A 50,270-nucleotide genomic window follows, 5' to 3' on the forward strand; every position below is an offset into this window, starting at 1 on the left:
GTCGAGACTCAGACGGCGCTCGCGACAAAGGCGAGCGATGAGGTCACCGAACTGAAGCAGGCGGCGAAGGGTGGCTCCACGGAAATGCAGAAATCCCTGCAACAGGAGCGGGACCGGACCGGCCAGCTGGAGCAGGCGCTTGCCGCCGCGCGACGCGATGTCGAGACTCAGACGGCGCTCGCGACAAAGGCGAGCGATGAGGTCACCGAACTGAAGCAGGCGGCGAAGGGTGGCTCCATGGAGTTGCAGAAATCCCTGCAACAGGAGCGGGACCGGACCGGCCAGCTGGAACAGGCGCTTGCCGTCGCGCGACGCGATGTCGAGACGCAGACGGCGCTCGCGACAAAGGCGAGCGATGAGGTCACCGAACTGAAGCAGGCGGCGCAGGGTGGCTCCACGGAGATGCAGAAATCCCTGCAACAGGAGCGGGACCGGACCGGCCAGCTGGAACAGGCGCTTGCTGCCGCGCGACGCGATGTCGAGACGCAGACGGCACGCGCGACAAAGGCGAGCGATGAGGTCACCGAACTGAAGCAGGCGGCGAAGGGTGGCTCCACGGAAATGCAGAAATCCCTGCAACAGGAGCGGGACCGGACCGGCCAGCTTGAACAGGCGCTTGCTGCCGCGCGACGCGATGTCGAGACTCAGACGGCACGCGCGACAAAGGCGAGCGATGAGACCGCCAAACTGAAGCAAGCCGCCGAAGGCAACGCCGCGGAGTTGCAGAAATCCCTGAAGCAAGAGCGGGATCGGGTCGGTCAACTCGAGCAGGCGCTGGCGGTGGCGACACGCGACGTTGACGCGCAGACAGCGCTTGCGGCAAAGGCGGGCGCCGAGGTCACCCAGCTGAAGCGGGCCGCGGAGGATCACTCCGTAGAGTTGCAGAAATCCCTGCAAAAGGAGCGGGATCGGGCCGGTCAGCTCGAGCAGGCGCTTGCGGTCGCGCGACGAGATATCGATGCGCAGACGGCGCTAGCGGCAAAGGCGGGCGACGAAGTCGGCAGGCTGACGCAGGCCGCAAAAGCTGGCGCCGAGGAGAAGAGACAATCGGTTCAGAAGGAGCACGAGAGAGCCGATGCGTTGGCGCAGGATCTCTCGATGGCACGCAGCAAGATCTACGCGTACGAAGCTCAAGCGGCCAAAGCCAGCGAGGAAGCGACGCAGCTCAAACAAGCGGAGGCGAGCAAGACCGCCGACTTGGGGCAATCGCAGCAACGAGAGCGCGAGCGAACTGAGCAGCTGGCCCGGGATCTCGCGAAGGCAAACCGCGATCTCGACGCGGAGACCAAGCGCGCATCCAAAGCGAGCGAGGAAGTCGCACGGATGAAGCAGGCCGGAGAGCGAGACTCGGCCGAGCTACGCAGCCTGTTGCAGCGTGAGCGCGAGCGCGCCACGGGACTGGAAAAGGAGCTCGCGTCGGCGCGTCAAGGCAACGACGCACTTGTGTCGAAAATCTCCTCGGCTGCGTCTCCGCCGCTGGCTGCCACCGCCAAGGCCGTGCGCGAGGAGCCGCCGTCAGAGCCGGCACGGCCAATCCAGAGCCGACCCGTCCAAGATAAGTCGGTCCAAGACAAACCGGTCAGAGACAAGCCAGTCCAAGATAAGGCCATAGCGGCGCGCAGCCAGGGCGATGCCCAGGTCAATCCTAACGCAACGGTGCAAGCGGCGAAACTGGTCGCGCGCGCGAGCGCATTGCTCGGACAGGGAAACATCGGCGCGGCACGGATCGTGCTGGAGCGCGCCGCTGAGATGGGCAGTGCGCAAGCAAGCTTCGCGCTCGCGGAAACCTACGATCCGCTGGTCCTTCCAAATTTCGGAACATATGGAACGAAAGGCGATCCCACTAAAGCGCAAAGTCTTTATGCGCAGGCCGAAGCTGGAGGCATCAAGGAAGCCAAGGCGCGACTCGAGGCGTTGCGTCGGTAGCATCGTCTTGTTCGGCGCTTCTCCAAGCCGACCATGCGCGATCAAGCATTGAAAGTGCCGATACTGATACAAGCATTTTTAGAGGAGCTGGTTGATGAAAAGGTTTTTAGGATTGCGTCGGCTGCTCTTGCTCGCGGCACTCACACCGTTCCTCCTGGCCATTCAGCCTGGGGCTGATGCGCAGCCGCAAAACAAGCCTCACAAGGTTCGCCTGTCACGGCCCGAGCCTCCGCAGGCAAAGCCTGAGGTGATCTCCATGAACGCCTGGACGGTAGGCCTGGCCGGAGGTCTGCTCGAGGGCGCGCCGATCCGTCTGGCGGCAGAGATCGCCCGTGTGGTCGATGATGGGGATAACCTGCACGTTCTTCCGGTCGTCACCCGCGGGGCCACGGAAAACGTGAATTCCCTGCTCTATTTGCGCGGCATCGATGCGGCGATCATCAATTCCGACGCGCTCGAGGAATACAAGAGCCAGGTTCCGGACATCCAGCGACGAATTGCCTATGTCCTGAATCTGTTTCCGTCCGAGCTGCAGATCCTCGTTCGACCGGAGATTCGGAGCTTGAACGATCTCGCCGGCAAGAAGGTCAATTTCAATACGCAGGGCACCGCAGCGGCCTATTCGGGGCCGCTGATCTTCAGCCGCCTCAACATCGACGTGGAAAAGACGTTCATTCCACACCAGATCGCGCTCGAGCAGATGCGCAAAGGCGAGATGTCAGCCGTCGTCTTCATTACATCGAAGCCGGTGGATGCTTTCGTGAAGGGCCGTTGGGAGCCAGGCTTCAAGTTCCTGCCCGTCCCATACGAGAGCAAGTTCGAGGATTACTATCTTCCCGCCACCCTCGATAGCACCGACTATCCTAATTTGATCAAGCAGGGCGAACGGGTTTCGACGATCGCCGTGCCGACCGCTCTGGTCGCCTTCAACTGGCCGGCCAACTCGAACCGTTCCGAGCGCGTCGCGCGCTTCATCGACCATTTATTCTCCCGGATCGACAGATTGCAGGGTCCGGGTTTTGATCCAAAGTGGAAATCCATCAACCTCGCTGCGACGGTTCCGGGTCTCACGCGCGTCCCTGCTGCGCAGGCGTGGCTGGATCGTCAACTCCGCACAACACGTGCATCACAATGAAACGCGCCGCGATTCTGCTTATCGCACTCGGGGCTACAGGCGGTGTTGCGTTAGCCCAGGATCAGACCGCGCAGCTCCGTTCCTGCCTTCAGAAGGAACACGCGGATCGTCTGGGATGTCTGGATAAATTGACGCGAACCGCCCAGCCACAGCAACGCCAGACACGCGAAGACGACTGGATCGTCAGCCAGACCACCTCACCCGTAGATTACTCACCGATCGCAACCGCTACCACATCGTCACGCAGCGCGACCGACGAATTGGCGATGCAGTTATCGATACGCTGTCGCGCCGGCCGGACGGAGCTGGCGCTCGCGGGCTCCGGCATCTCCCGCGAGGGCGGTGATGATACAATTTCCTATCGCGTGAACGATCGCCCGGCGGTGCAGGTGGCTGCCGCCGTGCCGGCATTCGGTCCTGGCGTTGCCTTCGCCGGGGACGTTGTTCGCCTGCTGCAGTCGCTTCCGGATGGCGGCGACCTCATTGTTCTCCTCTCCCCTCGGGGCGGGACCGCCCATGACGGAACGTTCTCCCTCGCCGGGATAGACGCGGTGCGCGCGAAGATGGCCGCGGCGTGCAAATGGCCGCTCGCCATCGCGACACCGAACCGTTGATGGTATGCAGATTGATTTTGTTCGATGGAGACGCAAAATGATCGAGTTTCATCACGTTGCAAAAGCGGTCGCGATGGGAGCGATCGCCATTCTGGTGTCCGCGTCGTTTGCGGCCGCCGAGCAGGGCGGAAACTACTGGACGCCGACAGACGGGCAACCCGTCGTGCATAAGGCGAGCCACGCGAGGCACCACATAGCCAAGCGAACGACGTCGACGCGGACGCGATCCGCGCTTGCGCGTATGGACGACCCCTCCGCAACGAAGAAAGAACATCACCTGATCCTGCAGGTGAATACCAACGACGCCGCCGCGATGAATCTCGCGCTCAACAACGCAACGAACGTGGCTCAGTATTACAAGGGCTCTGGCGAGAAAGTGAAGATCGAGGTGGTCACGTTTGGGCCCGGCCTGAACATGTTGCGTGAAGACACCTCGCCGGTAAAGGCGCGCATCGAGGAGATGGCCCTGAGCACCCCCGAGGTTTCGTTCAAGGCCTGCGGCAACACCCAGGAGAAAATGCAGAAGGCCGAAAACAAGAACATACCGATCGTTCGGCAGGCCGAGGTCGTGAAGTCAGGCGTGGTGCGCGTGATGGAGTTGCAGGAGAAGGGCTGGACCTACGTCAAGCCGTAAGCCGGACAGATCGGCCATCCATCGCAATTCGGCCTCGGCCATTTGGCACGGCCATAGAGCCGTGCCGTGTTGATGGCGCAAGTATCACCGAGCGCGCCGAACGAGGAAAATTGATGATGAAGCCTCAAAGCGCGCGGACAACCGCACCTACCTGAGGTCCTCAAACCGGGCCAAAACCAGACGCTGTATGACAGCAAACACCATTGCGGCCGAAACCCCGAACATGAGCACTCCGTTCGTTGCCTCGAGCGGACCCAGCAATCGCCATGTCGGAGTAAGCAGCAGATCCCCATAACCCAATGTCGTGTAGTTGACCGCCGAGTGGTAATACGCGGCTCCAACCTCCTGAAATTCTCCACAGAAGAGAAGCAGGGCAGCCCATAAAGCTATCGCGATCAGATGTGCTACAAACGCAAATGAGATCACTAGCGCAACGATCGAGAGGTCGACCAAAGCGCCTGAGCCCGTGCGTCCGAGCTTCCTCTCGTGACGAAAGAGGTTTATCGACGCGACCAAAGTCAGCGCATGGATGAAAATCGTACATCCGACCGCGCCTGCACCGGCGATCAATGGATATAGTATTGCGAATTGATGGGCTTGCGTCACTTCGAGTCTCTCCGACGGAGAGGGATGCATCAACCCTAAGTCAAGCGTGTGCCGACATCAGCCAGTATCGTCGGATCACACTGATGATCGCGACGACGAAGAATGCCAACACGACGCCCTGGACGACGGTGAACGGCAACTCGGCTGGGGGCACGCTTGGCGCCAGCGCATGCAGCGCCGGCACTTTCAGGAAGGACTGGATCACCAGCACGAATACGTTGAGATAAAGCGAGACCAGCGCGGTCAGCGCGTAAATCCAGCGCCAGGAGCCGGCGAGCTTCATGCCGTAAAGCGCAAAGCAGGCGATCGCCAGCAGAACCAGCGAGAGAATGCCGATCATATGGGACGGCAACAGCTTTTCGAACAGCAGCGGTGGAATCAGAAACCCCGAAGCGCTCGTCAGGATGGTGAATGCAAGGAAGATCGCGGTGAGACCCGGCATCCGCTTCGAGCCGAGCATCCCGAACATCACGATCAGGCCCGCCACGATGGCAATCAGGCTGATGATCACATGGACCATCGTGAACATCGCCAAGCTCATACCCAATATCATGACAAGTCTCCGAAGCAGAGCACATGGTTCTGGCAGTCGCCGGAGCTCGGCGGCCTGCCGTGATGAAGGTCAATGAGCTGGGCGGGCTCCCGACCGCCGCGCGCTCATGCATCGCAGCAAACATCTATCAATTTGCCGCTGGCTTCATGTGCTTTGGTTGTAACAACTACTGTGCGGGCACGAGCGCCGGCGCGCCCTTGTTCTTGATCAAGACCACCAGGAATTTCGCTGGCTTTGTATCGCTTGCGTTCCGGTCGACGACATGAACGTCGTTTGGACCTTCGTAGAAGCTCTGTCCTGGTGTCAATGTCACCGGTTGTCCACCCTTCACTTGCATCACGACGGAGCCCTCCAGCACGTAGACAAACGCATGGGCATTGTGCCGGTGAATGGCGCTCGATCCGCCGGGCGCATGCTCGACCGTGATCATCAGTGCTTCCCTGCCGGGGCTTTCCGGAAGATCCTTGGACATGAGTGGCGTGACCTTAGGCTCCTCAGCCACCGCCGTGCCGGTCATGAAGCACAGCAGAGCCAACGCAGCGAGTTTGTTTGTCATAGTCGCCTCTTTCTTTCGTTGTTCGAGGCCCGCTCGTAACAGAGCGGGCCTACTTGCGATGCGGGATCAGGCCGCTGCCTGTGAGCGGCGGATCCATTCGTCCAAACCGATGCGGCCGAGGCGTGCCTCGCCCAATGGCACCAGCGAGTGCTCGTCGACCCGGCCGCCCCAGTATCGGGCCTCGGGATCGCTCACGACCTCGCGCGGGTCGCCAACCGCCTTCAGGTAGCGGGCAATGATTTTGTTGAACGGTGCGCGCTCCGGGCCGGCGATCTCCACGATGCCGCTTCGCGGCGGCGCGAGTGCCACGTCGGCAACATTGGCAGCAACGTCATCCGCCGCGATCGGCTGGAACAAGATCGGCGGGAGCCTGACTTTGTTTCCATCCGAACTTGAATCGGCGATGCCGCGGAGAAATTCCAGGAACTGGGTCGCGCGGACGATCGTGTATGGGACGCCGGATGACTTGATCAGTTTCTCCTGGGCGACCTTGGCGCGGAAATAGCCATTGTCTGTCCGGTCGGTGGCGACGATCGATAGTGCAACATGGTGCCGGACATTCGCTGCGACCTCCGCCGCGAGCAGGTTGCGGCCCGAGGTCTCGAAGAAGTCCAGCACCGCCTTGTCTTCGAATGAAGGCGAATTGGCGAGGTCGATCACCACCTGTGTGCCCGCCATGGCCTGCTTGAGCCCCTCGCCGGTGATGGTGTTGACACCGCTTTGAGGCGAGGCGGCCACAACCTCGTGGCCGCCCCGGCGCAGAATGGCGACGGTCTTCGAGCCGATCAGGCCAGTGCCGCCGATCACGACGATCTTCATGTTTGATTCTCCGTTGTCACGAGACGCTTGATTTCTGTGTTGCTGCCCTGACCCAGCGAGCGGTCAGTAGTCCCAGATGGCCGGGACCCAACGAAAGGCGTCACCGGCGACCGCCACATGGCCGACGGACGGGAACGGCATATGAGTGGCCACCAGCAGTTCGCGGTTCGCAGCCAGCTCCCGCAAAAGACGGACTCGGGCGCGGGCCGCCTCCTCGGGGTCGTGTTCGAAGCCGTTGTGCCAGTCGGGGTGTTCGAACCCGACCGTGAACACGAGGTCGCCGGCGAATGTCAGCCGGTCGCCGCCGGACGCCACGCGGACCACGCTGTGCCCGGGGGTGTGGCCGCCGGTGCGACAGACTTTGACCCCCGGCGCCACCTCGCACTCGTCCTCGAACGTCCGAAACTTACTGCGGTACTCCTTCAAGAACCGCTTGGCCGATTGCCGAAGCGCATCCGGGAAACCTTCCGGCATGGAGACGCGGGAGAAATCGGGCGCCTCCCAGAACTTGACCTCGGCGGCCGCCACGTGGATCCGCAGGTCCGGACGCAGCCTCTCCTTCACGCCTTCGACGAGCAACCCGCCGACATGGTCCATATGCATGTGGGTCAGCACCACGTCGGTCACGGACGAAAGATCGATGCCGGCGGCCTCCAATCGGTGGACCAACTGTCCGGCCTTCGGCAATGGGAACTCCACCCCCATCCCGGCGTCGACGAGGATGGTCCGGCCGCCGCTGCGCACCACGACCACGTTCAGCGCCCAATCGAACGCGTCCGGCGGGAGGAAATTGTCCTTTAGCCAAGCCGCCCGGGTGGCCGGGTCGGCGTTGTGCGCCAACATCGCGCCTGGCAACGTTAATACGCCATCGCTGACCACCAGCACGTCGATGTCGCCGATCTGCAGCGCATAGCGCGACGGAACCAACTCGTCGGGCCTCGGTTTAACGGAGTTCGAGGTGTAGTCCAGGCTCATGTTTGTCTCCTCCTGAGTGTTGCGGATCATCTCATTCATCTTGAAAACTCCTGCGTTCGACCTTCGCGCTTGATCGCGGGCCGCGCTTCCCGCGTGGGAAGCGTGGTCAATGCTGGTGAGGTGTTCAGAGACCGGTGACACGCTCATTGCTGGTCTGTCACTGTGATGGTCTATCGAACTTGACCTGCGACTGCGCCAGAGCGATTGCCGTCACTATAGAGCGATTGCTGCTATCGCATGCACCTCCGCCAAGCGGGCAAGCGGATATGCCGTCCGATTGTGACCGAAACGACTGTCTGTGAGGCGCGCCGCACCCACCGAGGGCAAGCATATGTCGCACGCTTGGATGACTACGGCCGCTTGACGGACGTGCGTTCGCCACCACAGACTGGCCTCTACAGGTGGCATTGGGGCCCCGTATGTCAGACCTTTCGGACGTCACCAGGAGGCTTGTGGCTGTCTTCGCGGCAGACGTGGAGGGCTACAGCCGGCTCATGGGTGTCGATGAGGTCGGGACGCTCAAGGGTCTCACTGAGCGCCGCGCGATCCTCGATAGGCTCATTGGGGAGCACAGGGGCCGCATAGCCAACACGGCGGGTGACAGTGTGCTCGCCGAGTTTCGCAGTGCGGTGGACGCCGTCCAGTGTGCCGTGGATGCGCAGGTCGCCTTAGCCGAGGCTAACGCCAGCCTCTCGCCTGGTAGCCGCATCGCCTTCCGCATGGGGGTTCATATTGGCGACGTGATGGTCCGGGCTGGCGACTTATTTGGGGACGGCGTGAACATCGCCGCTCGCATGCAGTCCATTGCCAAGCCCGGAGGCGCGTGCATCTCCGGTGCGACATATGAACAGGTGCGCAAGGTCCTGCCGATGACCTTTGTGGACCTTGGTGTTCAGCAGGTGAAGAACATCCAAGAGCCGATCAGGGCCTATGAGGTGGGTGCGCCGAATGTCGAGGCTGAGACCCCGCCTCCGATACCAGACAAGCCCTCCATCGCCGTGCTGCCGTTCGAGAACATGAGCGGCGATCCCGAGCAGGAGTATTTTGCCGATGGGATGGTCGAGGAAATCATCACCGCGCTGTCGCGTTTCAAATGGTTGTTCGTAATCGCCCGCAATTCGAGCTTCACCTTCAAGGGCCAAGCCGTCGATATAAAGGAGGTCGGACGCAGGCTCGGCGTGCGCTACACCCTTGAGGGGTCGGTACGCAAGGCGGCAGAAAGGGTTCGTATCACAGGCCAGTTGATTGATGCTGTGACGGGCGCGCACCTATGGGCGGACAGGTTCGAGCGTGACCTGACCGATATTTTCGCTCTGCAGGACGAAGTCACCGTCGCGGTTGTCTCGGCCATTCAACCAAGATTGCTGCAGACAGAAATTGCTATGGCCACCCGGCGGCGACCGGAGAACCTCACCGCCTACGATTTTTTTCTGCGCGCGATGTCGCAGTTTTACCTGACGACCCGCGAAGGGTTGGCAGAGGCGATAAGGCTGGCTCATCGCGCTTTGGCGTTGGACCCAGGGTTCGGCCTGGCCGCTGCCCTCGCAGGTGCCGGTCACATGCAAAACGTCCTTTTGGGCTATGCGGTCGATCCTCAATTCGACAGGGAGGAGGCAATTCGGCTTCTTCGCTTGGCATTGAGCATCAACGATGATGATCCGGATGCGATAGCAGTGGCTGCGGTGACATCGGCTTACATGGTCGGCGATCGTGAAAGTGAAATTGAAATGGCTGACCGGGCGGTCGAGCTCAACCCAAATTCATTTGTGGCATGGAGCTGCAGAGGCCAGGTCTATAGAATTGCAGGGTTGCCCGAGGAAGCGATTCCCAGCTTTGAACGGGCCATTCGCATGAGCCCGGTAGACCCGCGGCTGCACCTGATGCTTGCCGGTATGGGGCAGGCCCTGATTGAGCTTCGTCGCTTTGACGAGGCTATCGCCGCGGGGAAAAAAGCCCTTCGTCAGTTGCCCTCCTTTTCGGGGGCTTACTGCTGCCTCGCGTCCGCTTTAGCCCATCTCGGACGTGACGCTGAAGCTCGCGAGGCGGCAGCGCATTTGCTTGAGGTCGATCCCGACTTCACGATATCGGCTTGGATCGCCCGGGGTGGCCAAACAAACGCGACGCTTATGTTGGAAGGGCTTCGGAACGCGGGGTTGCCCGCATGACCCCGGCCTTTGCAACCGGGTGCACCGCGCCAGATCTGCCACGTATCCGCTGAACTTCAGAAGACGTCTCCGTTTTTGTGACGGATGGCTGATTGGCTTCGGGGCGCAGCGCGGTCCGGCCGCCGTCGACTGAGATCGCGATGCCGGTGATCTGCGGCTCCTCGGCCCGAGGTGACTGCGCAGGGTGCATATACCGGTGCAGGCCGATCTTGATCGTAACCAGCACGGGTGCGGCGAATACAAAGAGCAGAGCGACCGCATTGAACGCCGTGTCAAAGGCGATCACGGTGGACTGATCGATCACCGTCCGGTCCAGGAGACTGATGGCGGCCCGGCCGGCCATCGCGTCCATTCCTCTTGTGGCGAGCATCGCCGCCGTCGCGGTCAGCCGCTCGCCGACGGCAGGAACGCCTGATATGACGTTGGCGCCGAGCACGGTCAAATTGGCGGCGACGTTGTGCTCGATCAACGTCTCTAGGCCAGCGACGCCAACGAGACCGCCAAGCAATCTCCCCGTATTGAAGAGACCGATGCCGGCCGCGCGGTTGCGTTCGTTGAGGTCACCGAATGCGATCAGGGTGATCGACAGGAATAGGCAGCCAAGGCCGAGGCCCCGCAACAGGATGGCGGCCATCATGTCGTGCGCGCCGCTTTCACTGGTCGAGCCGGACAACATCCACATCGCCACCATGATCATCAGGATGCCGAAGGGAACCGTGGCGATCGGAGGAACGCGACGAACCTGCATCAGAAGTGCGGCGGCCAGGAGGGTGACAACGAAGAACGCGCCGCTTGGCAGCAAGAGAAGCCCGGCGTCGGTCGGCCTGAAGGCGAGAACGGATACGGCAAAAGACGGGATCAGGAATGCGCTGCCGAACAATGCGGCGCCAGCGACAAAACTGACGACGAAGGCGAAGCAAAAATCTTCGCAACCGAACAGGGTGAAGTCGAGCAAGCCGCGCCCCCTGATCAGCACTTGCTGGCCAAGAAATGCCAACAGAGCGGCTGCGCCGATCACGGTCAGCCAGAGGATGCCGGGTTCGGCGAACCAGTCCCATCGGCTGCCCTGGTTGAGGACATAAGTGAAGCAGAAGAGTGCGACTGAGATCAGTGTCAGCCCGATCCAGTCAAACGGGCGGCGCACCTGCGCAACGGGCTTCGGGTTGTCAGCGATCAACAGCAGGCCGGCAGCCGCCAGCGCCACCGGGACAACGCTGAAGAAAATCCACGTCCAGGACCGGGCATCGATCAACCATCCTTGCAAGGCAGGAGCGATCGTCGCGGGAGCGACGACGGATCCCATCGCAAACAAGGCTTGCAGGAGTGGTTGGTGGGATCGCGGATAGGCGTGAAAGATCATCGCCTGGCCTGCGACCAGCAGGATGCCGCCGGAGAAGCCCTGCACGATGCGGAGCGCGATCAGCAGGTCGAGCCGGGGTGTGACGATGGTAATGCCGCAAGTGGCGCCCATGATCAGCGTTGAGCCGATGATCAGGCGGCGCGGATCGACACGGTTCATCAGCGAGGGAGCGGTCATGAAGGCGATAAGTTTCAGCGCGGTGTATCCGACGTCGAGCCAGGCAAACTCATCGGGCGTTACATGGGTGTCGCCGATGATGTAGCCGCGCCCGAGCGACAGGACGGTGCCTGCGATCGCCTCCGTCAGCGTGGCCAGCACGATGCCTGCGACGAACAGGGCTCCTGCCGCAGATCGCTCGGCGCGCGGCGCAAAGGCGATGACCGCGCTCATGAGCCACTCTCCCGATCGATGTCGACGCGCGCCGACAGGCCCGGTACAAGCCGGCCGGGCAAAGGATTGTTGGTGAAGCGGATCTTCACTGGCACGCGCTGAACGACGCGAACGAAGTTTCCCGTTGCATTGTCGGCAGGGAGCATGCTGAAGGCGGAGCCGCTGCCGGGCGCAAAGCTGTCCACCACGCCGTCAAGCGTCGTGTGGCTGTAGCCGTCGACGATGATGCGGACGCGCTGGCCGGGCCGGATATGCTCGACCTGGGTCTCCTTGAAATTCGCCACGACCCACACATCCCTGACCGGAACGATATCGAGCAACGAGGCGCCCGGAGCGACAAGGCGGCCGATGCGGACCTGCCGGTTGCCGATGACGCCGTCGACCGGTGCATGCACGATGGTGTTGTCGAGATCGATTTGCGCAAGATCGCGAGCGGCCTCTGCCTGCGCCACCGCAGCCACGGCGGCTTCGCGCTGGCTGGCGAGGACGGCGATGCGCTGCTTCTGGGCCTCAATTGTTGCCACCGCCGCGGCGACGGCCGCCTCTGCTTTCGACAGCGCCGCGTCGCTTTCATCGACCTGGGCCTGGCTGACGGCATTGGTGCGGATGAGTTCGCGGCGACGATCGGAGGCCTTGGTGGCCAGATTCATCTCGGCCGCGCTCGAACGCTTTTGCGCTTCAGCCTGCCGGATAAGGGCATGCTGAAGCTGGATCTCAGCATCCACATTGGTGAGACGGGCTTCCGCGGCGTCGACATTGGCTACCGCCTGCGCGAGCCGCGCGCGGTAGTCCCGATCGTCGATCCGGAACAGAACGTCACCCGCGTGGACGCTCTGGTTGTCCTGCACTTCCACGGCGGTGACGTAGCCCAAAACCTTTGGAGCGAGCGAGGTAACGTCGCCTCGGATATAGGCGTTGTCGGTCGAAGTCTCGCTTGAATTGGCATAGGCCCATCCGCCGGCCACGACCGCGACGGAGCCGAGGCAGAGCCACAGTCCGATCATTCTTTTCGTGCTGAGATGCGTCATGACGTCCTCCGATTATGACCGCCGATGCCTATCTGAACGGGCCGCGCTTCCGCGGCCCGTTTCGCGCGAAGGGCTCAGAAGAAGCCAGTCACATCAGTCACATGCTCCGGATCTGCCGAGGCCAGAGCGGCGGCACGCTGGGCGCGCGGCGGGTAGATCCAGACCGTGTTGATCTCCTGCTTGGTCTTCTTGGCGACGTCGCCGACCATCGCCACCTCGCGGCCCCAGCCACGCGTGAACAGCGCGCCGGCTTCGCCGAGGTCGAGGCAGGTGACGTAACCCCTCTGATGGTAGGGCCTGGTCGGAACACCCAACAGTTCCGCCGCAGCGTTATTGCCGGCAAAGGCGCCCATTCGCGTGGCGTGCTGGCATGACATCAGCGCGTAGTTTCCAACATCGTCACATGCGGCGCGGGCGGCGTCACCGGTTGCGAACACGCCAGTCACTCCTGGCACACGCAGGTCGCGGTCGACCAGCAACCGGCCAAATTTGTCGCGTTCGGCAGCAATCTGCTGCGTTAACGGCGCGGCGCGAATGCCCGCCGCCCAGATCACGGTCTCGGTTTCGATGTGCTCGCCGCTGACCAGCGTGACGCCGGATTCGTCGAGCGAGGCGACGCAGGCACCCAGCCTCGTCTCCACGCCGAGCTTGCGCAGCGCATCCTCGATGACGGGGCGCGGGGCTTCGCCCATATCGGGTGCGATCACGGTGTTCCGTTCGACAATGATGACGCGGGGCTTGGCATTCTTGCCGAAAATCTCGCGAAGCCGCTTCGGCATTTCGGTTGCCGTCTCGATGCCGGTGAAGCCACCGCCGGTGACGACGACCGTGTCACGCCCGTTCACGGCCGGCCGGCCGGGGAGGCTGTGCAGATGCTTGTCGAGGGCAACCGCATCATTCAGCGAGTCCACGGAAAAGCCGTGCTCGGCAAGGCCGGGGATATTCGGACGGAACAGCCGGCTGCCGGTGGCCACGACGAGGCGGTCGTAGGAGAGTGTCTTCCGGGTGCCCTTGGCGGTAGCGATCTGCACCATGCGGGACTTGGTGTCGACCGTTTCGGCGCTGCCTTGCACGTAGACGACGTCAATGGCCTTGAGGACGTCAAGCAGCGGCGCCGTCAGTGTCTCGGGCTTCGGCTCGTAGAGTCGCGGGCGAACCACCAACGTCGGCTCCGGAGCAACCAGGGCGATTTCGAGTTCCTCTGGCAAAACGCCGTGGATGTCGCGCAGACGAGCGGACGAAAGTGCAGCGTACATTCCGGCGAAGCCGGCGCCAATGATAACTAATCGCACGTGATCAACTCCTCTGTTTGAACCTCCCGGGCTCACGCGCGTCATCACGGCCGCTCTCCGTCCGGGAGAGCTTCTTGCATTCGACAACGACGCGAAGACGTGAAGCGAAATTGCTAGTTCTCAACGGGCCTGGCAGCCCGGCATCGACGACAACGGCAGCGACCAGCCGTGGCGAAAGGAGATCGGCTGGGCAGTGTTCGGGTCCCGGTCGGCGTAAGGAAGCCGAGCGCCACCTCCGGTCATGATGGACATCAGCGGATTGGTCATTTGCACGGATTGCGCAGGAATTTCGACCTGCTCGCCGGTTGCTGAGGTGAAGCGAACGGCCAGCGAAAGTCCGTACACGAGTGCGGTGGCTATGGCCCTCCGCCGCGGTGCGATAGCAAGGAGGGCGACATGAGTTTTCCAGGTCATCGTTGTCTCCGTCCGTCGTGCATGGGGCACCGTGAGGATCTAGCGGATCGGAGCTGGGGCTGCGCCAGAGCGATTGCCGTACCTGTAGAGCGATTGCTGTTAACGCCTGCGAGGAGCAACCCGGGTAGCCAATTCCCTGGTCATGCGATCGCAGGAGGGTAGCTCGCTTCGACGGTCCAGGAGTCCTTCGGCTGGCTGTACAGCCGCCAGAAGTGTTCGGCCACCGACGAGGCCTCCTGTGAGTCGGGGGAAACAAAGGTGCAAACAGTCACCGTCGCGACGTGAATTCCCTTTTCTCGGAACGGCTCGAAAAGTCCATGAGCCAAAGCGCGAATCCCGGCCTTGCCGATGCTGATCGAGAGATAGTCCGGGCTGGGAGCGAGTGCGAAGCCACCTCCCGTCAACAGGATCGCGCCGGATCTCTGCTTCTCCATCTTCGGGGCGACCGCCTGAGCGGCGACAAGCGCCCCTCCGATGTTCACGGCAAGATCGCTGTGGAAGCTTTCGCGCGGCTGTTCAGAGAGGGTCGCCTTGCGCGCGGATGCGGCGTTGTAGTGCAAGACGTCGATTGAACCGTGCTGCTTCTCAACCTCTGCGACCAGTTCCGCGACGCTCCTCGGATCACCCGCGTCCACTTTGCGCGCGTTGGCCCTGTAGCCCTTCTTTACGAGCCTTTCGGCCAACTCTTGCGCCTTGGCGACGTTCCGAGCGGCCAAAACCACTTGGAAACCCTCTTTGGCAAAGCGTTCGGCGGTCGCCAAGCCCATTCCCGGGCCCGCTCCGATGCTGAGAAATGTCTTCATCTCCTGATTCCTTTCGACGCTGCACTCGATATCGGTGATGCCATCGTTGCCGAACTTATCCATGCTACGGGCGGAACGCACAGTCCGTCACAGCCGCCTGGTGCCTTTCAACATTCACATGCTTGGTAAGCAACTCGCATTTGGCATTCGCCAGGCCAGCGTCGGCGCAGGAGGTGTTCACCGCATGCGTCTTCGCCAGTCACTCGGCGTTTCACCGGTCAGCTTTCTGAACGCTGCGGCGAAGGCGGTCTGGGAGGAATAACCGAGCGCCGCTGCGACCGAGACGACCGACACATCGGTGTCACGCAGCATGTTCATGGCCTGCTCGAGCCGGTGCTGGCGCAGCCAGGCATGCGGCGACAATCCGGTGCTTTCCTTGAAAGCGCGGCAGAAGTGGAAGCGCGACAGGCCCGCATCCGCAGCCAGCGCGGCAAGCGATAGGTCCGCGTCGCTGTCCGAACGCAGGCGTTCGATGGCACGCCCCAGCGCCTTGGGCGACAGTCCGCCCATGACCGGCTGGATCGTTGCGGGTGAGCCGCCGTACGCCGTGAGCAGGCGCGTCGCCAGAAGATCCGTCAGTTGGTGTCTGAACAGCGCATCCAGCGCTGCACAGCCTTCCAGGGTGTCGGCCGCGCTCAGGAGCAAGCGGGATGTAATGGGGTCAGGATGCGCAGTGCGCTCCACAAGGTCGCCTGGAGCGGTTGTGCCGGCTTCGTGGGCAACGCGATTGAGCGTTGCCTGCGGTAGATAGAGCTGAAGGACACTCAAAGGCTGGTAGATGTCCCATCGTGAGGATGAACCGGCCGGAATGACCGTCACAGTCCCGGGACGTGTCATTCCATGTACAAACGCTTTACCGTCACGGCGCTCGAACTTCACTGGCTCGGCAGGGAATGTCATGATGACGTGGTCGGCCATGGGCCGGACGACGTCGTGCAGGGGATCATGCCTCCAGAAGGTGATCACGCCGCTGGTTGGGTCTGAAGCCATGCGCAATGGCGCCATCTTGAGCACGCGCGTCATCTCCGCATCGGCGTGAGGACACTCGCCGATAGGCAAATCGTGCTGCTGCGCCTGCGAAGTGTCTCGCTGATTGTTCTGCGAATGATCGCGCAAGACTGGCTTGCTGCTCATGGATCTGTCCTCGCCGTTGAGGGGCATTTCGTTGAGCGTTCGGCATGCGTTCTAGGCGCTCAACGGGTTCGACGTCTTTCCCAAAGCGACGGTGCTTTGCCTGATCATGCTGCAAGCCGCCATCACACGCCCCTCTGCAACTGAATTGCAATCGAGTGCGGCGAACGGTCGCGGCCTGCTGCTGTCGAACTGAGTTGCGGATGCTACACCGAGCGACGCTTCGCGGATGGACAACAACACTGACACTCTTTTGGGAGAGCTATCGACTCCCTCACAAGAGATGCCGCGGTGCCTCAATGGTCTCGTTCCGAAGCGGCGGTGCTTTGTCTGATCATCACGCTCTAGAAGAGGCGCGCGTTCAATAGAAGGGTGCGTTGCCCTTCCATTCACTGAAGCAGAGGGCTGACGCTTTCGAACAAAGTCTTGAGCTTTGTGTCACTATTTGTGACGGCGCAGCCTAGTCCCTGCTCGCAGTCGGCCGCGTTCTGTTCGGCAAGATCGCGGGACTACTTTGCATACATTTTATCTCACTTCTCCCTGAGGAATAGCCGACATGGACGGCGTCGCGGGCCGCGAAAGCCCGCAGCGATTGGCGCGAGGCGCATGCGTTAGCAGCAATCGCTCTACAGGTACGGCAATCGCTCTGGCGCAGTCGCAGCTCCGATCCGCTAGATCATCACGGTGCCCGCATCCAATCGGACGGAGAAAGAAGATGATCTGGAAGAGCATCGTCAGTCACCGTGGGATCGCACCGGCTTCTGCGCGCTGGTCCGCAATGTCAGGTCTTGCCTGCAAGACGGTTGAGACAGTCTCCGACTTTGCCAGCGTCGTGCACAGCCTGGTTATGGACGTACGCGACTGCTACCGGCCCGAGCTGCACTACATGCGAGGCCCCGGCCCGAAATGGCGCGCGAAGCATCAGCACTGGCTAAGAGTCGATTCTGCAGCTGTACTGCCGGTCGAGCAGCATCAGTTGTCGCCTGTGTATGTCAGCCAGCGCGGCCGCCCGAAAGGCCATAGCCGATAATATTCCGCATAGCTCCAGCTGAGCCGAACTGGGATCGTCAGTCGCCGGTCCGCACGAGCTACGAGGTTAAGCGTACCTACCCGCTCGCCAAAACCGCCGACGCAAACAACGACTCGTCCAGGAAACATCGGAGACCCGCAATGTCGAAGCTAGAGATGCTTACGCCGCAGAACAGCGCCATCGCCCTGATAGATTATCAGCCTGCGATGTACCAGGGCGTGCAGTCGCACGATCGACTGGTCGTCTTCAACAACATCCAGGTTCTCGCCAAAGCGGCCAGGCTTTTCAAGATTCCGACTGTGCTGACGACGGTCGCCAAAGACTCGTTCTCCGGCCCCTTCATGCCTGAAGTGACCGAACTGTTTCCGAAGCATGACATCATCGATCGTACCTCGATGAATTCGTGGCTTGATCCGAATTTCCGCGAGGCCGTCGCGTCCACCGGACGGAAGAAGTTCGTCATCGCGGGTTTGTGGACCGAAGCTTGCGTGATGTTTCCGACGCTCGACATGATGCAGGAAGGCTTTGAAATCTATATTCCCGCCGATGCCTGCGGAGATCTTTCAGTCGAGGCGCATAACCGCGCCATGGACCGTGCGGTCCAGGCGGGCGCGGTTCCGATCACGTCTCTGCAATACGTCTTCGAGCTGCAACAGGACTGGGCGCGCTCCGAAACCTATGAGGGCGTGATGGACATCCTGCGCGCCCACTCGCCCTACGGGATCCAAGTCCGCTTCTCGAAATGGGCGCTCGGCGAGCATGCGTCCGAGGCGCGCACCAAAGCCGAGTGACGCCGGGGCATGAAGATCTTTTTCGATCACTCGGTGCGGGGGACCTTGCCGAGGGATCAGGTACCTCTGTTCAAGGACAGTGAAGGTGGCAAAGCAATCCGCAACTACGCTGATCCTACTTGTGGAGCGGCCCGCCCATTTCCCGCTCATGGCCCGCCGTCACGCGCGCGCGGTATTCGCCCGGCGACTCGCCGAACCAACGATGGGTGGCGCGGAAGAACGTGCTCTGGTCGGCATAGCCCACCAAATAAGCGATCTCGGAAGAGCTCAGCCGCGTATCGGTCAGATGATGCTGTACAAGCTCGCGCCGCGTTTCGTCGACAAGCTTGCTGAACGACGTGCCTTCGCTGGTGAGACGGCGCTGGAAGGTATGATCGCTCATATTGAGCGCCGCGGCGATGGTCGAGCGCGACGGCGCGCCGTCCGGCAAATGACGCACGACCGCCTCGCGCGCGCGACGGCTGATCTCGGCCTTTTCCAGCCTGCGCAACGCCTCCAAGGCGATGCGGTCGTGTACGTCTGCAAGTTCGGGGGCGGCAGTCGCAAGCTTGCAGGCCAGATCTTCGCGGGAGATGAGCAAGCCGTTGAATGCCGCGTTGAACCGCAGTGGCGCACCGAAGGCCTCGTCATAGGCCGCAAGCGAGGTCGGCGCCTTATGCATGAAGGCGACAGAGAGGGGCTTGATGGGGCGACCGAGCATCCAACGGCAGAAGGTCAGCATGATCAGCGCCATGTAGTCATAGCGTTGACGGGGAATCGGAGTTTCATTGCCAAAAAGCTCCACGCGCGTCCACTTGCCGCCCTTTGCCGGCTCGAAACTGATCGTGGAGGCACTGCTGACAACACCGTTGTAGCGGATCAGCCGTGCAAGGCCGGTCTCGAGGTCTGGACTCGACATCATGGCATAGCCGACGAGCCCGTAGTGGTCGGTCCGTGGCGTGTCCGGGGTGAACAGGCCGACGTCCGGATTGCCCGAGAGTTCGGCGGCGATCGTCCAAAGCCTGTTGATCCCCTCGGTCGGCCAGCGAAAATCGCCATGCTCCAGATTTTCGATGCGAAGTCCGGCTTGTGCAAACAACGCGACCACGTCGAGCCCCTGCGCGGAAAGCGTGTTGGCGACACCGCGCATCCAGGCCGACGAGGTCGTTCGCTTGTTCAACATTTCCTATGGCGTTCCCGAGCCAGTCGTTTGGCTCTCCCGGATCATTGTTCGCAGCAGCCCCGTCCTTCATATCAGAGCCACACAATTTCCGACTGCACGAACGGCAATCAAATCTGAAGAGCACAGGAGCACCAAATGACTCATATTCTTCCCAGCGGCGGTGGCAAGGCCCTGATCAATGTCGACGATACGGCCTTGTTGTTACTCGATCACCAAACCGGCCTCTTCCAGACGGTCAAGGACATTACCGTCGCCGAGCTGCGCGCCAATGTCATGGCGCTCACCCGGATCGCCACCCTGCTGAATATCCCGATCATTACCACGGCTTCCGTGCCAGACGGACCCAACGGTCCGATCATGCCGGAGATTGCCAAGCTGGCGCCGCAGGCCATCTACGTGCCGCGGCAGGGCGAGGTGAATGCCTGGGACAACGAGGCCTATGTGAAGGCGGTCCGAGAGACCGGCAAGAAGACCCTCATCATGGCCGGCGTCTGGACCAGCGTCTGTGTCATGTTCCCGGCGCTCGACGCCAAGGCCGCAGGGTTCAACGTTTATGCGGTGATGGACGCCTCCGGCGATCCCACGGAATTCGTCTCACGCACGACGCTCGCGCGTTTCATCCAGAGCGGCATTGTGCCGACCTCGACCAACGCGACCATCAGCGAGCTCCACCGCACCTGGCGACGTCCGGAAGGCGCAGAAATCGCCGATATCTACACCGTGGCCACTCCGAACTACCGCGCGGTCATGGAGAGCTACGACAACGCAAAGCGCGTCGGTTCGTCGGGCAAGCAGGCAGCCTGATGCAAGGTTGACGCGTCGCATCTGCCGCCGACGGAGAACCGTCGGCGGTAACCCTGAAGAGGAAGCGTCATGAAAATCTATGTCCTGTCCCTTGGTGCCGGCGTCCTCGTCGGCGTGATCTACAGCCTCCTCAACGTTCGCTCGCCGGCTCCGCCGCTGGTGGCGCTGGTAGGCCTGCTCGGCATCCTCATTGGCGAGCAGGCGATCCCCGTCGCCAAGCAAGTGATGGCGGGCTCGGGGCTATCTGCCGCCTGGCGGCAGGCGAAATGCGCGCCGCATATGTTCGGAATGCTGCCCGGGCGGCAGGCCGGCGGTGAAACGTCAAGCGTCAGCGCGGCGGAGAAGGCATCATGAGCGTTCCCGATATCATCTTCCACCGCGGGCTCTTCACCACGCTTGACCGCACCAATCCAGTCGCCAGCGCGGTCGCCATCAAGGACGGTGTGTTCACGGCCGTCGGCCATGACAAGGACGTGCTGAAGCTGGCTGGGCCTTCGACCAGAACCATTGACTTGAAGGGACGCTGCGTTCTACCGGGATTGATCGACAATCACCTCCACATCATCCGCGGCGGGCTCAACTTCAACATGGAGCTGCGCTGGGACGGCGTCTGGTCGCTCGCCGACGCGATGGCCATGCTGAAGAAGCAGGTGGCGATCACGCCACCGCCGCAATGGGTGCGCGTCGTTGGCGGATTCACCGAACACCAGTTCGCGGAGAAGCGGCTGCCGACCATCGACGAGCTCAATGCCGTCGCGCCCGATACGCCCGTCTTCATCCTGCACCTCTATGACCGCGCTATCCTGAATGCCGCTGCGCTGCGCGTCGTGGGCTACACCAGGGAGACCCCCGCGCCGCCGGGCGGCGAAATCGTGCGCGATGCAAAGGGCAATCCGACCGGGCTGCTGCTCGCAAGCCCCAACGCCAATATCCTCTACGCGACGCTTGCAAAGGGACCAAGACTGCCGTTCGACTACCAGGTCAATTCGACTCGCCACTTCATGCGCGAGCTCAATCGTCTCGGGGTCACGGGCGCGATCGATGCCGGCGGCGGCTTCCAGAACTATCCCGAGGACTATGCCGTCATCCAGAAACTCTCCGACGACGGACAGCTCACGATCCGTCTGGCCTACAACCTCTTCACCCAGAAGCCGAAGAGCGAGAAGGCCGACTTCCTGAACTGGACCAGGACTTCCAAGTACAAGCAAGGCACCGACTACTTCCGCCACAATGGCGCTGGTGAAATGCTGGTGTTCTCCGCCGCCGATTTCGAGGACTTTCGCGTTCCGCGCCCCGACATGCCGCCAGAGATGGAAGGCGAACTGGAAGACGTCGTACGCATCCTCGTCCAGAACCAGTGGCCTTGGCGACTGCACGCGACCTATGACGAAACGATCTCGCGGGCGCTCGATGTGTTCGAGAAGGTCAACCAGGACACGCCCTTGGAGGGTCTGCACTGGTTCTTCGATCACGCCGAAACCATCTCCGACCAGTCCATCGACCGCATTGCCGCGCTCGGCGGCGGTGTCGCCGTGCAGCACCGGATGGCTTATCAGGGTGAATATTTCGTCGAGCGCTATGGATTTGGCGCGGCCGAGGCAACGCCGCCGGTGAAGAAGATCCTGGACAAGGGCGTCAAGATATCTGCCGGCACCGATGCCACTCGCGTCGCCTCCTACAATCCCTGGGTCTCGCTCGCTTGGCTCGTCACCGGCATGACGGTGGGCGGACTGCGCCTTTATCCGCAGCGCAACTGCCTCGACCGTGAGACCGCGCTTCGGATGTGGACCGAGAACGTGACCTGGTTTTCGAACGAGGAAGGCAAGAAGGGCCGCATCCAGGTGGGTCAATTCGCGGATATGCTCGTCCCGGACAGAGACTTTTTCGCCTGTGCCGAAGCCGACATCGCGGACATCACGAGCGACCTCACCGTCGTCGGCGGCCGCATCGTCTACTGCGCTGGAGACTTCAAATTACTTGGTGACGTCGGCCCGCCGCCGGCGATGCCGGACTGGTCGCCGGTGCGCAGCTTCGGCGGGTACGGCAATTGGGTCGGCTCGGACGGCAAGGCTCGGGCGGTGAGAGCATTCGCCATGCAGGCTTGCGGCTGCGCCAATGCTTGCGCGATGCACGGCCATGATCATGCCCGTGCCTGGTCAAGCAGGCTCCCGGTTTCGGACCTCAAGGACTTTTGGGGTGCTCTCGGCTGCGCCTGTTGGGCGGTGTGAGATGAAGCCGAGGACCGACACTCCGTGCTGGACCGCGGCCATTCTTTCCTGGCCGTGGCTGCTGCCGATCTCGAGAACCGCGCTGGTCTCGGCCTTCCTGATAGGCGGGATCCAGAAGCTCGTTGATTTCAACGGCGCAGTCGCGGAGCAGGCACATTTTGGCCTCGAGCCGGCGTGGCTCTGGGCCATCGCGGCGATCGTTGTGGAACTCGGCAGCTCTGCGCTAGTGATTTTCGGATGCTTCGTCTGGCTTGGTGCCGGCGGCCTGGGCATCCTGACTGCAGTTGCCATGCTGGCTGCAAACAATTTCTGGGCCATGGACGGCCACGACCGCTTCATGGCCTTGAACTCTTTCTTCGAGCATCTCGGCCTGATCGCGGGCCTGGTGCTCATCTCCGTGCTTTCCCTGCGCGAACACAGCGCACTCCAGAAGCGAGGCTTCCCATGATTGGCGACCGTCATCTGATCAAGTTCCTGCTCCTCGCGTCGCTGCTCGGTGGCGCATCTGCAGCCGTTGCAGAGGACTTAGAGCACCAGTCGGCTTCCCAAGTCGGCGTCGGTGCGCAATACGACACGACCCACGTCTATGTGGCGTCCGAGGATGTCGAGAAATTCGTTTCCAGCTTCCTCGCCACCTTTGGCGGGCAGAGCACGAAGCAGGTCGTCGCCACGGTGACACCGACGCCCAGCAGCACGACATCGCAGCTCCTGCAGACACCGGTCGGCACCGTCTCCCTGTTCGGCTTCAAGACGCCGATACCCTATCCATTCGGCGCGGAGCGGACCGGATATCTGGTCAGCGACATCGATGAAGCGATTGAGGCTGCCAAGGCTGCGGGCGCCGACGTTCTGGTCGCCACGTTTCCAGATCCGATCGGCCGCGACGCGGTGATCCAGTGGCCGGGCGGCGTGAATATGCAACTGTACTGGCACACGACGAAACCGTCGTACGCGCCGTTCGAGACCATACCCGAAAACAGAGTCTATGTATCTCCGGAGCGGGCCGACGGGTTCACGCGCAGCTTCCTCAACTTCTCCCACGGGAAGGTCGTTTCCGACGACGCCAAGGCGGCCGGCATTGAGATCGGCCGTCCCAAGGACATCTATAGACGCATCCGCATCGAATCCGTGTTCGGCAAGATGACCGTGTTTGTCACGGAGGGACATCTACCATACCCTTACGGCCGCGAACTCACCGGATACGAGGTCGCCAACTTAAAGGATACGCTGGCCAAGGCGACAGGATCCGGCGCCGCGATCCTCGTCGCGCCGTTCGCGTCCGACCAGAGGGATTCCGCGATCGTACAATTCCCCGGCGGCTACGTGGCTGAAATTCACTCGCTGACAAAATAACATTCATCTATAAAGATCGCTGAATGCAGCCTCTGCCCGGTGTTGCTGCCCATGGGAAGATCTGGACTGAACAGCACTGGCATCCTGGCGCGCGCTCCAAGCGCGGCGTGGTTTCTTTGCCTGCTTGCGTCTTACTCGGCAGCGTTTGCCGAAGATGCGGCCACGCGCCCGGACATCAAAACAAATCGCTGGCAGGAAGACTGGTCGGTTCTTGCGAATCCCGCGCTTCGGACCGACTGGTATGATCCGATCAAGTACATTCCTATCCAGCCGGGCGATCAGCACAGCTACGTCTCTTTCGGGATGACGCTTCGCGAACGCTTCGAAAGCGTCAATGCGCAGAGCTTCGGCGTCGGCGGCACCAGGCCCGATAACTATCTTATCCAGCGGCTCCAATTTCACGCCGATTTCCATTTCGACGAGCACTGGCAACTGTTCGTTCAACTCGAGGACGACCGCGCCTTCGGCAAGAACATCATCACTCCGGTCGACCAGGATCCGCTGGACCTGCGGCTTGGGTTCCTCGCGTACGTAAATGCAACCGAGGCAGGGACCTTCAAGGCGCGGGTCGGACGGCAGGACTTCGACTTCGACCTGCAACGCTTTGTCTCTTCGCGGGACGGACCAAATGTACGCCAGTCGTTCGACGCCGTGTGGGGCGACTGGGAAAGCGGTCCCTGGCGCTTCATCGGCTTTCTGAGCCAGCCGGTCCAGTACGACCTCATATCTCCCTTCGATGATACGTCGAATAGTCACTTTCGCTTTCACACGCTACGTGTCGAGCGACAGGTGCTGGGGACCAACGAACTATCCGGGTACTACTCGTTCTATCAGAAGGATAACGTTCGATATCTCGACGCCAGCGGCGATGAAAAGCGAAACGTCTTCGACGTTCGGTTCGCTGGAAAACTCAACCAGGTCGATTGGGATCTCGAGGCGATGGGCCAGACCGGCGTCATCGGTGGCAAGGATATCAGTGCGTGGGGCGCCGGCGCCCGTACAGGCTATACCTTTGCCGGAGTTCCCTGGCAGCCGCGAATCGGGCTGCAACTTGATGGAGCGTCCGGCGATCATCATCACGGCGACAAGGTGCTGGGCACCTTCAATCCGCTATTTCCGAACGGCTACTACTTCACGCTCGCCGGCTTTACGGGCTACGTGAACTTGATCCACCTCAAGCCGTCCTTGACGGTCAAGCCGATCACCAACCTGTCTATCATGGGCGCGCTGGGCTTTCAGTGGCGCGAGACCACCGCCGATGCGATCTACGTGCAGCCCAACATCCCGGTCACGGGCACGGCCGGAAAGGGCAATGCCTGGTCGGGCGCGTATGCACAGCTTCGAGTGGATTATCGGTTTGACGCCCATCTGACCGGCGCCTTGGAGGCCGTCCACTACAAGATCGGAGATACGATCCGGCAGGCCGGCGGCCACGACAGCGATTATCTCGGGCTCGAGCTGAAGTATTCGATGTGATGGCGGCTGGCGCGCAAAACCGGCTTCTGCTGCCACTGCTCCTGAGCTGCACGGCTGGCTACGTCGACACGGCGGGCTTCCTTGCACTTCAGGGGCTCTTCACGGCCCATGTGACCGGGAACTTCGTCACCCTCGGCGCATCGCTTGTTCTTGGGACATCCGGTGCCATAGCTAAACTTCTGGCACTGCCGGTGTTTTGCACTGTGGTGATCGCAACAAGGCTATTAAGCTCGCTGCTATCGCATCAGCTGCGCGCCGTCTTCGAAACGATGCTCGGTCTCGAGATCGCCCTTCTGGTCGCGGGAGCCACCCTTGCGGTGCGATTCGGTCCATTTCGCGATGGCGATAGCTGGCAGGCCATCGTTACAGGTATGGTGCTGGTCGCTGCTATGGCAATCCAGAATGCCACTCATCGTATCTATCTGGCCAGTGTCCCGCCCTCGACGCTGATGACCGGCACGACGACGCAAATCATGATCGATCTGGCCGACCTGGCTCTCGGGAGAAATGAGAAAAACCAACCCAATGATCGGCTGAAAACTATGGGCATGAACGTCCTGGTGTTCGCCCTGGGCTGCGGCGCGGCCGCTCTTCTCTTCATGCAATTTGGCGTATGGTGCTTCGTAATTCCGCCGATCTTAGCTGCCCTCTGCCTTATCGCTCGCGTCGCCGCACCCGCGGATCAGTGAGCTCGCCGTGCCGCCACAGATCCCTCCAAACTTGGCGGCTTCCCGCACGAGGATGTCGATCAACATTTTGGCGGGCATCTCCCGGGCAAGCGCGGCTGCCTGGCCTGACCAAAGCGGCGTGAAATCGGTGCTCCCACCCTGCTCAGCCGCAGCACGCAGCGGCGGCAGCTCGCCCATGGGCAGCGGAAAGTCCGGCGCCGCGTCCGACCAGGGACCGATCTCGACGGCAAGGCGATTGACGAGAACCCTGGCCGGCCGCCCGGAGAACACGTTTGTCAGGACAGTCCGGTTCACCCGCGCATTTCGCAGGGCCTCGCGATAGAGCGGGGGCGTTGCCGATTCGGCACAAAGCAGAAAGGCAGTCCCCATCTGCACGCCGGCGGCTCCGAGCGCGGACGCCGCCGCGATCCCTCGCCCATCCCCGATCCCGCCGGCAGCGATCACGGGCACGCTGACGGCGTCGGCGACTTGTGGCACCAGGGCGAATGTACCGGCCTGCGAGGCGACCGCGCGCTTGTGGTCGGAATCGAGGAATATGCCTCGATGTCCTCCGGCATCGTACCCCTGAGCGATGATCGCATCGGCGCCATGCTTTTCGAGCCAGCATGCTTCGTCGACCGTCGTCGCCGATGAGATCACCTTGCAGCCTGCTGCCTTGACCCGATCGACCAGCCCGGACTCGGGCAAGCCGAAATGAAAGCTCACCACCTCCGGCCTGACCTCCTCGATCACGACGCACGCGGCGTCGCCGAACGGAGCGAGATCTAAGCGCGTCAGCGTTGCGGCATCGATACCCAGTTCGCGATAATAGGAGGAGAGCTTCTCATGCCAGGCACGCTCGCGAGCGGCGTCCGCCTTTGCCGGATCGTGGCAGAAGAAATTGAGGTTGATCGGTTTCGGTGTCGATCGTCGGAGCTCCGCGACGCTCCTCGCAACGAGCTCCGGCGTCATGATAGCGCAACCGATCGAGCCGAGACCGCCGGCATTTGAGACCGCAGCCGCAAGGTCGACCGTGCCCAATCCCGCCATCGGCGCCAGCACGATGGGATGCTCGATCCCAAACAGTTCAACAATCCGTCGGTCCGACCACATGACATACCTCCTACCAGCGACCAGCGGACGCGCCGCCGTCGACATGCATGATCTCGCCGGTGACAAAAGCCGCCCGCTCCAGGTACATCACGGCATCGACGACCTCCTGTGTCTCGCCCATGCGGCCCATCGGCTGCAGGCTTGCGAGGAAGCCATGCGCCTCCGCCGCGTGCATCGGCGTTGCGATCGCACCCGGCGAGACGGCGTTCACGCGGACGTTCCGGGTTGCGTATTCGATCGCGAGCGAGCGGGTGATCGCGTTGAGCCCGCCCTTGGTGAGGGCCGCGAGCGCCGCCGCCAGCGAGGCCATCGGCTGCACGGCGATCGTAGCCGTTATATTGACGATGTGCCCCGAGCCCGCGAGCAGCATTCTCGCCGCCGCCCGCTGCGTCAGATTGAAGAAACCCGCGAGATTGACCCCGACCATCGTGGCGAAGTCGGCCTCGGAATATTCCGTAAAGGGTTTTGCAATGAACACGCCAGCATTGTTGACGAGCGTATCGATCCGTCCGTAGCGCTCGATGGCAAGTCCCACGATGCGATCGGCGGTCCTTGCGCTCGCGATATCGCCATCGACCGCAGCTATCGACGGATCGTGGCTCTTGTCGATCGAACGAGAGCTCGCAACGACGTGATAGCCGATATCACGATAGGCCCGGACCAACGCCGCGCCAATGCCTCGCGACGCGCCGGTGATGACGGCGACCTTCCGTTCGGATTTCATATTCGCTCCCTTCGCGCGATCAGTGTACGACGAACGAATAATTATCACTGTCGACGCAATGCGGCTTCGCATCGCCTGCTCAGTTGCTGTCATTTCTTGCGGTGAACCGGACGCAGATTGTCGACGTCAGGGTATCAGGCTGCGCCGATATTGCGCAGGTGTCCGACCCGTGGCTTGCCGGAATGCACGGGTGAAATTGGCCTGACACGAAAACCGGAGCGCGAGGGAGATATCGGCCAAGGCCCGATCCGCATCGGAGAGCAGTTCCTTGGCGTGCTCGAGACGCCTTGCGCTGACATGCCGATGCGGCGATTGGCCGACGGCGGCCTTAAAGGCACGCGCGAAATGGAACTGGCTCAGGCAGGCAATCGACGCCAGCCGCGACACCGTCAGATCACCCTCCAAATTGGCTTCGATAAAGTCAAGCACTCGCGCCAATCTGCGCGGCTCAAGCCCTTCCCGTGCAGCTGGGGTGGCGACGCCGGACGACGGCGCGTCAACATGGTTCTGGACGAGTCTTGCCATCAAGCTCAGTGCAAGGGTTTCGGCGAGCAGCGCGCCCGCGGAAGTCTCGTGCTCCAGTTCGGACATGATGGCATAGCCGATCTCGGCCAGCAGCGGATCATGGAATCCGCCCTCGTGGCGGAGCGACCTGATCGCCGTCATGTCGAAATCTTGACCCAAATTATCATACGAGAATCGACGGGGCGAAAGGTAAAGATGCAGGATCGCCGGCTGCGGCTCGGACATGTCGATCAGGCCTTCCCGCACGCCCGCCGGCCGGAGCCAGATTGTTCCGCGTTCGGAGACGGTCGAGTCGGTGACCCCGTCCAGCCTTCGCGTGACGACGGACCGACTGCCGCGGACATCAACGCAGATCTCGGCATCAGGCTGCGGGTTGTTCCAGGTAACCGTACCGCTGTGGCTGCGAAGCTCTGCCGTGAGATTCGACCAACCCCGCGTAGCGGATGAGGCCAGCAGCCCGGCATCGCCGTATTTATTCAAGCTGCGGTCGCCTGAAACGCCTGGGCGAGATGCTGACTCTTCGTTTCCACTTGATGGATTCACGGGGACGTTCCCATTGTTGAATGGCACTCAGTAGCCGCCAGCTCGATGGATCAATGTGGCTGGCCTCGCGGCGGACCGCAATTTTCGCCGGCGCCCTATCACGCATTTGCGATCAAAGCAGCCTTGTCGCCAGTGCCGGCTGGTCCGCTCATAGCCGCAAGAACACTCCTCCTGTGACAACGAACGAGGTCCATCAGAAGCGGCCCAGCAGATTTCTGTGGGCCATTCAATCCGAGCCGGCGCGTGATGCTGGGTTGAAAAGATAAGCTTAGACGATCTTCGGCCCGACCGGCGAGTAAATGCAGATGACACCGCACTGACCACAAGAAGCGGTGCGCATCGACAAGCGACGGGTGCGTGAATGACTTTGAATGGAGCGATCCAGGCCCATTCAACAGGATTGCGCGTTGCAAGTCTCGCAGGCCACCGGGGCTACGTTTAAGATCGGGCTCCTCCTCAAAACCTTGCATTTCGCACATTGCTAAGCGATCCCTGCTCGATAGGGCACTCCCGACCGTGTCTCTCCAATGTCCCGCGTCAGGCCCGGACAGGAGGGCCATGACAGCGCTATCGAGGGCGGTGAACAAACCGAAACCGCCCCACAGAAGGCGCCGGTCGAGCAATCCAGAAAGAACAGTGGCATCATTCCGTGCAAGTTCAAGACACTCGCTGGCCGATCGCACCGCGTGATCCAGCTTGAATCCGAGATCCCAAAGGCTGCCGACGACTGTACTGATGCAGGCCTTCATCTCCGGCGCGCAGCCGTCAGCGCAAGCTCGGTTGGTTTCAGGAAGAAGAAACAGCAAGTCGAGATCAGAGCCTGGTGCCAGCTCCGTTCGTCCGTAACCGCCCACCGCAACTGCCGCAAGAGGAGCGACCATGCTGTGATTACGCAGCCCATTGGATATCGATGCAACGTGGAGCAGACCGATAACTGTGCTATCGGCAAGTTTCGCCCGGTCGCGTAGATAGTCTTCGACGGAGCCGCCTGCTTCAAAGCGCTCGCGCAAGATGCCATGCGCCTGCGCCACGAGCGGTCGAAGGAGCTTCACCGGATCAGGCTCTTTTCCCGCGCCTCTTTCGCTCGCAAGGGCGCGTGACTTGTGGCGTATTGGGGTAATGAAGGTCGCTTCGAAATTGGCTCTCGCCAAGAAGTCTGCAACGCGACATCGCCTTGCTTCGATAGCGGCCGCGCCATAATTCGAACCGAACCTCGTCTTGCCATCTTCGTAATTTTCAAGGGATGCCGCAGGAGCTTTTAATCTCGTCGTCATGCTTGCTTCTCACCATGTTAGTTTAGGTAATCTGATTGAAGCTGCGACTATGTGCTCGTGCAGCGACAAGCAGGCCCGTGCAACTGATCAGCCGAATAGCCCGCTATATGCGAATATTCGTGGACGATCGCCTTGCGCTGCTCAAAGGGCGCAGCGTCTTCGAGATTGGCATCGCATTCCGAAAGCCGCGACAGAACGAAGTCGATCACACGTTCTGGCCCACCCTGACGGTTGCTCATGACGACGGCATAGACCTTCTCGCGCCGCTCCCGCTCGTAGGCATTGAGTGCACCGGCCACGTCGCCATTGGCTTCCGCGAGCTGTAGGGCAAGCGATTTCGCATCGAGAATCGCTTGGGCCGCACCGTTGCCGCCGAAAGGATACATCGGATGCGCGGCGTCACCCATCAGCGTCATGCGTCCGACGCTCCATCGGGGCAACGGATTGCGGTCGCACATGGCATATTCCCAGATGTTCTCCGAGGCCGCGGCGAGGGCACGGATGTCGAGATCGGGAATGATAAACTTCTCGAGCATTTTCAGGCAGCGCGTGCGGTCAGCCCTGCCTTGCCATTCCTCACGCCCATCCAACGGGCTGCCGTCTTTCGCCGCTCGATGAACGAACACCCAGTTCGTCAACAACGTATCATCCGTCTCACCGGCGGCTATCGGATAGACGACTAGGCGCGCATCATTCGAGCCCGCTACCACAAAATGCTTGCCGCCGCCGAATTTTGGCCAGTTCGCTGTACCGCGCCACATCAGCCGTCCGCTCCAACGCGGCTCTCCATCATCGGGGAACAAGATTCGGCGGAGCCGGGAATGGATGCCGTCCGCACCTATCAAGACATCGCTACTTGCCGCGAACCGTTGACCCGCTCCCGAAACGAAGCTGGCTTCGATCTGTCTCCCTGTGTCGTGGCAGGATACAAAGGTGCGATCGACATGAACTCTACCGGGGGCTCGCGCTCGGAACGCGTCGTGCAGCAGGCGCTGAAGCCGGCCGCGATGGATCGAGATCTGCGGATAGGACAGGCCCGCACGACGTCCGCGCGGCTCGTCCCACACGGTAAGTCCTTGATCCGTGCAATAGAAGAGATGGTCTGGTGCAATGCCCGACCGTTCGAGAGCCGGAAGCATGCCGATCTCATCATAGGATGCGATGGCCTGGGGCATCAGGTTGATGCCGACGCCCAGTTCCTGGATCGCCGGCGCCTGCTCGAACACCTCGCAGTCGATGCCGTGCTTGTTCAGGAAAAGCGCGGTGGTCAATCCGCCGATGCCCGCACCCACGATGATCGCCTTCATGGTCGCGCCTTCCCTATCCCACTTGCGCTGGATGCGTGTGCACGCCTAACCCCGTTCCGACCGACCTTGCGATACAAGATCGGGCGAGTTGATTGTCGGCAAAGCCGATGGGTTCTGGCCGGCATCGTTCGAGCGGACCGGCTCGTCATCGATTCCAACACTTGCTCGCGGCCGGCGCACCCTGCTTTCAATTTCGCTTCGGGTAATCCCGATATCGCGTAGCATGTAATCGCTCATGCGGGCGATTTCTGCGATGTCGTGATGAGCCGCAAGTTCGGCTTCGATAGCCGCCCTGCCCCCTTTCATGAGCGCACGGAGCCGGGTGATGGCGCAGCGCGCGATCGTGCCCCATCGCGACCTGCGCCGCGACAGAGTTGTGATGCCGTGACTCTCGTAGAGCGATCGTCGTGAATGCATTTCCATTGCAATTTCTCCGTGGTTATTTTTCTCGCCGAAACGCAGTTTGCTTCTGATGCCCGCGCAAGCGACCGGCAGCACGGCACTCTCGGGCGCGCGTGAGTTGCGGCTGATCAGCCCGAGGCCGCAGATCATCCTTGCGCCTCCTGTTCGGGGGCGACTCCCAACTTCTTCAGTCTTCGGCGTCATGATCCGGCGCCTCCCTTTCTGTTGAATGAGCCGGTGGAAGGGCGACGGCCGCTGGTGAACCACCGTGTCCGGCGTGCGGCCGGTCTGGGGAGGGAAACACGTCCAGGTTCAAACGAATGTGTACCGGCGACAGTCGCAACGGCCACACGGGAGATGTGCATGGCATCAAAAGCCGCCGCCGAATTCGTGCACGTCGCGGCGATTGCCAGTCTGGCGAGTAAATGAATGGCCGTACGGCGTATGGCGATGCCCGCCGCGGCGATGACTCGCTTGCTTGTCGACGCCCGGTCGAACTGGATGGAGCGTCGATGCACCGTTAGCGACGGCCGGCGTGATAAGGAATGCGTTGGCATTTCAAAATTCTCCGCAGGCTGATGCGAAGAATTTGCAGGAGATCCGCTACGGCATTGTCTCTGGCGCGGGAAATAAGACTACAGCTGTAATCTTGGTCCTCATTTTGGTCATTGCCTGAAAGATCGAACGTTATCGCGCACGGTCGACGACTGCAGCCGCGCCCGCGCCGAGTCTGTCAGGCAGCGCGACAAGGCGCCGGCCAGGTCCACAGAGGTGAGCGGATCATGAATCACTTCGGAAACACCGGAAGCAGCCAGCAGCGGTGCTTCCAGATCCCGCGTTGAACTCGTCGCCAGGATGATCGGCAGGTTGGGAGCAAGCTGACGCAATTTCGTGGCGAAATCGATGGCGAAACTCGAGCCGGGCTGGTGACACACGAGGGCTGCGTCGAAGCGCCCGGGCACCGCACAAGCCTGCGCGGCCTCCTGCGGCCCGGTGAAGCCGACTCCTTCGTAACCGAGCGCCGCCAGAATTTCCTCGTGCCGCAGCAGGCGCTCGCGGTCGGTCTCAAGCACCAGCACGGCTTCACCGATGCCGCGACCAGCCGAGCCGGACGCACGCTGAAGAGATATCGGTGCAAGGGACGGGACGGATGGAAGCCAGATGTCGAATCGTGTTCCGGCCCCTGGGGTACTCTGCACTTCCAGCGTGCCATTGTGCTCCAGGACAATGTCGCGGGCAGTGGCAAGTCCAAAGCCATTGCCGTTCAGACGTGTCGTGAAGAATGGCTCGAAGATCCGCGGCAGTGTCGCCTCATCCATACCGCGCCCGGGGTCGGAAATCGAGACCACGACGAAGCGACCCGGATTGATCGCGATCTGGCCAATCATTGCGGCATCGGTCATCTCCCTTGTGGCGATTTGAATCTCGATGACGCCAGGCTTGTCCATCGCCTGGGCGGCATTGTTGCAGATGTTCAGGATGACCTGCTGCAATTGCGCGGGCTCCGCCAAAACGACCGCCGTCTCGGACGTTTCGCTCACCGCGATTTCGATGTGGGCAGGCAATGATGGCGCGAGTAGCGACTTCGCTTCCGCGACCAATGTCTTGACGCAGACGGGTTCCCGTCTCCCCTCGCGACGACGTCCGAATGTAAGGATCTGGTCGACCAAATCCCGCGCCCGCTCCGCGCCTCGCCGGATGGCATCCAAATTGCGGCGCGATCTGGCGTCTGGGTCGAGATGTTCGTCCGCCATCTCGGCATGGCCGAGAATGCCGCCCAGAATATTGTTGAAGTTGTGGGCGATACCACTGCTGAAGGTGCCCACTGTCTCCATGCGACGGGCCTCCTGCAGGCGCGTCTCCAGCCGCGAGCGTTCGTTTTCCATGCAATGCCGCTCCAGCGTATACACGATCGTATCAAGCGCCATCCGGAGCAAGCTGAGTTCGCCAGCAGAGGTGATACGACAGGCTCGATCAATTGCGCCGAACCCCAGGGCGACGGCGACACCGTCCTTGGTGACGCGCGTCGCGCACGCCCATCCACCCAGGCCCAGGGCCACACAGGATTCTTTGTTCTCGCCGATCGGCATGCGGTCGACGCGCGGAACATGGATGATTCCATCGGCGGACTGCTCAAACCTGGCCGTCAGCGCCATCGCGCGTCGCGGCCAGTCCGGAGGAGAACTTATGCCCGGCCTGCACCAGACGTGCTCCCGCGGCGCGGCACCGCTCGACACAAAATAGGCGCGGTCACAACCGATGCACTCCGCCATGTCGGCAAGAGCGCGTGTGATCCCCGCGTCGATGCTGTGCGGCTGCGCATTGATGAAGCGCATCGATATGCCCGCGATCACGTGCTCAAATGCGGCACGCCGGCGCAGGGCAATCGCGCGCGCCCGCAACTGCAGTCCGAGATAAATCAGGGCACCGAGTAACGCCAAGGACGTGCCGTAGAGGAGTACACGGTACCGACGCGCCGATGCACGGGCGGCGAGCTGGCGCTTCACGATCAGTGCGCGAACCGCATCCTGCTCGCGGGTAGTCGCCGCAGCAATTAACGCCTTCAGCGCAGCATCGGTCGCCGGCAGCAGGTCATGCAGCAGGCCGCCATGCGCAATCGCCGCCTGTATTGATGCGGCGTCGTCGCCCGGGTCTGGCAAGCGCGCCAGTTGTTCCAACCGATCCTTGACGTCGCGTGCCGCGGCCGGCGATGTGTCCAGCGTGAGGCGCAGCATGGCCGCCGACAGCGTGGTGGCGGCGGCAACGACCGGCGTGCGGTCCGAGGCGGCGAGACGGGCGCTGAACATACCAAAATAGAGGAAGGAGTTTCGCAGCAGTGCATTTCTGCTCTTGAACTGTTCGATCAGGTCCTGCTGCCGATGCGCGCTAGCGGCCAGAACGGCGATTGCTGCCTCCTCTTCTGCGTCGGAACTGGCTGCATCGCGCAACTGATGTACAGAGTCATCGTAAGCGTCGGTCAGGCGCGCCAGCTCATCGTAGTTTCGAGACAAGCCCGCGCGTGCCGTCAATACTTCCCGATTTAGGGCGCGCTCGAGTCTGGAAAAATGGTCGAGTGCCTCGAGCTGCTGGTCAAGGCGCGTCGAGTTGAAGTTCAGCCCGCCTAGCAACAGCCAAGTCAGCAACAGAAGCAGGAATGACACGAATACTACTAGAGGCGTCATTCTCATGGTGCAGCTCCGACCTGAGCGCCGCGATATTTTCCGGTCAAGGTTCCCAGATAGGCAACGACCGCCTTGACTTGCTCGTCGGTCAGCGTCGAGTTCAGCTGCGCGACGCCCATTTTGCGAACGGCGTCATCGAGTGTTGGGGCGCTGCCGTCATGAAAATATGGCGCTGTGGTCGCGACGTTGCGCAGGCTGGGCACGCGCAGAACTTCCGGCTTCGGCGATCCGAGCGGGTGGAAAATTCCGTGTCGCTGAAAGAGATTGCCGCCGATGTTCACGCCCTGGTGACAGGAAACGCAGCCCAGTGATTTGAACAAGTGATAGCCGTCCTGCTCCTGGGCCGACAGAGCCCCGGCGTCTCCCGTCAGCCAACGATCGAACCGGCTATTCGGCGTGATCAAGGTTCGCTGGAAGCTTGCGAGGGCATCGACGACATTCTCGGCATCGGGGCCACTACCGTAGGCGGTCGTGAACTCCCGGCGCAGGCCAGGATCCATGCCCAGCCTTTCTGCGATATCGGAGATATTGGCGCCCATGACCTGCGGATTTTCCAACGAGGCTTTGATGTCCGACTCGATGTTGCGGATCTTTCCTTCCCAACCGAAGCGGAAGCTGAGCGCGGCGTTGAACACGGTCGGTGTGTTGAGCGGAAGGCTCGAGCCGTCGAGGCCAGCATCGTAGCTCGACCTGCCCGCGCCGTTGGTACCAAGATCGTGGCACGACGAGCAACTGCGCGAATTATCGCGAGACAGCCGAGGATCGCCGAACAGACGCTCACCAAGCCTGACCTTCAAGGGATCGATCCGTGGAGGCTTGGGAACGGGAGTGATCGGCTCTTCGGAGAAAATGCTGTTCATTTCAGGCGGCGGCACGAGCGGTTGTTGCGCCGCCGACGAAACCAACAGGCCGCCCAGGATCACGACGCAGGTCATCGCGATCCAGCGCGATCGATGGGCGGCACTTCTCGTCTTGCCGCGCATGGTCAAGTGAGACGAAGCGCTTTGACGTGACAAGCCAGGCGATATCTGGTCAGCGCAACCATGCTCCACTCTCGTTTGGGCCCATTCGCGCCGGGCGCGCGGGGACGTTGAAGTAGTTCGCGCGGGCGCGGCCCTTGCAACACATAGGCCGCGTCCACCACCATCCACTGACCGGGTCAGTCGTCCCGGCCATATCGGATTATCTGTTCTGTCTGGGATCGATGGAGAATTCCCATATCCCGCAGCATCCGGTCGTCGTATTCCGCCAGGGTAGCCACCGCCTCTTTTATCTCCCGCTCGCGACGCCACTTTGCCCACCCGCCAGCGACGGCGCGCCATATCATGGCCGACCAATTAGGATGGACCAATCTGTATCGGTCGACCTCGCGCGCAGAAGATGCGAAGGCGTCTCGCGTAGCCGGCGTCCAGGTCTCAATTGCGGTTCGATCGGCTGCGCCATCACGCTCAACCATCGTTATTTCGGCACGGGCGTGGAGCGAGGCCAGCGAAACAAATTCTCGTCGTTTGCTCCGAGCATGCTTCTGGCGCTGTCGAGCATCAACCTCGTTGGCGATCGTCGTCACCGCCGTCGTTGCAACCCAATGTACCGACGCACCATAGAGCGCAAACCCTTCGACAAAAAACCAAAGCACCGACTGCCAGACCGCGTCGGCCCGGCCCATTGTGGGCCTCCTCGCCGGAAGCGATCTCGCTTCGGAAAGTTCCAGAATTTGCCTCGACCCTTCGGGCAGGAAGCCGCGCCCGTTGCGCGCGCCAATGCTCGGCGTTGGCAAATGGCCCGATGCCGCCGGCAAAGAGGGTCGCCGACGATCAAGCGTGGGCGCCAATGGAAGGACCTTGTGTTTCATCTTTGGATCTCCGTCAACCAATACGGAGATTGTGATGGCCGCCCGTTACGCGATCATCAGCTGCACGGAGTATTCGGCTACGACCGTAACCGCGCTGCCACATTTCGATTCTGCTCAGAAGGGTTCTACCGGCAATGCGAAGACATAACCTATCCCGCGCTCGGTCTGAATCACGCGCGGCGCACTCGGATCAACCTCGAGCTTGCGCCGTAGCCGCAACACCTGGACATCGATGCTTCGATCAAAGATATCCTCGTGCATCCGTGTGGACTGCAATAGCTGCTCGCGCGACAACGGGCGCTGCGGCGCCTCGAGAAACGCCAACAGCAACGCATACTCGCCCTTGCTCAGCGCAACTGGCGTTCCCTTGGAATCAAGAAGCCTGCGGCCGCGCCGCTCGAGCTGCCAACCGTCGAACCTGTATCCGCCCCGCTCCGGATTGTGAGCGCGTGCGAGGCGTCCCATCTCCTGCCGCCTCAGGACCGCACGGACGCGGGCCAGCAATTCCCTGAGGCTGAACGGCTTGATGATGTAGTCGTCTGCACCGAGTTCGAGGCCGACGATGCGGTCGATCTCGTCGGGGCGATGGCCGGTCGTGATGATGACCGGAACGTCCGAATGAGATCGGATCTCCCGCAACATGTCGAGCCCGTCCTCTTGGCCTAGCCGCAGGTCGAGAATAATCAGACTCGGTTCGGCCCCGTTCAGATGGCGAGTAAGCTCGGTTCGATTTGAGGCCGGCTTCGTCGGGATATTGTGATCTTCAAGGTATCTGATCACCAATTGCCGCAACGAAGGATCGTCATCAACAACAAGGATATGGCCAGCATCGGCAAGCATAAATCTGGTCTCTCAACTTTTCTTATTGGACTATGACCCCCGCAATTCGAACTTCCGGCAAATCCCTGCCCTCATGCCCGCCGCCCAATCGGACAGCGATCAAGCCGTCGTATCTAGGACGTCCCAAAACGGACGTCGCGTGCCCAGAACGCACTTTCTGCGGTACCAGCGCGCACGGCGCCCTCTCCCGGATGGGCGCCGGGCGAATAGCCAAACCGCTTGCGGAATCTCCGCGCAAAATGCGCATAATCGCGAAAGCCGCAGGCGTAGGCGACCTCGCTCAAAGGTTGATCGGCGCCCTTTAGCGCCCGGCGGTGGAGAAGATAAGCAGCATGGTCCAGGCGATGCGAATAGATGAATTCGCTGCATGTCGTCATGCGCTCGGTGAAAAGCTTCTGGAGGTAGCGCAGCGAAATTCCAACTTCGCTGGCCAACTCGGCGGGGCCGAAATCCGGATCCGCAAGACCATCCTTCACCGCGCCGGTGATGCGCGCGAACAGCTTGTCCGCTGAGCGTGAGAAGGGTCGCAGATCGGACGGCGCAAATAGCGCGCCGACCAGGTCGTAGACGGCGAACTGCATGTAGAGATCGGCGGACGATAACGCGGCTTCCATATCTGCATCACGAATGAGGTCGAAGAGCAGACGACTGGTGCGCGTTACCTGCCTGCTAACCACCCCTTGCGGCTCGAATCCCAAGTGAGAGCGCAGCGCTCTGCGCGGCAGCCTAAGCGTCAGCCACTCCGGGCTGCTGAAGCGGGAGAGATAAGTCACTGGCCGCGCCGCATCGACGAGCGCAACATCGCCTACCGCGAGTTGTGCCGCCTGATCGATCTGGCTCATTTCCGTCTGCCCGGCGACTTGGAACATCAAGAGGTAATGATCCGCGCCATCGCAGCGAACATCGCGGTAACTCCGCTCTACTTGGTGATCAGGGTAGCTTGGGTCTGCCGATCCCCACCTGATCTTAACCGAGGTTGCCTCAAGCCCGCATGCATTGAAGGGACGGATCAAGCCGGCAAAGGCATTCGGCGTCGTGACCTCGACGTCGCGCCCGCAATTTGATCGAAGCAATGCTCGCCACGCGTCGAAATCCAAAACAGGCGCGCCGTCGAGATCGTCACACTGAAGCATCATTGCCTCCGTCCGAGTTGAGGGCGGTATCTATGGGTTCCGGCAACATCTTGCTGCGATGAACCGCGTAAAGTCTCGGGGATGTGATGAAATGTGATCAGTTTGCCATGGGCTGCATACCTTGCGCGTCCCTAAAGGAACGCCTCGTGAGGCATCGGGCAAGTGGTCGGCTATTCATAGATCCAAAGGCCGCGGTCATCCGCGGGCGCGCCCGCGGATGACCCAGAACCGGCATAGTGCGCAGCGGCTACAACTGGCGGATGTTGCGTTACAACCGTAACGTCACCGCTGTCGGATATTGGAAGCCTAACGGATGCCGACACGGCGGCGCGTGACCACGGTCGCTGTGGCCCGCCGCGCGGCCGCCTGTTTCGGCGCATGCGCGAGCTCGCCAATGATCCGAAGAATCTCGGCGCGCGTATTGATCTCATCGAACTCGTCGGCCATCGACGACGCCTGCCTCCGATAGGTCGGGCTATCGAGCACGGTTCGAACGGCGTGGCGCAATGCGTCAGGCGTCGGCTCGTTGGTCGCCAGATCGATCCCTACACCGGACCATGCGACGCGCGCGTTCACGTCTGCCTTGTCTTCCGTTAGCCCAGCGGTGACCAGCGGAATGCCGAAGCTCATCGCCTGGTTGACGCTGCCGTAGCCGCCATTGGTAACGAATGCGTCGACCTTGGGTAGTATCCATTCGAACGGCAGATATTGGGCAAGGCGCGCGTTGGCCGGAATTGGACCCGGAATGGCGTCGACGGGGCGGCCGCCTGCAGTGGCGACGACGAGAAGGTCAGGCTCATCGGCGAGCGCGGCCAACGTCGGCGCAATCAGCAGGCCGAAATTGTGGTTGGCCAGTGTTCCCTGCGTTACCAGCACCACCTTGCGCGAGCCGTCGAGCTCGTGGGCCCAGGGTGGCAGCGGCGCCTGATCCGGAATGAGCGGAGGCCGCCCAACGAAACGTACCGAGGCCGGAAAAGTGCGCGGAAACTCGAAGCTCGGAACGGTGAGCTGTAGATAAGCATCGGCGAGTTCGACGACCGAATCGAACATGGGCATCGACAACGGCCCGACACCCATGGTCTGCAGAAATCTGTTCAGCCTATCGCCCACCGGGTGATAGAGGTGCTCGTCATGTTCACGATAAACCGCTGCATAGTCGTCACGCTGCGCCTGCGTGGTGGCAGGATGCAAACCGGCAAAATTCGGCGCGCCATCCTCGCGGCGCCAATGCAGGAACGATGTGCCGCACAGCGCAATCGGCGGCCGCTTCGCTCGTGGTCCGAGCAGCATGGGCAAGACCCCGAACAGCATGTCGTCGCCGATGATGATTTCGGCGGGGAAATCCTGCAGCACCTGCTGTATGCCCTTGTGCTGGCCGGGAATGGCGTCGACGAATACCCGCTCCATGGCGACGCGGAACCAATCCAACCCCGGCGGAATGGTTTTCAATTCGGGAGCCACCGTCGCGAAGTCGCGCAGGTCGAAATCCGCGCCGGCCGGAAACGCGTAAAATCTTGCGCCGATGCGTTCGATGGGACTGCGCAGAGCACTCCCCGACAGAAAGGCAACCTCATGGCCTTCGGCGATCAGGAAACGTCCGATCGCAAGCAGCGGATTGAGATGGCCGGTGGCGGGAGTCGAAGCAAGGAGGATTTTCATGTGACCTGTCACTCTCGTTGGTGAAACCAGCCGCTGTTCGGATGCCCGAAGGGGCGGCTCATGCAAGGCACAGGATGGCGTCTCGCAATTACGCCGCGACTTCAAGAGCGTCCGAAATGGTTACGGCCGCAATGCGGGATAGCTTTGGGAAGGCGCGCAACCGCTTGCTCGACAAGAGGGCCAGCGACAAAGCATGACTTTGAAATTCGAGAAGCCGGCGGCCGCCGATTATTGCCACGATGCTAGTCACAGGCAGCGAGAAGAGTCTCACGGATCGCTTCCAGAAGGCCTGAGATCGGCTCGTAACTCTGATGAACTGTACGGAGCCTGCCGGCAAACGTGCCGACGCCGATCGTTTGTCGGTCGGACGGAAGATTGGTCAACAGCGCCGGCCCCCAGACCGCCTTGAGCTTTAGAGAGCCGTATTCAACCGCAAGCGGCAGAACACCGAGATTCGAAATGACTGCGGAGCTCTGTAGCAGGGAAGCAAACAACGCGGCCACGCTCTCCTTGCCTGCGGTCGGCGGTATCTCGGCTGCGATCCATTGCATCATTCCGGCCACGGCCGCGGGTGAGCGCATCGTCCCGAGGTGCTCTACGAAAATGCACGGGAAAGGCAAGCGAGTAGAGATGGAAGAATCTCTCGCCGCAGCCGAGCGGGCGGATTGGAGCGGATTCTCGTCTCTCCGCCGCCACCAATCCAACCAGGTTGCTGCCCGCGACCGTTTCGTCGCCTGCCGTCATTACCTCAGCAACCGTGGCAGATGATAAGCTTGCGATCGATGGCTGCGTCCTCGTCAGTGAGGCGCTCGAGCTCACCGTGACTCTGCGACGGCACATCGCGCGCTTGCGGTTGGCGGTGCCCGACCGGCGCCCGGCCGATCAATCGGGTGTCTTGCGTCAGTGAGAACGGCGCGGTTGCAGCGGTAGAGTATTCGGCGGATGATCTCGCAACTCCCACCGTTTGCGCGATGGCCCCGCGACTGCCGAGTAGGGCCAGCACTGCTAGTGTCCTGATTAGGTTTCGCATGTTCACCTCTCCTGAAATCTGCGCGTCGCCAGTTGTGACGCCGCCGACGTGAGTCTTGAGGTGCTCACCTTGCGAAGGTGAGATTACGAACGGATGTTGTGAGCGCGCGAAACGACTACAGCCGTAATATGCCGCACGCACTTCGCCTGCCTTAAAACGCCTGCGTCACTAAAAGGAGCCGCTATACTTGCTGACTTCAGATTTTTCGTTGGCGACTTCGATCGAAGCGTCGTCGATAGTCTGCATCTGTACGGGGCAAGGCATGCCCACTTTCCAGCGGATCAGAAATCATCGCAAGACGGCGCTGACATGCCGGCGGATACAGGCAGTAGCTTCACGACATCGGTCACGCGCCGACGGCCTCCCGTTGATGGCGCCAGTTTGGCGTTAGGACGCTAAGACAGCGCTCGCCGCCTTACGAATGACATCGAGCACCACATCTGGCTTCGAGAGCATCGGGACGTGGGAGGTAGCAACTTCAGTGGTTGCGGCTTTCATGCGATGGGACACAAAACGTTGCAGATCAGGATGAACCGTCTGGTCCTGCGTGGCCAGTACATACCAGCTAGGCTTGGACTTCCACGACGTGCCCTCGACCTTCTGGTTGAAAAGATCTGCGATGGGTGCGGCCTGCGTTGCATACACCAGCTTCTGCTCTGCCTCGGACAGACCTCCCGCAAAATGCCTTACCCCGCTCTTCTTGAGCCAGACACGCGCTTCCGCCACTTCGATATCAGCCCAGAGGCCATGAGCGAAAACGATGCTTGGTTTAGTCACGATGGTCTCCGTCGATTGAGTGAAAACGAGTTGACCTGAGCGCCTGACGCAGACTGAACTTCGGCCCTGTCGCCTTGTCGATAATGTAAAAAAAAGTAAAAGAAGGGGGCAACAATCAAGCGAACGCGAAAAACGACGCTTTTCGGTTTAGCCGTCTGAACCGATCACTTGGAAAACGCTGGGGGCGATCCAACCATATCTTTTGGCGTGGCCGTCGCCCCTAAACTGACCGAACGGGAGCCGGGAATGTTGGATCGCAGATCACCCCGACAGCGATCCCAATCAAGGAAGGATGCTTTCCGGCGGGCGCGACACCTGTGAAGCAGCGGTGTGTCGCAGAGCTGTGCATCAGCTCCCCAGCCAGCCAGTTTCGTCAGTGTTTTCAGCCTGGGCGGGCGATGTGGCTGGGGCGGGAGGGATCGAACCTCCGAATGGCGGAATCAAAATCCGCTGAATACACGAGCAAAATCAATGACCCTTCTGAATTTCCTTCTCCGTTCACCCATTGACGGTACTAGGGAATTTCCCGCGTTCAGAATGATTTAGCGGTTCGGTATTGCAACGAGCAGGCGACGAACGCCTGGGATCAGGTGTGGGGAAGGCCTGATCATCTCCATTGGTTTGTATTGCGATCGAAGCTCGCACGGCTCATCGATCCGGTGGGGCGAGCTCGGACTACTAGGGTGGCTAGCCTCAACTACAGTAGGGCGGCATTTGAACGCTATATCCCACTGTGCGGTCATCTGTCGGGGGTTCGAGTCGCTGGAGCGCTACCGCCTTTCCCCACACCAACCAAACCTACGATACGTCATCCAATCCTCGCAATGAGGTGTCCATCGTCGCCTGAGCGACAGCATCTACTCTCAAAATAGACGTTGAACAACCTCACCACGACTATGGCGGAGAGTGTCAGTCAATCTCCATTGAAAGACAAAGCATTCTCGACTTTTCTGGGCCAAAACCTACAATTTCAGCTACGCCGAAAAATGGGATCTCGCGACTGGAGACGCAACCACCGATACCGACATTCGTTGAACGTGGCGATTTGACGGGTTCAAGCTTGGTTTTGCAGCCCCTTGCTCTCAGGCTCGACAGCGAAAAATCACTCAGGCAAACCGATCAGGCCGAAAGGCGTCAAGGTTCAGAGCCTCATTCCGCCTTTCGATGAGACTTGCAACGATGCGGCTCGTGGCGCCGGCCAAGGTCATGCCGAGATGTCCATGGCCAAAAGCGTGGATCAGGTTCGGATGGCGTCGGCTGGGTCCAATGACGGGCAGCGAGTCGGGAAGAGAGGGTCGAAAGCCGTGCCAATGGGATTGAACGGGGCCGAGATCCGGGAAGAGCTTACGGACGCCTCGCTCCAGAAGGGCAATCTGCTTTGGATTGGGCGGCGCGGAGAGGCCGCCGAGCTCGACCGTTCCCGCAACCCGCAAGCGGCCGGCCATGGGTGTGACATAGAAGCCCAGATCAACCGGGCTGACCGGCCTCTTGATCGGACAGACGTCCATCGCGAATTCGATGTGGTAGCCGCGCTCCGTGTCGAGAGGAATGTCCTCGCCGCCTTGTTCGGCCAGAGAGCGCGACCAAGCACCGGCTGCTAGGACAACCGTATGCGCATCGATCGTGCGATCGCGGCACATCAAACGGATTCGTCCGCCGTCCTGCGGTTCCAGCCGATCGACATAAGCGCGCTGGAACGAAGCGCCTCTTGCCGTGGCCGCGGCCGCCAGTCGGCTGGTCAGCGCGGCAGGATCGATGGTGTGAGCTGCATCGGGGAAAAAGATGCCCCCGGCCGTCGGAGGAAGCGCAGGCTCCAGCCTTGCGACCTCTTCTGACGTTAACCGCTCGTGTCGAACACCGAGCTCGTTGCGCAGCCGAGCACCCCACTCGTCGCCTTCTCGCGGCATTTTTCCCCGATAGAGATAGAGGCACCCCTCATATCGCAGAAGGTCTGAAAGTCGAGCCTGCTCTGCGAGCTCACGCCAGGTCGGCATCGCGTCTTTCAGCAATTCTGCCAGCGCGTATGCGTTGCGGCGCGCGCGGGCGGGCGTGGATTGCCAAAGGAAGCGCGACAGCCAGGGAATGAGAGCGGGCAAGCCGGCCAGCCTCACGGCGAGAGGGCTGTCCGGATTGACAAGTAGGTTGGGCAGATTCCACAAGACATCGGGGTTGCCGACCGGTGCACAGGCGTAGGGAGCAAATGTCCCGGCATTGCCGTAGGAGGCGCCCGAACCCGGCTCGTTCGGGTCGATGACGACAACCTCTCGGCCATCCGCGGCCAGCCGAAATGCGATCGCAAGCCCGATGATTCCGGCCCCGACGATCACGACGTCCGTTTTTATCAATTCCGCCACAACGCCTCAGACCGCGCCTGAGATTTCAAAATGACCTGCATTCAGCAGGTCGGTCATGATCGAAAGCGCCTGCCGCAATTCGCCGGATGACGGAGCGGCGCCCACATTGATGCGCACAGCATGCGCGAGAGTTTCGCGTCCTACGGCGAACGCATCCGCAGGAAGCACGCCTACGCCACGCTGACGGCAGGCGCGGGCGAAAGCAGCGCCACGCCAGGGTTCGGGCAAATGCAACCAAGCGTGGGGCGACGTCTCTTGCGTTTGGACATCGAATGCCGCAAGCGCATCGCGCAAGATCGCTTGGCGCCGCCGCAACTCCTCACGCTGGACCTCGATGATGCGCTTCGCGGTCCCTTCTTCCAGCAAAATGGTGGCGATCAGTGCCGTGAGCGGGCTGATGCTCCAGCAATCGATCCGGAGCGCCGCCGCGACATTGCCGAGCACCGCGCGCGGCGCCACCACGAATCCGTAGCGCAGGCCGGGCGCAATGCATTTCGACAGGCCGCTGATGTGGACGGTAAGCTCGGGCTCCAGGGCGGCGAAAGACGGAACGGCGCGATCGAGCAGCGGACGATAGACATCGTCCTCGATGATCAGCACGTTGTGGCGGCGCGCGATCGCCGCAAGTGCGCGGCAGCGCTCTTCGCTCAATGTGACCGTCGTCGGATTGTGCAGGCTGGGTACGAGGAAAACCGCACGTGGGCGCAACGTCGCGCAAGCGGCCTCGAAAGCGTCGGGCCGCATGCCTTCCCGATCAATCGACACTCCGCGCAGGTCGACGCCTTGTGACCGGCAAAGGGCGCTGATGCCTTGATAGGTGATGGAATCGGCGAGCACGATATCGTCGGGCTGCGTCAAGGCCCGCAACACGCAGGCGAGGCCGTGCTGGGCGCCGTCCGTCAGGACGACACGGCCGGCGTCACCATCTCCCGCGACGCCGTCGAGCCAATCCGCCACCGCAGCGCGCGCCCATTCCGGACCTTCGGGAGGATGATAGTCCTGCAAGGCGCCAAACCGGCGATCCTTTGCGATGTGCGGCAACAACTGCGCGAGCGCCTCGCGATAGGCCGACGTCGCCGGCCTGTTTACGGACAGATCGATCAGTCCAGCCTCGTCGCTGGGGGCCGATTTGAAGCCGCCCTCTTCAGTGTCCTTCCCGGCGACAAGGGTTCCACGACCGGGCCGCGCCTCCACGAGCCCACGCTGTTGCAATGCCGAGAAGGCACGCGTGACGGTCGTGACATTGATACCGAGCAGGCGCGCAATTTCGCGGTGCGGTGGCAACCGGTCGCCTTCAGCCAGTTCGCCGCGCGCAATTCGCTCACCGATGGCATCCGCCAAACGCTGATAAATTGGTCGGTCGTTGTTCGGCAGTTCCAGATTTTCGAGCATTGCGACTTTGGCGCCCCGAACGTTCCTGTCGTCAGCAAAGCCTTCTTAACATGGAGAAAAGCACCAGACAATCAAACTTGTATGCATACCAACAGGCTTCGATCGTCCATTATGTGGCACATTGTCTGCCATAAATTGCCTCATATGATCGACTTGACGCTACCGTCTTCGCATTGTATGGTCACTCAATCTCCTATTGTGTGATCACATAACTACCCCAAAGCGCCCTGGAGGTCGAGCGATGGTTTCAACCGGACAAAGTTCGTCGCTTCGTGAAGCCTTGGCCGAGAGCGCGCCCTCCGCAAAGGGCCAGCAGGGTACAGCCGCTGGCGGGAAGACGGGCGCCGCGGCAACAAGCAAGCCGGCCGCCGGTCGCGAGAACGGGAAACCAGCCGACGCCAAATTTGTCGAATTCATCGACGTCGAGAAAACTTACGGCAACTTTCACGCCGTCCGCCGGCTGAATCTGAGCATCGGCCGCGGCGAGTTTCTGACGTTCCTCGGACCGTCAGGCTCCGGCAAGACCACGACTTTGAACATGCTGGCGGGCTTCGAACGTCCCAGCCAAGGCGTCATTACGCTCGACGGTAAATCGGTCGACCGCCTGCCGCCCTACGATCGAAACATCGGCATGGTGTTCCAGAACTACGCGCTGTTTCCGCACATGAGCGTAGCGGACAACGTCGCCTTCCCGCTTTCGGTGCGGAAGGTATCCAAAGCCGAGATCGGGCCGCGCGTCACCCGTGCGCTCGAAATGGTGAGGCTGGAGCGCTTCAAGGATCGCAAACCGACACAACTCTCCGGCGGCCAGCAGCAGCGCGTCGCACTCGCCCGTGCGCTCGTCTTCCAGCCATCCCTCGTTCTGATGGACGAGCCCCTCGGCGCGCTCGACAAGAAGCTGCGCGAGCATATGCAGATCGAGTTGAAGCAGATCCATGAAATGCTCGGCGTCACCATCGTCTATGTGACGCACGACCAGAGCGAAGCGCTGACGATGTCGGATCGCGTCGCCATCTTCGAGAACGGCGCCATCGTTCAGATCGGAACACCGGACGGGCTCTACAACGAGCCCGCAACCGCATTCGTCGCCAGCTTCATCGGTGAAAACAATGCGCTGGATGGCATCGTCGAACGTGTCGATGGCGATCAATGCCTGGTCACGCTGCCCACGGGATTGAGGACGACCGCCATCGCGATCGGAGACATTCGTCCCGGCGTACCGGTCCAGTTGGCCGTCCGGCCCGAGCGGATCGCCGGTGGCGGCGACCATTCGGACAATCGTTTTCTGGCGACGGTCGACGGCCGGATCTATCACGGCGACCACCAACGCCTCCTCGCGCGTTTGCCGAGCGGGCAGGTCCTGACCGTCAAGATCAGCCCCGACGCAACGATGGCGACGGGCGAAGCGATCGACCTTGGGTGGCGCACGGCCGATTGCCGGGCTTTTCCGGCAGGCGTCGCCCCGGACGGTATTACCGCGAACACAGGGAGCGTTTCATGAAGCGAGTTGACAGGACGACCTTGCTTGCCTTGGCGAGCGCCGCAATCATTTCGCAAATACAGCCCGCCAGCGCCACAGAACTCACCGTAATGGCGACCGGCGGCGAATGGCAGTCGGCGCTGCGCAAGGCCTGGTTCGAGCCGTTCGCCAAGAAGGCGGGCATCCAGTTCAACGAGCAGGAATACACCGGCGAGCTCGGCAAGATCAAAGCGATGGTGGAGACCGGCGATGTCCCGATCGACCTCGTGACCGTGGAGACCTCGACCGTCCTGCAGGGCTGCGACGCCGGCGTGCTGATCCGCCTCGACTATTCGAAGATCGCCGATCGTAAGCGGTTCCTTCCCGGCACGGCTTTGGACTGCGGCGTCGGCATCGATGTCTATGGCGACGTACTCGCCTACGATACCACCGTGTTGAAGGAGGCGCCGACATCGGTGCTCGATATCTTCGACACCAAGAAATTCCCCGGCAAGCGCGCCATGCGGAAGGCCCCGGCGCAGAATCTCGAATGGGCGCTGATGGCCGACGGCGTGCCGATAGCCGACGTCTACAAAGTGCTGGATACGCCTGCCGGGGTCGACCGCGCCTTCAAGAAACTCGATTCGATCAAGAAGGATATCGTCTGGTGGGATGCCGGCGCACAGCCGCCGCAATTGCTGGCGTCCAAGGAAGTCGTGATGACGACTGCCTGGAACGGACGCATTCAGAATGCGATCGACAAGGACAAGCGGCCGTTCGCAATCGTCTGGAACGATCAGATCGTCGAATACGACATGATTGCGATTCCGAAAGGCGCGAAGAACCTCGACCTCGCCTACAAATATCTCGCCTACGCGGCCGAACCCGAGGTCAGCGCGCAGCTCGGCCGTCACATCCCCTATGGTCCTGTGATGGCCGATGCGACGCCGTTCGTGCCCAAGGATGTGCTGTCGAAACTGCCGACGGCGCCGGACCACATGAAGGCCTATCTGATCGGCGATGTCGAATTCTGGGGCGATCATGGCGAGGATCTGGTGAAGCGCTTCAACGCCTGGCTCGCCCAGTGAGATAGCGCGCCGACATCGCGATCGGGCGGCCCTGCCCGATCGTCAGCGACCACGCGAGGTGATGTTCATGTCGTCGATCGCAATCTCAGGCATCAAAACCCGGACCGGCACGACGGATCGCAGCGACAGCCTGCGGCCACTGGCACTGGCCGCGCCGCTGCTGCTCCTGCTCGCCTTCAGCTTCGGGGCGCCGATCGTGCTGTTGCTGTCGCGCGCCGTCTATGAGCCGACCATCGCCAATACGCTTCCACACACCATCGCGGCGTTGCGCACGGACAGCGCCGCTGGCGTGCCGGCCGAACCGGTCTTCCACGCCTTCGCGGAGGATATGAAAGCGGCCCAGGCGGCGGGCGCCATCTATGAATTCGCCAAGACCCTCAACACCCGCCTGCCCGGCGCGCGCAGCCAGGTGTTGCGCGTGGCGCGCCTTGCCGGCCAGGATGCGGCGGCCACCAGGGAGGCGATGATCAAGGCAGCACCGCTTCTCGGCGAAGACCAGGGATGGGCGGCGATCCGATCGGGGACCAACCGCTTCACCTCGTTCTTTCTGCTCAGCGCGTTCGACCTGCGCTGGACCGATCAGGGAACGATCGGCGCGGTGCCCGCCGGTCAGGCCGTGTTCACCCGGGTGTTCGGCCGGACCTTCCTGATCGCAACGCTGGTGACGCTGGCGACACTGGCTCTTGCCTTCCCGCTCGCCTATGTGATGACCAACGTGCGGCCGTTGATCGCCGGCATCGTGCTCGTGCTGGTGCTGCTGCCGTTCTGGACGTCGATCCTGGTACGCACGGCAGCATGGACCGTGATCCTTCAGAAATACGGTCTGCTCAACGACCTGCTGCTCTGGCTCGGTGTGACGTCGGACCGTCTCGAGCTGATGTACAGCCGGACAGGTCTCATCATCGCCATGACGCACATCCAGCTTCCCTTCACACTGCTGCCGATCTACAGCGTGATGCGCGCGGTAAACACGTCGCAGCTCAGGGCAGCCCAGTCGCTTGGCGCCCGACCCTTAACCGTGTTCCGCAGGGTGTATCTGCCCCAGGTCATGCCGGGTGTGCTGGCCGGCTGCCTGCTCACCTTCATCCTGTGCCTCGGCTATTACATCACGCCGGTCCTGATCGGCGGCGCCAGCGACCAGTTGATCAGCAATTTCATCGCCAATTACGTCAATGTCGAATTGAACTGGGAAATGGCGGCCGCGCTCAGCTTCGTGCTGCTTGCGTCCACGCTCGGCCTGTACGTGACGATGACACGCTATCTCGGTCTCGATCTCTTCAAGATGGGATGAAGCGCCATGCTGCTGTCGCCCTACCCGACCACGACTGAACGGATCCGCGTCGCCGCGCTGTGGTTCTGGTGCGTGCTGGTGCTAATCTTCCTCGTCGTGCCGATCTTCGTGCCGGTGCCGCTGTCCTTCAACAGCGGGTCATTCTTCACCTTTCCACTCGCGGGCGTTTCCACACGCTGGTACGAAGTCGTGCTCGGGACGCCGCGGTGGCGTGCTGCCATCGGCAACAGCCTGCTGATTGGGGCGGGCGCGACCGTCCTTGCGACCTTCCTCGGAACGCTGACCGCGATCGGGTTGTCCGACCCGAAATTCCCGGCGCGTCGGTTCGTCGTGCCGCTCTTGATTTCGCCCCTGATCGTCCCGGTCGTCGTGACGGCCGTCGGGACGTATCTCTTCTATGCCCGCATCGGAC

46 protein-coding genes and 1 pseudogene are annotated in these 50,270 nt (G+C 61.5%); 19 read left to right on the forward strand and 28 right to left on the reverse strand.

Translation table 11 applies throughout. From position 1 onward, the window contains the following. The 4 genes from Q3C01_RS03215 to Q3C01_RS03230 all read left to right on the forward strand — a co-directional run. A partial coding sequence (locus Q3C01_RS03215; RefSeq protein WP_458143734.1) for a coiled-coil domain-containing protein occupies positions 1–1,926 on the forward strand: 1,926 nt, incomplete at its 5' end. A gap of 94 nt (positions 1,927–2,020) precedes the next feature. Then, complete coding sequence (locus tag Q3C01_RS03220; RefSeq protein ID WP_458143736.1) at positions 2,021–3,061, forward strand: TAXI family TRAP transporter solute-binding subunit; 1,041 nt, start codon at positions 2,021–2,023, stop codon at positions 3,059–3,061. After that, a complete protein-coding gene (locus Q3C01_RS03225; protein WP_458143738.1) occupies positions 3,058–3,675 on the forward strand; it encodes a hypothetical protein in 618 nt (205 codons plus the stop codon). The genes Q3C01_RS03220 and Q3C01_RS03225 overlap by 4 nt, the downstream gene beginning before the upstream one ends. Before the next feature lie 37 nt (positions 3,676–3,712). After that, positions 3,713–4,309, forward strand: coding sequence for a DsrE family protein (locus tag Q3C01_RS03230; protein ID WP_458143739.1), 597 nt, complete (start codon positions 3,713–3,715; stop codon positions 4,307–4,309). Between the two features lie 147 nt (positions 4,310–4,456). Here the strand turns inward: Q3C01_RS03230 and Q3C01_RS03235 are convergent, their stop codons facing one another. The 5 genes from Q3C01_RS03235 to Q3C01_RS03255 form a co-directional block, all read right to left on the reverse strand. Further along, entirely contained in the window at positions 4,457–4,915 is a 459-nt protein-coding gene (locus tag Q3C01_RS03235; RefSeq protein WP_458143740.1) for an ion channel, read from the reverse strand. Between the two features lie 40 nt (positions 4,916–4,955). Beyond that, positions 4,956–5,468 (reverse strand): hypothetical protein, encoded by a 513-nt coding sequence (locus Q3C01_RS03240; protein WP_458143741.1) that lies wholly within the window; start codon positions 5,466–5,468, stop codon positions 4,956–4,958. A gap of 166 nt (positions 5,469–5,634) precedes the next feature. Next, the gene (locus tag Q3C01_RS03245) at positions 5,635–6,024 is read right to left on the reverse strand and encodes a cupin domain-containing protein (RefSeq protein ID WP_458143742.1); all 390 of its coding nucleotides are present in this window, start codon (positions 6,022–6,024) and stop codon (positions 5,635–5,637) included. Between the two features lie 66 nt (positions 6,025–6,090). After that, positions 6,091–6,843 carry an SDR family oxidoreductase gene (locus tag Q3C01_RS03250; protein WP_458143744.1) on the reverse strand — a complete coding sequence of 251 codons (753 nt, stop codon included), beginning with the start codon at positions 6,841–6,843 and terminating at the stop codon, positions 6,091–6,093. 63 nt (positions 6,844–6,906) lie between these two features. Beyond that, positions 6,907–7,857, reverse strand: coding sequence for an MBL fold metallo-hydrolase (locus tag Q3C01_RS03255; RefSeq protein ID WP_458143746.1), 951 nt, complete (start codon positions 7,855–7,857; stop codon positions 6,907–6,909). A 380-nt stretch (positions 7,858–8,237) separates the two neighbouring features. On the opposite strand from Q3C01_RS03255, the gene Q3C01_RS03260 reads away from it, so the two are divergent. Next, a complete protein-coding gene (locus Q3C01_RS03260) occupies positions 8,238–9,983 on the forward strand; it encodes an adenylate/guanylate cyclase domain-containing protein (protein WP_458143747.1) in 1,746 nt (581 codons plus the stop codon). Here Q3C01_RS03260 and Q3C01_RS03265 read toward each other — a convergent pair. From Q3C01_RS03265 to Q3C01_RS03290, 6 genes are all read right to left on the reverse strand, one after another. After that, complete coding sequence (locus tag Q3C01_RS03265; RefSeq protein WP_458143749.1) at positions 9,943–11,733, reverse strand: MFS transporter; 1,791 nt, start codon at positions 11,731–11,733, stop codon at positions 9,943–9,945. The two genes, Q3C01_RS03260 and Q3C01_RS03265, sit on opposite strands and share 41 nt — an antisense overlap. Beyond that, on the reverse strand, positions 11,730–12,761 hold the full coding sequence (locus Q3C01_RS03270; protein ID WP_458143750.1) for an HlyD family secretion protein: 1,032 nt from the start codon (positions 12,759–12,761) through the stop codon (positions 11,730–11,732). Before Q3C01_RS03270 ends, Q3C01_RS03265 begins: the two co-directional genes overlap by 4 nt. A 74-nt stretch (positions 12,762–12,835) precedes the next feature. After that, entirely contained in the window at positions 12,836–14,053 is a 1,218-nt protein-coding gene (locus Q3C01_RS03275) for an NAD(P)/FAD-dependent oxidoreductase (RefSeq protein WP_458143752.1), read from the reverse strand. 120 nt (positions 14,054–14,173) lie between these two features. Beyond that, complete coding sequence (locus Q3C01_RS03280; RefSeq protein ID WP_458143754.1) at positions 14,174–14,467, reverse strand: hypothetical protein; 294 nt, start codon at positions 14,465–14,467, stop codon at positions 14,174–14,176. 140 nt (positions 14,468–14,607) lie between these two features. Then, complete coding sequence (locus Q3C01_RS03285) at positions 14,608–15,333, reverse strand: SDR family oxidoreductase (protein WP_458143756.1); 726 nt, start codon at positions 15,331–15,333, stop codon at positions 14,608–14,610. A 114-nt stretch (positions 15,334–15,447) separates the two neighbouring features. Beyond that, positions 15,448–16,404, reverse strand: coding sequence for a helix-turn-helix transcriptional regulator (locus Q3C01_RS03290; RefSeq protein ID WP_458143832.1), 957 nt, complete (start codon positions 16,402–16,404; stop codon positions 15,448–15,450). Between the two features lie 712 nt (positions 16,405–17,116). Between Q3C01_RS03290 and Q3C01_RS03295 the strand changes: the two genes are divergently transcribed. Further along, positions 17,117–17,431: a hypothetical protein gene (locus Q3C01_RS03295; protein ID WP_458143758.1), complete on the forward strand. Its 315-nt coding sequence runs from the start codon at positions 17,117–17,119 to the stop codon at positions 17,429–17,431. Positions 17,432–17,571: 140 nt separating this feature from the next. Next, positions 17,572–18,222: a hydrolase gene (locus Q3C01_RS03300; protein ID WP_458143760.1), complete on the forward strand. Its 651-nt coding sequence runs from the start codon at positions 17,572–17,574 to the stop codon at positions 18,220–18,222. A 115-nt stretch (positions 18,223–18,337) separates the two neighbouring features. On the opposite strand, the gene Q3C01_RS03305 is transcribed toward Q3C01_RS03300, so the two are convergent. Beyond that, positions 18,338–19,384, reverse strand: a complete 1,047-nt coding sequence (locus Q3C01_RS03305) for an AraC family transcriptional regulator (RefSeq protein ID WP_458143762.1) — start codon at positions 19,382–19,384, stop codon at positions 18,338–18,340. A 135-nt stretch (positions 19,385–19,519) separates the two neighbouring features. Between Q3C01_RS03305 and Q3C01_RS03310 the strand changes: the two genes are divergently transcribed. From Q3C01_RS03310 to Q3C01_RS03340, 7 genes are all read left to right on the forward strand, one after another. Further along, positions 19,520–20,188, forward strand: coding sequence for an isochorismatase family protein (locus Q3C01_RS03310; RefSeq protein ID WP_458143764.1), 669 nt, complete (start codon positions 19,520–19,522; stop codon positions 20,186–20,188). A gap of 69 nt (positions 20,189–20,257) precedes the next feature. Beyond that, complete coding sequence (locus Q3C01_RS03315) at positions 20,258–20,542, forward strand: XapX domain-containing protein (protein ID WP_458143766.1); 285 nt, start codon at positions 20,258–20,260, stop codon at positions 20,540–20,542. Next, positions 20,539–22,416: an amidohydrolase gene (locus tag Q3C01_RS03320; protein WP_458143768.1), complete on the forward strand. Its 1,878-nt coding sequence runs from the start codon at positions 20,539–20,541 to the stop codon at positions 22,414–22,416. Before Q3C01_RS03315 ends, Q3C01_RS03320 begins: the two co-directional genes overlap by 4 nt. A 1-nt stretch (position 22,417) precedes the next feature. After that, a complete protein-coding gene (locus tag Q3C01_RS03325) occupies positions 22,418–22,864 on the forward strand; it encodes a DoxX family protein (protein ID WP_458143770.1) in 447 nt (148 codons plus the stop codon). Continuing rightward, positions 22,861–23,769, forward strand: coding sequence for a glyoxalase (locus Q3C01_RS03330; RefSeq protein ID WP_458143772.1), 909 nt, complete (start codon positions 22,861–22,863; stop codon positions 23,767–23,769). Before Q3C01_RS03325 ends, Q3C01_RS03330 begins: the two co-directional genes overlap by 4 nt. A 51-nt stretch (positions 23,770–23,820) precedes the next feature. Then, entirely contained in the window at positions 23,821–25,245 is a 1,425-nt protein-coding gene (locus Q3C01_RS03335; RefSeq protein WP_458143774.1) for an alginate export family protein, read from the forward strand. Next, a complete protein-coding gene (locus Q3C01_RS03340; RefSeq protein WP_458143833.1) occupies positions 25,245–25,934 on the forward strand; it encodes a YoaK family protein in 690 nt (229 codons plus the stop codon). Before Q3C01_RS03335 ends, Q3C01_RS03340 begins: the two co-directional genes overlap by 1 nt. Here the strand turns inward: Q3C01_RS03340 and Q3C01_RS03345 are convergent. The 8 genes from Q3C01_RS03345 to Q3C01_RS03380 form a co-directional block, all read right to left on the reverse strand. Continuing rightward, positions 25,884–27,026 (reverse strand): NAD(P)H-dependent flavin oxidoreductase, encoded by a 1,143-nt coding sequence (locus tag Q3C01_RS03345; protein ID WP_458143776.1) that lies wholly within the window; start codon positions 27,024–27,026, stop codon positions 25,884–25,886. The genes Q3C01_RS03340 and Q3C01_RS03345 overlap by 51 nt on opposite strands. 10 nt (positions 27,027–27,036) lie before the next feature. Then, positions 27,037–27,750: an SDR family NAD(P)-dependent oxidoreductase gene (locus tag Q3C01_RS03350; protein WP_458143778.1), complete on the reverse strand. Its 714-nt coding sequence runs from the start codon at positions 27,748–27,750 to the stop codon at positions 27,037–27,039. A gap of 126 nt (positions 27,751–27,876) precedes the next feature. Next, complete coding sequence (locus Q3C01_RS03355; protein WP_458143780.1) at positions 27,877–28,755, reverse strand: helix-turn-helix domain-containing protein; 879 nt, start codon at positions 28,753–28,755, stop codon at positions 27,877–27,879. 161 nt (positions 28,756–28,916) lie between these two features. Further along, positions 28,917–30,092, reverse strand: coding sequence for a [protein-PII] uridylyltransferase family protein (locus Q3C01_RS03360; protein WP_458143782.1), 1,176 nt, complete (start codon positions 30,090–30,092; stop codon positions 28,917–28,919). A 47-nt stretch (positions 30,093–30,139) separates the two neighbouring features. After that, on the reverse strand, positions 30,140–31,399 hold the full coding sequence (locus Q3C01_RS03365; protein ID WP_458143784.1) for an FAD-dependent monooxygenase: 1,260 nt from the start codon (positions 31,397–31,399) through the stop codon (positions 30,140–30,142). 45 nt (positions 31,400–31,444) lie between these two features. Next, entirely contained in the window at positions 31,445–31,951 is a 507-nt protein-coding gene (locus tag Q3C01_RS03370; protein ID WP_458143786.1) for a DUF1127 domain-containing protein, read from the reverse strand. Between the two features lie 515 nt (positions 31,952–32,466). Continuing rightward, positions 32,467–34,989 carry a two-component system VirA-like sensor kinase gene (locus Q3C01_RS03375; protein ID WP_458143788.1) on the reverse strand — a complete coding sequence of 841 codons (2,523 nt, stop codon included), beginning with the start codon at positions 34,987–34,989 and terminating at the stop codon, positions 32,467–32,469. Beyond that, entirely contained in the window at positions 34,986–35,843 is an 858-nt protein-coding gene (locus Q3C01_RS03380; RefSeq protein ID WP_458143835.1) for a cytochrome-c peroxidase, read from the reverse strand. The genes Q3C01_RS03375 and Q3C01_RS03380 overlap by 4 nt, the downstream gene beginning before the upstream one ends. Between Q3C01_RS03380 and Q3C01_RS03385 the strand changes: the two genes are divergently transcribed. Then, on the forward strand, positions 35,833–35,976 hold the full coding sequence (locus tag Q3C01_RS03385; protein WP_458143839.1) for a hypothetical protein: 144 nt from the start codon (positions 35,833–35,835) through the stop codon (positions 35,974–35,976). The genes Q3C01_RS03380 and Q3C01_RS03385 overlap by 11 nt on opposite strands. 166 nt (positions 35,977–36,142) lie before the next feature. Here Q3C01_RS03385 and Q3C01_RS03390 read toward each other — a convergent pair whose 3' ends face one another. The 8 genes and pseudogenes from Q3C01_RS03390 to Q3C01_RS03425 form a co-directional block, all read right to left on the reverse strand. Further along, positions 36,143–36,649: a hypothetical protein gene (locus Q3C01_RS03390; RefSeq protein WP_458143790.1), complete on the reverse strand. Its 507-nt coding sequence runs from the start codon at positions 36,647–36,649 to the stop codon at positions 36,143–36,145. A gap of 300 nt (positions 36,650–36,949) precedes the next feature. Continuing rightward, positions 36,950–37,675: a response regulator gene (locus Q3C01_RS03395; RefSeq protein WP_458143792.1), complete on the reverse strand. Its 726-nt coding sequence runs from the start codon at positions 37,673–37,675 to the stop codon at positions 36,950–36,952. A gap of 113 nt (positions 37,676–37,788) precedes the next feature. Next, complete coding sequence (locus Q3C01_RS03400) at positions 37,789–38,811, reverse strand: helix-turn-helix domain-containing protein (RefSeq protein ID WP_458143794.1); 1,023 nt, start codon at positions 38,809–38,811, stop codon at positions 37,789–37,791. A gap of 303 nt (positions 38,812–39,114) precedes the next feature. Continuing rightward, entirely contained in the window at positions 39,115–40,467 is a 1,353-nt protein-coding gene (locus tag Q3C01_RS03405; protein ID WP_458143796.1) for a glycosyltransferase, read from the reverse strand. A 242-nt stretch (positions 40,468–40,709) separates the two neighbouring features. Beyond that, on the reverse strand, positions 40,710–41,048 hold the full coding sequence (locus tag Q3C01_RS03410; protein ID WP_458143798.1) for a hypothetical protein: 339 nt from the start codon (positions 41,046–41,048) through the stop codon (positions 40,710–40,712). A gap of 836 nt (positions 41,049–41,884) precedes the next feature. Then, positions 41,885–42,265 (reverse strand): annotated as a pseudogene (locus Q3C01_RS03415) (alpha/beta fold hydrolase); the annotation flags it as partial. A gap of 1,115 nt (positions 42,266–43,380) precedes the next feature. Further along, positions 43,381–44,628: an NAD(P)/FAD-dependent oxidoreductase gene (locus Q3C01_RS03420; protein ID WP_458143800.1), complete on the reverse strand. Its 1,248-nt coding sequence runs from the start codon at positions 44,626–44,628 to the stop codon at positions 43,381–43,383. A gap of 6 nt (positions 44,629–44,634) precedes the next feature. After that, on the reverse strand, positions 44,635–46,020 hold the full coding sequence (locus tag Q3C01_RS03425; protein ID WP_458143802.1) for an aminotransferase-like domain-containing protein: 1,386 nt from the start codon (positions 46,018–46,020) through the stop codon (positions 44,635–44,637). Positions 46,021–46,261: 241 nt separating this feature from the next. Between Q3C01_RS03425 and Q3C01_RS03430 the strand changes: the two genes are divergently transcribed. The 4 genes from Q3C01_RS03430 to Q3C01_RS03445 all read left to right on the forward strand — a co-directional run. Beyond that, on the forward strand, positions 46,262–47,521 hold the full coding sequence (locus Q3C01_RS03430; RefSeq protein ID WP_458143804.1) for an ABC transporter ATP-binding protein: 1,260 nt from the start codon (positions 46,262–46,264) through the stop codon (positions 47,519–47,521). Next, positions 47,518–48,567, forward strand: coding sequence for an ABC transporter substrate-binding protein (locus Q3C01_RS03435; RefSeq protein ID WP_458143806.1), 1,050 nt, complete (start codon positions 47,518–47,520; stop codon positions 48,565–48,567). The genes Q3C01_RS03430 and Q3C01_RS03435 overlap by 4 nt, the downstream gene beginning before the upstream one ends. Positions 48,568–48,634: 67 nt before the next feature. Next, positions 48,635–49,858, forward strand: coding sequence for an ABC transporter permease (locus tag Q3C01_RS03440; protein ID WP_458143808.1), 1,224 nt, complete (start codon positions 48,635–48,637; stop codon positions 49,856–49,858). Positions 49,859–49,864: 6 nt separating this feature from the next. Next, positions 49,865–50,270 (forward strand): ABC transporter permease (locus tag Q3C01_RS03445; protein WP_458143810.1); only part of this gene is annotated, 406 nt, incomplete at its 3' end.

The sequence above is a fragment of the Bradyrhizobium sp. UFLA05-109 genome, from assembly GCF_054185165.1.

Bases quoted from the DNA above. Each gene is read 5' to 3' on its own strand.
- Q3C01_RS03280 (WP_458143754.1), bottom strand. From the start codon at position 14,467: ATGACCTGGAAAACTCATGTCGCCCTCCTTGCTATCGCACCGCGGCGG.
- Q3C01_RS03265 (WP_458143749.1), bottom strand. From the start codon at position 11,733: ATGAGCGCGGTCATCGCCTTTGCGCCGCGCGCCGAGCGATCTGCGGCA.
- Q3C01_RS03240 (WP_458143741.1), bottom strand. From the start codon at position 5,468: ATGATATTGGGTATGAGCTTGGCGATGTTCACGATGGTCCATGTGATC.
- Q3C01_RS03380 (WP_458143835.1), bottom strand. From the start codon at position 35,843: ATGAACAGCATTTTCTCCGAAGAGCCGATCACTCCCGTTCCCAAGCCT.
- Q3C01_RS03435 (WP_458143806.1), top strand. From the start codon at position 47,518: ATGAAGCGAGTTGACAGGACGACCTTGCTTGCCTTGGCGAGCGCCGCA.
- Q3C01_RS03350 (WP_458143778.1), bottom strand. From the start codon at position 27,750: ATGAAATCCGAACGGAAGGTCGCCGTCATCACCGGCGCGTCGCGAGGC.
- Q3C01_RS03285 (WP_458143756.1), bottom strand. From the start codon at position 15,333: ATGGATAAGTTCGGCAACGATGGCATCACCGATATCGAGTGCAGCGTC.
- Q3C01_RS03400 (WP_458143794.1), bottom strand. From the start codon at position 38,811: ATGATGCTTCAGTGTGACGATCTCGACGGCGCGCCTGTTTTGGATTTC.
- Q3C01_RS03430 (WP_458143804.1), top strand. From the start codon at position 46,262: ATGGTTTCAACCGGACAAAGTTCGTCGCTTCGTGAAGCCTTGGCCGAG.
- Q3C01_RS03395 (WP_458143792.1), bottom strand. From the start codon at position 37,675: ATGCTTGCCGATGCTGGCCATATCCTTGTTGTTGATGACGATCCTTCG.
- Q3C01_RS03230 (WP_458143739.1), top strand. From the start codon at position 3,713: ATGATCGAGTTTCATCACGTTGCAAAAGCGGTCGCGATGGGAGCGATC.
- Q3C01_RS03330 (WP_458143772.1), top strand. From the start codon at position 22,861: ATGATTGGCGACCGTCATCTGATCAAGTTCCTGCTCCTCGCGTCGCTG.
- Q3C01_RS03260 (WP_458143747.1), top strand. From the start codon at position 8,238: ATGTCAGACCTTTCGGACGTCACCAGGAGGCTTGTGGCTGTCTTCGCG.
- Q3C01_RS03365 (WP_458143784.1), bottom strand. From the start codon at position 31,399: ATGAAGGCGATCATCGTGGGTGCGGGCATCGGCGGATTGACCACCGCG.
- Q3C01_RS03270 (WP_458143750.1), bottom strand. From the start codon at position 12,761: ATGACGCATCTCAGCACGAAAAGAATGATCGGACTGTGGCTCTGCCTC.
- Q3C01_RS03385 (WP_458143839.1), top strand. From the start codon at position 35,833: ATGCTGTTCATTTCAGGCGGCGGCACGAGCGGTTGTTGCGCCGCCGAC.
- Q3C01_RS03335 (WP_458143774.1), top strand. From the start codon at position 23,821: ATGGGAAGATCTGGACTGAACAGCACTGGCATCCTGGCGCGCGCTCCA.
- Q3C01_RS03300 (WP_458143760.1), top strand. From the start codon at position 17,572: ATGTCGAAGCTAGAGATGCTTACGCCGCAGAACAGCGCCATCGCCCTG.
- Q3C01_RS03360 (WP_458143782.1), bottom strand. From the start codon at position 30,092: ATGACGACGAGATTAAAAGCTCCTGCGGCATCCCTTGAAAATTACGAA.
- Q3C01_RS03315 (WP_458143766.1), top strand. From the start codon at position 20,258: ATGAAAATCTATGTCCTGTCCCTTGGTGCCGGCGTCCTCGTCGGCGTG.
- Q3C01_RS03255 (WP_458143746.1), bottom strand. From the start codon at position 7,857: ATGAATGAGATGATCCGCAACACTCAGGAGGAGACAAACATGAGCCTG.
- Q3C01_RS03295 (WP_458143758.1), top strand. From the start codon at position 17,117: ATGATCTGGAAGAGCATCGTCAGTCACCGTGGGATCGCACCGGCTTCT.
- Q3C01_RS03310 (WP_458143764.1), top strand. From the start codon at position 19,520: ATGACTCATATTCTTCCCAGCGGCGGTGGCAAGGCCCTGATCAATGTC.
- Q3C01_RS03390 (WP_458143790.1), bottom strand. From the start codon at position 36,649: ATGGGCCGGGCCGACGCGGTCTGGCAGTCGGTGCTTTGGTTTTTTGTC.
- Q3C01_RS03220 (WP_458143736.1), top strand. From the start codon at position 2,021: ATGAAAAGGTTTTTAGGATTGCGTCGGCTGCTCTTGCTCGCGGCACTC.
- Q3C01_RS03440 (WP_458143808.1), top strand. From the start codon at position 48,635: ATGTCGTCGATCGCAATCTCAGGCATCAAAACCCGGACCGGCACGACG.
- Q3C01_RS03370 (WP_458143786.1), bottom strand. From the start codon at position 31,951: ATGATCTGCGGCCTCGGGCTGATCAGCCGCAACTCACGCGCGCCCGAG.
- Q3C01_RS03245 (WP_458143742.1), bottom strand. From the start codon at position 6,024: ATGACAAACAAACTCGCTGCGTTGGCTCTGCTGTGCTTCATGACCGGC.
- Q3C01_RS03340 (WP_458143833.1), top strand. From the start codon at position 25,245: ATGGCGGCTGGCGCGCAAAACCGGCTTCTGCTGCCACTGCTCCTGAGC.
- Q3C01_RS03290 (WP_458143832.1), bottom strand. From the start codon at position 16,404: ATGAGCAGCAAGCCAGTCTTGCGCGATCATTCGCAGAACAATCAGCGA.
- Q3C01_RS03305 (WP_458143762.1), bottom strand. From the start codon at position 19,384: ATGTTGAACAAGCGAACGACCTCGTCGGCCTGGATGCGCGGTGTCGCC.
- Q3C01_RS03425 (WP_458143802.1), bottom strand. From the start codon at position 46,020: ATGCTCGAAAATCTGGAACTGCCGAACAACGACCGACCAATTTATCAG.
- Q3C01_RS03225 (WP_458143738.1), top strand. From the start codon at position 3,058: ATGAAACGCGCCGCGATTCTGCTTATCGCACTCGGGGCTACAGGCGGT.
- Q3C01_RS03325 (WP_458143770.1), top strand. From the start codon at position 22,418: ATGAAGCCGAGGACCGACACTCCGTGCTGGACCGCGGCCATTCTTTCC.
- Q3C01_RS03375 (WP_458143788.1), bottom strand. From the start codon at position 34,989: ATGAGAATGACGCCTCTAGTAGTATTCGTGTCATTCCTGCTTCTGTTG.
- Q3C01_RS03320 (WP_458143768.1), top strand. From the start codon at position 20,539: ATGAGCGTTCCCGATATCATCTTCCACCGCGGGCTCTTCACCACGCTT.
- Q3C01_RS03250 (WP_458143744.1), bottom strand. From the start codon at position 6,843: ATGAAGATCGTCGTGATCGGCGGCACTGGCCTGATCGGCTCGAAGACC.
- Q3C01_RS03345 (WP_458143776.1), bottom strand. From the start codon at position 27,026: ATGTGGTCGGACCGACGGATTGTTGAACTGTTTGGGATCGAGCATCCC.
- Q3C01_RS03410 (WP_458143798.1), bottom strand. From the start codon at position 41,048: ATGCGCTCACCCGCGGCCGTGGCCGGAATGATGCAATGGATCGCAGCC.
- Q3C01_RS03405 (WP_458143796.1), bottom strand. From the start codon at position 40,467: ATGAAAATCCTCCTTGCTTCGACTCCCGCCACCGGCCATCTCAATCCG.